This window comes from Thermodesulfobacteriota bacterium (genome assembly GCA_030583865.1).
Taxonomy (GTDB): Bacteria; Desulfobacterota; GWC2-55-46; order GWC2-55-46; family GWC2-55-46; genus UBA5799.
The window spans coordinates 980,418-1,036,405 of sequence record CP129479.1; the positions used below are offsets into that span (position 1 = coordinate 980,418).

Annotated in this window: 63 protein-coding genes and 5 tRNA genes (2 of these 68 cut by a window edge); 63 read left to right on the forward strand and 5 right to left on the reverse strand. The window is 58.8% G+C overall.

The window, feature by feature from the left end; translation table 11 throughout:
• From QY316_04630 to QY316_04895, 54 genes are all read left to right on the forward strand, one after another.
• Positions 1-616 carry the 3' portion of a diacylglycerol kinase gene (locus QY316_04630; protein ID WKZ33690.1) on the forward strand. 113 nt of this gene lie to the left of the window's left edge, so the window shows 616 of its 729 coding nt (coding positions 114-729); its start codon lies beyond the left edge, outside the window; it ends in the stop codon at positions 614-616.
• The gene (gene lnt / locus QY316_04635) at positions 613-2,139 is read left to right on the forward strand and encodes an apolipoprotein N-acyltransferase (GenBank protein WKZ33691.1); all 1,527 of its coding nucleotides are present in this window, start codon (positions 613-615) and stop codon (positions 2,137-2,139) included. The genes QY316_04630 and lnt overlap by 4 nt, the downstream gene beginning before the upstream one ends.
• A gap of 3 nt (positions 2,140-2,142) precedes the next feature.
• Positions 2,143-3,256, forward strand: a protein-coding gene (prfB, locus tag QY316_04640) for a peptide chain release factor 2 (protein ID WKZ33692.1) whose coding sequence is annotated in 2 segments (ribosomal slippage) — positions 2,143-2,211 and positions 2,213-3,256 — 1,113 coding nt in all. Because the reading frame shifts where the segments join, the coding sequence is not laid out codon by codon here.
• Between the two features lie 447 nt (positions 3,257-3,703).
• Positions 3,704-3,778, forward strand: a tRNA-Thr gene (locus QY316_04645).
• A gap of 260 nt (positions 3,779-4,038) precedes the next feature.
• A tRNA-Tyr gene (locus QY316_04650) sits at positions 4,039-4,123 on the forward strand.
• A 17-nt stretch (positions 4,124-4,140) separates the two neighbouring features.
• Positions 4,141-4,214 (forward strand) — tRNA-Gly (locus tag QY316_04655).
• A gap of 53 nt (positions 4,215-4,267) precedes the next feature.
• Positions 4,268-4,343, forward strand: a tRNA-Thr gene (locus QY316_04660).
• Positions 4,344-4,383: 40 nt separating this feature from the next.
• Positions 4,384-5,583, forward strand: coding sequence for an elongation factor Tu (gene tuf, locus QY316_04665; protein WKZ33693.1), 1,200 nt, complete (start codon positions 4,384-4,386; stop codon positions 5,581-5,583).
• Between the two features lie 184 nt (positions 5,584-5,767).
• Positions 5,768-5,917, forward strand: coding sequence for a 50S ribosomal protein L33 (gene rpmG, locus QY316_04670; protein WKZ33694.1), 150 nt, complete (start codon positions 5,768-5,770; stop codon positions 5,915-5,917).
• 82 nt (positions 5,918-5,999) lie between these two features.
• Positions 6,000-6,075, forward strand: a tRNA-Trp gene (locus QY316_04675).
• A 33-nt stretch (positions 6,076-6,108) separates the two neighbouring features.
• Entirely contained in the window at positions 6,109-6,300 is a 192-nt protein-coding gene (gene secE / locus QY316_04680; GenBank protein ID WKZ33695.1) for a preprotein translocase subunit SecE, read from the forward strand.
• 92 nt (positions 6,301-6,392) lie between these two features.
• Complete coding sequence (nusG, locus tag QY316_04685) at positions 6,393-6,923, forward strand: transcription termination/antitermination protein NusG (protein WKZ33696.1); 531 nt, start codon at positions 6,393-6,395, stop codon at positions 6,921-6,923.
• A 160-nt stretch (positions 6,924-7,083) separates the two neighbouring features.
• Entirely contained in the window at positions 7,084-7,509 is a 426-nt protein-coding gene (rplK, locus tag QY316_04690; GenBank protein WKZ33697.1) for a 50S ribosomal protein L11, read from the forward strand.
• A gap of 4 nt (positions 7,510-7,513) precedes the next feature.
• Positions 7,514-8,209, forward strand: coding sequence for a 50S ribosomal protein L1 (gene rplA / locus QY316_04695; protein WKZ33698.1), 696 nt, complete (start codon positions 7,514-7,516; stop codon positions 8,207-8,209).
• 241 nt (positions 8,210-8,450) lie between these two features.
• Entirely contained in the window at positions 8,451-8,984 is a 534-nt protein-coding gene (gene rplJ / locus QY316_04700) for a 50S ribosomal protein L10 (protein WKZ33699.1), read from the forward strand.
• 55 nt (positions 8,985-9,039) lie between these two features.
• Positions 9,040-9,423 (forward strand): 50S ribosomal protein L7/L12, encoded by a 384-nt coding sequence (gene rplL / locus QY316_04705; GenBank protein ID WKZ33700.1) that lies wholly within the window; start codon positions 9,040-9,042, stop codon positions 9,421-9,423.
• Between the two features lie 155 nt (positions 9,424-9,578).
• On the forward strand, positions 9,579-13,724 hold the full coding sequence (gene rpoB / locus QY316_04710; GenBank protein WKZ33701.1) for a DNA-directed RNA polymerase subunit beta: 4,146 nt from the start codon (positions 9,579-9,581) through the stop codon (positions 13,722-13,724).
• Positions 13,725-13,832: 108 nt separating this feature from the next.
• The gene (gene rpoC / locus QY316_04715; GenBank protein ID WKZ34079.1) at positions 13,833-17,930 is read left to right on the forward strand and encodes a DNA-directed RNA polymerase subunit beta'; all 4,098 of its coding nucleotides are present in this window, start codon (positions 13,833-13,835) and stop codon (positions 17,928-17,930) included.
• Positions 17,931-18,115: 185 nt separating this feature from the next.
• Positions 18,116-18,487, forward strand: a complete 372-nt coding sequence (rpsL, locus tag QY316_04720) for a 30S ribosomal protein S12 (GenBank protein ID WKZ33702.1) — start codon at positions 18,116-18,118, stop codon at positions 18,485-18,487.
• Positions 18,488-18,525: 38 nt separating this feature from the next.
• Positions 18,526-18,996 (forward strand): 30S ribosomal protein S7, encoded by a 471-nt coding sequence (gene rpsG, locus QY316_04725; GenBank protein ID WKZ33703.1) that lies wholly within the window; start codon positions 18,526-18,528, stop codon positions 18,994-18,996.
• A gap of 167 nt (positions 18,997-19,163) precedes the next feature.
• On the forward strand, positions 19,164-21,248 hold the full coding sequence (fusA, locus tag QY316_04730) for an elongation factor G (protein WKZ33704.1): 2,085 nt from the start codon (positions 19,164-19,166) through the stop codon (positions 21,246-21,248).
• 70 nt (positions 21,249-21,318) lie between these two features.
• The gene (gene tuf, locus QY316_04735; GenBank protein ID WKZ33705.1) at positions 21,319-22,518 is read left to right on the forward strand and encodes an elongation factor Tu; all 1,200 of its coding nucleotides are present in this window, start codon (positions 21,319-21,321) and stop codon (positions 22,516-22,518) included.
• Positions 22,519-22,566: 48 nt separating this feature from the next.
• Complete coding sequence (rpsJ, locus tag QY316_04740) at positions 22,567-22,878, forward strand: 30S ribosomal protein S10 (GenBank protein ID WKZ33706.1); 312 nt, start codon at positions 22,567-22,569, stop codon at positions 22,876-22,878.
• A gap of 91 nt (positions 22,879-22,969) precedes the next feature.
• Complete coding sequence (gene rplC / locus QY316_04745; protein ID WKZ33707.1) at positions 22,970-23,608, forward strand: 50S ribosomal protein L3; 639 nt, start codon at positions 22,970-22,972, stop codon at positions 23,606-23,608.
• Between the two features lie 72 nt (positions 23,609-23,680).
• A complete protein-coding gene (rplD, locus tag QY316_04750) occupies positions 23,681-24,298 on the forward strand; it encodes a 50S ribosomal protein L4 (GenBank protein WKZ33708.1) in 618 nt (205 codons plus the stop codon).
• A complete protein-coding gene (locus QY316_04755; protein WKZ33709.1) occupies positions 24,295-24,582 on the forward strand; it encodes a 50S ribosomal protein L23 in 288 nt (95 codons plus the stop codon). Before rplD ends, QY316_04755 begins: the two co-directional genes overlap by 4 nt.
• Positions 24,583-24,640: 58 nt before the next feature.
• The gene (gene rplB / locus QY316_04760; protein ID WKZ33710.1) at positions 24,641-25,459 is read left to right on the forward strand and encodes a 50S ribosomal protein L2; all 819 of its coding nucleotides are present in this window, start codon (positions 24,641-24,643) and stop codon (positions 25,457-25,459) included.
• A gap of 2 nt (positions 25,460-25,461) precedes the next feature.
• Positions 25,462-25,749 carry a 30S ribosomal protein S19 gene (gene rpsS, locus QY316_04765; GenBank protein WKZ33711.1) on the forward strand — a complete coding sequence of 96 codons (288 nt, stop codon included), beginning with the start codon at positions 25,462-25,464 and terminating at the stop codon, positions 25,747-25,749.
• Positions 25,750-25,858: 109 nt separating this feature from the next.
• Positions 25,859-26,191 carry a 50S ribosomal protein L22 gene (gene rplV, locus QY316_04770; GenBank protein WKZ34080.1) on the forward strand — a complete coding sequence of 111 codons (333 nt, stop codon included), beginning with the start codon at positions 25,859-25,861 and terminating at the stop codon, positions 26,189-26,191.
• Positions 26,192-26,255: 64 nt separating this feature from the next.
• On the forward strand, positions 26,256-26,921 hold the full coding sequence (gene rpsC, locus QY316_04775; protein WKZ33712.1) for a 30S ribosomal protein S3: 666 nt from the start codon (positions 26,256-26,258) through the stop codon (positions 26,919-26,921).
• 9 nt (positions 26,922-26,930) lie between these two features.
• On the forward strand, positions 26,931-27,344 hold the full coding sequence (rplP, locus tag QY316_04780) for a 50S ribosomal protein L16 (protein WKZ33713.1): 414 nt from the start codon (positions 26,931-26,933) through the stop codon (positions 27,342-27,344).
• Entirely contained in the window at positions 27,341-27,541 is a 201-nt protein-coding gene (gene rpmC, locus QY316_04785; GenBank protein WKZ33714.1) for a 50S ribosomal protein L29, read from the forward strand. The genes rplP and rpmC overlap by 4 nt, the downstream gene beginning before the upstream one ends.
• A complete protein-coding gene (gene rpsQ / locus QY316_04790; protein ID WKZ33715.1) occupies positions 27,542-27,811 on the forward strand; it encodes a 30S ribosomal protein S17 in 270 nt (89 codons plus the stop codon).
• Entirely contained in the window at positions 27,808-28,176 is a 369-nt protein-coding gene (gene rplN / locus QY316_04795) for a 50S ribosomal protein L14 (GenBank protein WKZ33716.1), read from the forward strand. The genes rpsQ and rplN overlap by 4 nt, the downstream gene beginning before the upstream one ends.
• Before the next feature lie 38 nt (positions 28,177-28,214).
• Positions 28,215-28,532, forward strand: coding sequence for a 50S ribosomal protein L24 (gene rplX / locus QY316_04800; GenBank protein WKZ33717.1), 318 nt, complete (start codon positions 28,215-28,217; stop codon positions 28,530-28,532).
• Positions 28,532-29,071, forward strand: coding sequence for a 50S ribosomal protein L5 (rplE, locus tag QY316_04805; GenBank protein WKZ34081.1), 540 nt, complete (start codon positions 28,532-28,534; stop codon positions 29,069-29,071). Before rplX ends, rplE begins: the two co-directional genes overlap by 1 nt.
• Positions 29,072-29,098: 27 nt before the next feature.
• Complete coding sequence (locus QY316_04810) at positions 29,099-29,284, forward strand: type Z 30S ribosomal protein S14 (GenBank protein ID WKZ33718.1); 186 nt, start codon at positions 29,099-29,101, stop codon at positions 29,282-29,284.
• A 103-nt stretch (positions 29,285-29,387) separates the two neighbouring features.
• Positions 29,388-29,786 (forward strand): 30S ribosomal protein S8, encoded by a 399-nt coding sequence (gene rpsH / locus QY316_04815; protein ID WKZ33719.1) that lies wholly within the window; start codon positions 29,388-29,390, stop codon positions 29,784-29,786.
• Positions 29,787-29,926: 140 nt separating this feature from the next.
• Positions 29,927-30,475 carry a 50S ribosomal protein L6 gene (rplF, locus tag QY316_04820; GenBank protein ID WKZ33720.1) on the forward strand — a complete coding sequence of 183 codons (549 nt, stop codon included), beginning with the start codon at positions 29,927-29,929 and terminating at the stop codon, positions 30,473-30,475.
• A 5-nt stretch (positions 30,476-30,480) separates the two neighbouring features.
• A complete protein-coding gene (gene rplR / locus QY316_04825; GenBank protein WKZ33721.1) occupies positions 30,481-30,843 on the forward strand; it encodes a 50S ribosomal protein L18 in 363 nt (120 codons plus the stop codon).
• Between the two features lie 66 nt (positions 30,844-30,909).
• On the forward strand, positions 30,910-31,410 hold the full coding sequence (gene rpsE, locus QY316_04830) for a 30S ribosomal protein S5 (protein WKZ33722.1): 501 nt from the start codon (positions 30,910-30,912) through the stop codon (positions 31,408-31,410).
• A 1-nt stretch (position 31,411) separates the two neighbouring features.
• On the forward strand, positions 31,412-31,588 hold the full coding sequence (gene rpmD, locus QY316_04835; GenBank protein ID WKZ33723.1) for a 50S ribosomal protein L30: 177 nt from the start codon (positions 31,412-31,414) through the stop codon (positions 31,586-31,588).
• A gap of 83 nt (positions 31,589-31,671) precedes the next feature.
• Positions 31,672-32,109: a 50S ribosomal protein L15 gene (gene rplO / locus QY316_04840; protein ID WKZ33724.1), complete on the forward strand. Its 438-nt coding sequence runs from the start codon at positions 31,672-31,674 to the stop codon at positions 32,107-32,109.
• A gap of 1 nt (position 32,110) precedes the next feature.
• Complete coding sequence (gene secY, locus QY316_04845) at positions 32,111-33,421, forward strand: preprotein translocase subunit SecY (GenBank protein ID WKZ33725.1); 1,311 nt, start codon at positions 32,111-32,113, stop codon at positions 33,419-33,421.
• Positions 33,422-33,424: 3 nt separating this feature from the next.
• Positions 33,425-34,093 (forward strand): adenylate kinase, encoded by a 669-nt coding sequence (locus tag QY316_04850; protein ID WKZ33726.1) that lies wholly within the window; start codon positions 33,425-33,427, stop codon positions 34,091-34,093.
• A gap of 13 nt (positions 34,094-34,106) precedes the next feature.
• The gene (gene map, locus QY316_04855; GenBank protein WKZ33727.1) at positions 34,107-34,817 is read left to right on the forward strand and encodes a type I methionyl aminopeptidase; all 711 of its coding nucleotides are present in this window, start codon (positions 34,107-34,109) and stop codon (positions 34,815-34,817) included.
• A gap of 15 nt (positions 34,818-34,832) precedes the next feature.
• Complete coding sequence (gene infA / locus QY316_04860) at positions 34,833-35,051, forward strand: translation initiation factor IF-1 (GenBank protein WKZ33728.1); 219 nt, start codon at positions 34,833-34,835, stop codon at positions 35,049-35,051.
• A 21-nt stretch (positions 35,052-35,072) separates the two neighbouring features.
• Positions 35,073-35,186, forward strand: coding sequence for a 50S ribosomal protein L36 (rpmJ, locus tag QY316_04865; protein ID WKZ33729.1), 114 nt, complete (start codon positions 35,073-35,075; stop codon positions 35,184-35,186).
• Between the two features lie 35 nt (positions 35,187-35,221).
• Positions 35,222-35,596, forward strand: a complete 375-nt coding sequence (gene rpsM / locus QY316_04870; protein WKZ33730.1) for a 30S ribosomal protein S13 — start codon at positions 35,222-35,224, stop codon at positions 35,594-35,596.
• A 166-nt stretch (positions 35,597-35,762) separates the two neighbouring features.
• Positions 35,763-36,137 (forward strand): 30S ribosomal protein S11, encoded by a 375-nt coding sequence (gene rpsK, locus QY316_04875; GenBank protein WKZ33731.1) that lies wholly within the window; start codon positions 35,763-35,765, stop codon positions 36,135-36,137.
• Positions 36,138-36,194: 57 nt separating this feature from the next.
• Entirely contained in the window at positions 36,195-36,824 is a 630-nt protein-coding gene (rpsD, locus tag QY316_04880) for a 30S ribosomal protein S4 (protein WKZ33732.1), read from the forward strand.
• A gap of 92 nt (positions 36,825-36,916) precedes the next feature.
• A complete protein-coding gene (locus QY316_04885) occupies positions 36,917-37,933 on the forward strand; it encodes a DNA-directed RNA polymerase subunit alpha (protein ID WKZ33733.1) in 1,017 nt (338 codons plus the stop codon).
• A gap of 167 nt (positions 37,934-38,100) precedes the next feature.
• The gene (gene rplQ, locus QY316_04890; protein ID WKZ33734.1) at positions 38,101-38,667 is read left to right on the forward strand and encodes a 50S ribosomal protein L17; all 567 of its coding nucleotides are present in this window, start codon (positions 38,101-38,103) and stop codon (positions 38,665-38,667) included.
• Between the two features lie 182 nt (positions 38,668-38,849).
• Entirely contained in the window at positions 38,850-39,143 is a 294-nt protein-coding gene (locus QY316_04895) for an HU family DNA-binding protein (GenBank protein ID WKZ33735.1), read from the forward strand.
• A 161-nt stretch (positions 39,144-39,304) separates the two neighbouring features.
• Here QY316_04895 and QY316_04900 read toward each other — a convergent pair whose 3' ends face one another.
• The 4 genes from QY316_04900 to pabB are packed head-to-tail and all read right to left on the reverse strand — an operon-like array spanning position 39,305 to position 43,014.
• Positions 39,305-39,646 carry a hypothetical protein gene (locus QY316_04900; protein WKZ33736.1) on the reverse strand — a complete coding sequence of 114 codons (342 nt, stop codon included), beginning with the start codon at positions 39,644-39,646 and terminating at the stop codon, positions 39,305-39,307.
• Positions 39,643-40,740, reverse strand: coding sequence for a sensor domain-containing diguanylate cyclase (locus tag QY316_04905; GenBank protein ID WKZ33737.1), 1,098 nt, complete (start codon positions 40,738-40,740; stop codon positions 39,643-39,645). The genes QY316_04900 and QY316_04905 overlap by 4 nt, the downstream gene beginning before the upstream one ends.
• Before the next feature lie 49 nt (positions 40,741-40,789).
• Positions 40,790-41,659, reverse strand: coding sequence for an aminotransferase class IV (locus tag QY316_04910; GenBank protein ID WKZ33738.1), 870 nt, complete (start codon positions 41,657-41,659; stop codon positions 40,790-40,792).
• The gene (gene pabB, locus QY316_04915) at positions 41,656-43,014 is read right to left on the reverse strand and encodes an aminodeoxychorismate synthase component I (protein WKZ33739.1); all 1,359 of its coding nucleotides are present in this window, start codon (positions 43,012-43,014) and stop codon (positions 41,656-41,658) included. The genes QY316_04910 and pabB overlap by 4 nt, the downstream gene beginning before the upstream one ends.
• A gap of 126 nt (positions 43,015-43,140) precedes the next feature.
• Between pabB and ispG the strand changes: the two genes are divergently transcribed.
• Positions 43,141-44,208, forward strand: coding sequence for a flavodoxin-dependent (E)-4-hydroxy-3-methylbut-2-enyl-diphosphate synthase (gene ispG / locus QY316_04920; protein WKZ33740.1), 1,068 nt, complete (start codon positions 43,141-43,143; stop codon positions 44,206-44,208).
• Positions 44,209-44,243: 35 nt separating this feature from the next.
• Positions 44,244-44,675, forward strand: coding sequence for an HIT family protein (locus QY316_04925; GenBank protein WKZ33741.1), 432 nt, complete (start codon positions 44,244-44,246; stop codon positions 44,673-44,675).
• A 307-nt stretch (positions 44,676-44,982) separates the two neighbouring features.
• On the opposite strand, the gene QY316_04930 is transcribed toward QY316_04925, so the two are convergent.
• Positions 44,983-46,806 (reverse strand): glycosyltransferase family 39 protein, encoded by a 1,824-nt coding sequence (locus QY316_04930; protein ID WKZ33742.1) that lies wholly within the window; start codon positions 46,804-46,806, stop codon positions 44,983-44,985.
• A gap of 149 nt (positions 46,807-46,955) precedes the next feature.
• Here QY316_04930 and QY316_04935 point away from each other — a divergent pair, with 149 nt between their 5' ends.
• From QY316_04935 to QY316_04965, 7 genes are all read left to right on the forward strand, one after another.
• Positions 46,956-47,990, forward strand: coding sequence for a zinc-dependent alcohol dehydrogenase family protein (locus QY316_04935; GenBank protein ID WKZ33743.1), 1,035 nt, complete (start codon positions 46,956-46,958; stop codon positions 47,988-47,990).
• 347 nt (positions 47,991-48,337) lie between these two features.
• Entirely contained in the window at positions 48,338-50,197 is a 1,860-nt protein-coding gene (locus tag QY316_04940) for an ATP-binding cassette domain-containing protein (protein ID WKZ33744.1), read from the forward strand.
• 902 nt (positions 50,198-51,099) lie between these two features.
• Positions 51,100-51,510 carry a universal stress protein gene (locus QY316_04945; GenBank protein ID WKZ33745.1) on the forward strand — a complete coding sequence of 137 codons (411 nt, stop codon included), beginning with the start codon at positions 51,100-51,102 and terminating at the stop codon, positions 51,508-51,510.
• A 39-nt stretch (positions 51,511-51,549) separates the two neighbouring features.
• Positions 51,550-53,040: an MFS transporter gene (locus QY316_04950; protein WKZ33746.1), complete on the forward strand. Its 1,491-nt coding sequence runs from the start codon at positions 51,550-51,552 to the stop codon at positions 53,038-53,040.
• A gap of 234 nt (positions 53,041-53,274) precedes the next feature.
• Positions 53,275-53,685 carry a universal stress protein gene (locus tag QY316_04955; protein WKZ33747.1) on the forward strand — a complete coding sequence of 137 codons (411 nt, stop codon included), beginning with the start codon at positions 53,275-53,277 and terminating at the stop codon, positions 53,683-53,685.
• A gap of 76 nt (positions 53,686-53,761) precedes the next feature.
• Complete coding sequence (locus tag QY316_04960) at positions 53,762-55,297, forward strand: MFS transporter (protein ID WKZ33748.1); 1,536 nt, start codon at positions 53,762-53,764, stop codon at positions 55,295-55,297.
• A 253-nt stretch (positions 55,298-55,550) separates the two neighbouring features.
• On the forward strand, positions 55,551-55,988 hold the 5' portion of the coding sequence (locus QY316_04965; GenBank protein ID WKZ33749.1) for a hypothetical protein. It continues 12 nt past the right edge of the window; 438 of the gene's 450 nt are visible here — the first part of the coding sequence; the start codon lies at positions 55,551-55,553; its stop codon lies beyond the right edge, outside the window.

Below are 55,988 nucleotides of genomic sequence, written 5' to 3' on the forward strand. Positions count from 1 at the left end.
CATCGCCGCAGCCGCGCTCTTCACAAGCCTTTTCCTCGAGCTCCCGATGACCGAGTTCGTCCTCTTCACAATGGCGGTCCTCTTTCTCCTTTTCGCGGAGATGGTCAACACCGCCCTGGAGGAGATAGTCAACCTGGTCGAGGAGAAGCACCACATGACCGCCAAGAACGCCAAGGACGTGGCTGCCGGGGCCGTGCTCATAGCCTCGGTCGGGGTAGCGGTCATGGTCTACACGATATTCTCCAAGTACCTTCACGAGCCCATCGGCGTGGCCATACGCGAGGCGCGGGCCTTCTCCGTGCACATAGCCGTAATATCGCTCCTCCTTGTCCTCATATCGGTCGTGTGCCTGAAGGCGCTCACTCGGAGGGGGAGGCCGCTCCACGGCGGGATGCCGAGCGGGCACGCGGCGGTCGCGTTCTCCATCTTCACCAGCATAACCGTGCTTACGCTCGACCCGACGGTGGCGATACTCGCCTTTGCGCTCGCTTTCATGGTGAGCCATTCGAGGCTCCTGGGCGGCATACACTCGAAGCTCGAGATATTCCTGGGGGGCCTCCTGGGGTTCGGCCTGACGCTCCTCGTCTTCAGGATATTCTTCATGACTCTGCAATGAAAAAGCTCATCCTTGCAGCGGTTTCGGGCGTGGCCCTTGTGCTCGCGTTCCCGCCCTTCGGGCTGGGCTTTCTTGCGTGGTTCGCGCTCGTCCCGCTCTTGATAGCGCTCGAAGGAGAGGGGCGGCTGAGGGGTTTTTCGCTCGCCTTCGCATCCGGCTTCGCTTTCCATCTCGGCTCCGTGTACTGGGTCGTCCACTCGATGCATAACTTCGGTGGAGTGCCTATTGCCGCCAGTATCGGTGTCATGCTCCTGCTGGTCCTGTACCTGAGCCTTTTCTGGGGCGCCTTCGGCTTCGTCTTCTCGCTCGCGTCCAGGCTCGATAATATCGGAAGGCTCCTCGTCCTCCCTTCCGCCTGGGTCGCGCTCGAGTTCCTGAGGGGGCACCTCTTTACCGGCTTCCCCTGGGTGCTCGCGGGATATACGCAGGCCGGGTATCTGCCGCTCATACAGGTGGCCGACACTACCGGGGTATGGGGGGTCTCGTTCGCGGTGGTCGCGGTGAACGCGGCGCTGGCTTCAGTTGCCGGGCATCTCCTCCGTAAAGAGGAGGGGATGCCGCCCTTGCTTCCGGCTGCCGTTGCGGCAGCGCTCGTCCTCTCGATGGCGTCGTACGGCTTTGTCCGGATGAAGGCGGTTGACGGGGAAGTGCGGAGGTGGAGCGGCATAAAGGTCGGGATAGCGCAGGGCTCAATAGACCAGTCGGTCAAATGGGACGGCAGGTACCAGGAGAGCACGATAGACATATACAGGGGGCTTACCTCGCTCGCCTCGGACCGGTTGGCGCACCTTGTCGTATGGCCGGAGACCGCCATCCCCTACTACTATGAGCCGGACCAGATAGAGAAGGGCCCGGTTGGGGAGCTTGCGAGGAAAACGGGGTCGTACGTATTGACCGGGGCCCCCTCTTACACTTATAATCCGGTCTCGAATTCGGTACAGTACTTTAACAGCGCCTTTCTCCTGAATGCCGTGGGCGAAACCGTCGGGAGATATGACAAGTCGCACTTAGTGCCGTTCGGCGAATATGTTCCGCTCCGGGGCATATTGCCGGTCAAGAAGCTCACGGCAGGCGTAGGCGATTTCACGGAGGGGCCCGGGCCTCTTCCGATACCGTTCGAGGGGGGCGGCATAGGGGTGCTCGTCTGCTTCGAGTCCATATTCCCCGAGATAGCCAGGGGGCAGGTAAAGGCCGGGGCTACAGTGCTCGTCAACCTGACGAACGACGCGTGGTTCGGGCATACGTCGGCCCCGTACCAGCACTTCCAGATGTCTGTATTGAGGGCCGTGGAGAACAGGTCGTTCCTCGTCCGCTCGGCCAACACCGGCATAAGCGGGTTCATAGACCCTAACGGCAGGGTGAGGGAGGCGACGGGCCTTTTTGAGAGGACCGTCCTTGTGGACGAGGTGCGGATGCGCTCCGGCGCGCCGACATTTTATACGGCTTACGGCGACCTCTTCGCGTGGGGCTGCTCGATAATCGCCGGTGTCTTCACCGGAACAAGTTTAAGAAGGAGGAAATGAACAATGTTCGAGGAGCTCAAGGAAGACCTGCACGGGGTGCGGGAGAGGTATAACGAGCTAAGGAGCTATCTTTGACCAGGCTTCCAGGGCTGATGAACTGAAGGAACTCGATGCAAGGCTTTCGGACCCCGCGGTGTGGGCCGACCCTGAAGAGGCGCAGAAGCTCACGAAGAGGAAGGCCCAGCTAACCTCGGGGCTGGACGTCATCGGCAGGATAGGCGCTTTGGTCGAAGAGGCCGAGGTCCTTCTCGAGCTCGCGGACGAGGCGCATGACGACTCCGTGGCCAGGGAGTCCGGGGAGAAGCTCAAGGAGGCGAGCGAGGCCATAAGGAAGGCCGAGGTCCAGAGGATGCTCTCGGGCGAGCACGACCGCTCGAACGCCATCGTCTCCATACATCCCGGCGCGGGCGGCACAGAGGCGCAGGACTGGGCGGAGATCCTCTTACGGATGTATCTCCGGTGGGCCGAGTCCAGGGGCTACGCTACAGAGGTGCTCGACTACCAGCCGGGCGACGAGGCTGGGATTAAGAGCGTCACATTCACCGTCTCCGGCGAGTACGCTTACGGGTACGCGAAGGCAGAGGGCGGCGTGCACAGGCTCGTGCGGATTTCCCCCTTCGACGCCAACAAGAGGAGGCACACGTCTTTCGCCTCGGTGTTCGTGTATCCCGAGATCGAGGAGGACGTCGAGGTCGAGGTGAACGAGGCTGATTTGAAGGTCGACACCTTCCGCGCAAGCGGCGCCGGCGGGCAGCACGTCAACAAGACCGATTCGGCCGTGAGGATAACCCACGTCCCGACCGGGATAATCGTCCAGTGCCAGAACGAAAGGAGCCAGCACAAGAACAGGGCCGTTGCGATGAAGCTTCTCCGCTCCAGGCTATATGAGCTTAAGCAGAAGGAGCAGGAAGAGAAGATGCAGGAGTTTACGAAGGAGAAGCGCGAGATCGCCTGGGGAAGCCAGATAAGGTCATACGTCATGCAGCCATACAGGCTCATAAAGGACCACAGGACCGGCTACGAGACCGGGAACATAGACCCGGTGCTAGACGGCGCGCTTGACCAGTTCATAGAGGCGTACCTTCAAGCCTTTGCCGGCAAGGGTTTGAAAAAGTAGTATTTCGGGCCATTTGCGGGGAGTAGCCGCTGTCATTATGGTATGCCGGCATCCCTGCCTTGAGGCGCATGGAAAATAGTAGGCGCACTTGCGGCAGGTTATGATATACTTATAAATTGTGGCAACCTCTAAAAATTGAGTCTTTTCCCCGGACTCTGTGTCAGGCCGGGAATAAAAATGCTCACATATTATCATAATATGCTCCGCTTTTTATTCCCGGCCTTCCTTGATTGCGTGGAAAATCTCTAGTTTTTAGAGGTTGCCTTGCGCGACTCTATCGCGCGGACGCAGCAGCATCTCCGATTGGCCTGTTTTTTCTCTTAGCCCGCCGGAAAAAAAGCCCTTGACAAGGCAGAGGTTGTGTTTTATATATTAAAATTCTGTTTTCGCCGTCAGGAGAGGCGTGGTACGCCTTTTTTCCGGTTTTGTGCTTTCTCCAGTTTTCACGCTGGCGTAGCTCAACGGTAGAGCAGCTGATTTGTAATCAGCAGGTTGCGGGTTCGAATCCCATCGCCAGCTCCAGTTGAGATTCGGCGGTCTTTACCGGCCTGGCAATGTCCGGAGGATTTAAGTGGCTGGTCATCTCGCCTGGTCCCATTCTCCAGGAGTCGAACTCGACCTTTGAACGAACCAGGCCCGATCGTAAGCCGGGCGCATCCGAGCCCTCGTCGGGCCGGGCGAGCGAATAGCAAGGTATCCCGCCCTGCGGTCAGCGGGCGGGCGGCTTGAACCCGTTTCCTGAATGGCGAGCCGGTACAGGAAGTTTCATACAGCTTGGCAATGGAGAGGTTCCCGAGCGGCCAAAGGGGGCAGACTGTAAATCTGCTGGCTCAGCCTTCGGAGGTTCGAATCCTCCCCTCTCCACCATTATATCAGGATTTCGCGCGGGTGTAGTTCAATGGTAGAACTCCAGCCTTCCAAGCTGGATGCGTGGGTTCGATTCCCATCACCCGCTCCATTTAAATATAACGGCGACTGCGCCGGAGCGCAACCGGAACCTGAAATCTATACGCCCATGTAGCTCAGTTGGTAGAGCACTTCCTTGGTAAGGAAGAGGTCAGCGGTTCAATCCCGCTCATGGGCTCCAACTGACCCGAAATCAAAATATATTCTGCCTGGAGGAAAAAATGAGCAAGGCTAAATTCGAGAGAGGCAAGGCGCACCTTAACGTAGGCACGATAGGCCACGTTGACCACGGGAAGACCTCGCTTACCGCGGCGATAACCAAGGTCCTTAGCTCGAAGGGGTACGCGGAGTTTCTTGCGTACGAGAACATAGACAAGGCGCCCGAGGAGAGGGAGAGGGGAGTAACGATCTCCATATCCCACGTCGAGTACCAGACGGACAAGAGGCACTACGCGCACATAGACTGCCCGGGCCACGCGGACTACATAAAGAACATGATAACGGGCGCGGCGCAGATGGACGGCGCGATAATGGTGGTCTCCGCGGCTGACGGCCCGATGCCGCAGACGAGGGAGCATATACTCCTTGCGAGGCAGGTTGGGGTTCCCTACATAGTCGTATTCCTTAACAAGGTTGACATGGTAGACGACAAGGAGCTTCTGGACCTTGTGGAGCTCGAGGTGAGGGAGCTTCTGAACCAGTACAAGTTCCCGGGTGACGAGATCCCGGTAATAAAGGGGAGCGCCCTTAAGATACTGGAGTGCGGGTGCGGCAAGAAGGAATGCCAGTGGTGCGGGGCGATACACGAGCTTACCGAGGCGCTGGACACCTATATACCGGAGCCCAAGCGGGAAGTGGACAAGCCTTTCCTGATGCCTGTCGAGGACGTCTTTTCGATATCCGGGCGCGGCACCGTGGTGACGGGCAGGGTCGAGAGGGGCATTGTAAAGGTAGGCGAGGAGATCGAGATAATAGGGCTTCGTCCGACGACGAAGACTACCGTTACGGGAGTCGAGATGTTCAGGAAGCTCCTGGACGAGGGGCGCGCCGGCGACAACATCGGGGCGCTCTTGAGGGGCACGAAGAAGGAAGAGGTTGAGAGGGGCCAGGTGCTGGCGAAGCCCGGGTCTGTGACTCCGCACACGAAGTTCAAGGGCGAGGTCTACATCCTCACGAAGGAGGAGGGAGGCCGCCACACGCCGTTCTTCAACGGCTACAGGCCGCAGTTCTACTTCAGGACGACGGACGTCACTGGCATCGTGACCCTTCCCGAGGGCACGGAGATGGTCATGCCCGGAGACAACATAAGCATAGACGTGGCGCTCATAACGCCGATAGCGATGGAAGAGGGCTTGAGGTTCGCGATCCGCGAGGGCGGAAGGACGGTCGGAGCGGGCGTAGTCACCAAGATAACCGAATAACATTTGGCGCTGCTAAAAATTGCTCTTTTCCCCGATCTCTTCGTTAGGGTGGATTTGAAAATGCTCACATATTTACATATATGCTGCGCTTTTCAATTCCACCCTGCCTCGACCTCGGGAAAAATATCAAATTTTTTAGAGGCACCAGTAAATTGGCGGGCCATCGCGTGCCGCGGAGGATGAGATGAGGGACATAATAACCCTGGCCTGCACCGAGTGCAAGCGCAGGAATTATTCGACTACCAAGAACAAGAAGACCACGCCCGACAGGCTTGAGCTCAAGAAATTCTGCAAGTTCTGCCAGAAGCACACGGTGCACAGGGAGACAAAGTAGTTTTCATGGCCGGGGAATCCCGGCAGGGCCTTGCCACGCCTCCGGCATCTCAGCCGGGGGCTTGAATATACAACCGGGCGACAGGGCAGTAGCTCCAACGGTAGAGCGGCGGTCTCCAAAACCGCATGTTGGGGGTTCGAATCCCTCCTGCCCTGCCATTTTTTCCGGGCAGGGGAAAGAGAACGGGCTTGATGGAAAAGATAGACAAGGCTAAAGAGTTTCTGGCCGAAGCCAGGCAGGAAATAAAGAAGGTAACCTGGCCCACGAGGCAGCAGACCATGACCTCCACCTGGGTGGTGCTCGCGGTCACGTTCATCCTCGCTTTGTTCCTCGGCCTGGTGGACATGGCTTTCGCGAAACTGGTCGGCCTGATATTGAAATAAAGGCAGAAAACTCAAGATCACATTCAGGCTGCTCAAAAAAGCTCAAGATGCGGCAGACCGGGTTTTTTCAGCAGCCTGCCAAGAGGGTGTAGATGGGGAGAAAGTGGTACGTAGTCCATACCTATTCCGGGTATGAGAACAAGGTAAAGGCCGCGCTGGAGGAGAAGATAAAGACCTCCGGCAGGGAAGAGCTTTTCGGAGAGGTGCTTGTCCCTTCCGAAAAGGTAGTGGACATGGTAAAGGGCCAGAAAAGGACCACTTCGCGCAAGTTCTTCCCCGGCTACATCCTCATCAATATGGAGCTTAACGACGAGACCTGGCATCTCGTCAAGGGCATTCCCAAGGTGACCGGGTTCGTGGGCGGGCAGGAGACGCCTCCGACCATCTCCGAGGAGGAGGTCCACAAGATTACCCGCCAGATGGAAGAGGGCGCCGTAAAGCCGAAGCCCAAGGTGAGCTTCGAAAGGGGCGAGAACGTGAGGGTCATCGACGGCCCGTTCACCAACTTCACTGGTGTCGTGGAGGAAGTGAAGCCCGACAAAGGGAAGCTACGCGTTCTGGTGAGCATATTCGGCAGGGCCACCCCTGTCGAGCTGGATTTCGTACAGGTCGAGAAGTCCTGACCGGGGCCGGTTTGGTAACTGAACGGTTTCATCCAAAGCGGGCGACTCTGGTGGAGACGCGATAAAAGAGGATTCAACCACACCGGCTGGAAGACGCGGTGATGACGCGACCGGAGGCCTGAAAAGCCGATTGCACGGTCCGGAATAGCGAGAGGAAGAGATGGCAAAAAAGGTAACAGGACAGGTAAAGCTCCAGATACCTGCCGGCAAGGCGAACCCTTCGCCCCCGGTCGGCCCGGCGCTCGGCCAGCACGGCGTCAACATAATGGAGTTCTGCAAGACGTTCAACGCCAGGACCCAGGCCCAGGACGGTATGATCATACCGGTGGTCATAACCGTATACTCCGACAGGTCGTTCTCGTTCATAACCAAGACCCCCCCAGCTTCCGTGCTGCTTTTGAAGGCCGCAGGCGTCGAGAAGGGCTCGAAGGAGCCCAACAAGACGAAGGTGGCCAAGGTAACGAAGAAGCAGGTAGAGGACATAGCCAAGCTCAAGATGCCGGACCTGACGGCAGGGAGCCTCGAAGCGGCGATAAAGACCGTCGAGGGCACCGCGCGGAGCATGGGCATCACGGTGGAGGGTTAGAGCGATGGGAAAGAGATACGAGGCAGCCAAGGCGAAGGTAGATGCCGATAAGGCTTACGAATTAGAAGAGGGTTTCACGCTGGTCCCCGAGACCATATGCGCAAAGTTCGACGAGACGGTCGAGGTCTCGGGCAGGCTCGGGGTCGACCCCAAGCACCCTGACCAGATGGTGAGGGGCACTGTCGTCCTACCGCACGGCATAGGGAAGACCGTCCGTGTGCTGGTCTTCGCCAAGGGCGAGAAGGCCGTTGAGGCCCAGGAGGCCGGGGCCGATTACGTCGGCGCCGAGGACCTCCTTGAGAAGGTATCCAAGGGCTGGCTGGACTTCGACGCGATTGTGGCGACTCCTGACATAATGGGCGCGGTCGGAAAGCTCGGAAAGGTGCTGGGCCCCAGGGGGCTCATGCCGAACCCCAAGCTCGGCACCGTTACATTCGAGGTCAAAAAGGCGGTTTCCGACCTCAAGGCCGGAAAGGTCGAGTTCAGGGTGGACAAGGCCGGGAACATCCACGTGCCGGTCGGGAAGGCTTCCTTCGGCGCCGTTAAGCTCAAGGAGAACTTCCTCGCGCTCATGGAGGCCATCGTAAAGGCAAAGCCCGCGGCGAGCAAGGGCACTTATTTGAGGAGCCTTTTCCTCTCCACGACCATGGGCCCGAGCATCAGGCTCAACCCTGTCGAGGTAAGGAACCTCTTTAAGTAGTTTTGACGTGAGCACCAGGCGGGCCGGGGCGTTCAGCCCCGGGCGCTTTTTCACCAAACATAGCGGTCAAAGACAGTAGGGGCTCAGGCTTAAAAATCCTACCGAGGCCATAGGCGCGGAATCGTGGGCCCGATCATGGGGTCCCGCGGTGCGAGGGAGACGTATTCCTTCGCGCCGGCTTTATTTTTGCCTTGTGACTCTTCTGTCTTTTGATCGCAAAAAGACAGAAAGGAGGAAAGAGTTGGACAGGACTGAGAAGACCAGGATCGTTGAAGAAGTCCAGGAGAGCTTCAGGAAGGCGAACGCGACCTTCATAGCCGAGTACCAGGGCATAAAGGCTTTGGAGATGAACGAGTTCAGGAAGGCCCTGAGGGACGCCTCGATGGAGTTCAGGGTCGTAAGGAACACGCTCGCCAGGCGCGCCGTCCAGGGCACCGAAATCGAGGGCATGGCAGCGGACCTCAAGGGGCCGACCGCCATCGCGTTCAGCTTCAAGGACCCGGCAGCGGCGGCCAAGGCGCTCGTGGAGTTCACCAAGACCCAGCCGAAGCTCAAGTTGAAGACAGGCACCCTCGGCGCCAGGGTACTCAGCATCGCGGACATAAGGGGCCTCTCGGAGCTCCCGTCGAGGGAAGTGCTCCTCGGTAAGATGCTCGGTTCCATGAAGTCCCCGGTCACCGGAATAGCCGTGGTCCTGAGCGCGGTCCCGAAAAAGCTCCTTTACGCGCTCAATGCCGTGAAGGAGAAGAAGGCCGCCGAGGCGGGAGCGGCTTAACCTTTAACCAGCTTACAAAAAATTATAGAATAACCTGTTTGAGGAGGGATTTACGATGGCCGACCTGAAGAGAGAAGACGTTATAAAGTACATCGAGAACATGACCGTTCTCGAGCTTTCCGAGCTTGTAAAGGAGCTCGAGGAGAAGTTCGGCGTTTCCGCTGCCGCGCCAGTGGCCGTGGCTGCCGCCGCCCCCGCAGCCGGCGCCGCCCCCGCAGCCGCAGAGAAGACCGAGTTCAACGTGGTCCTGAAGGACGCCGGGGCCGAGAAGATAAAGGTCATCAAGGAAGTAAGGGCCATCACCGGCCTCGGCCTCAAGGAGGCGAAGGACCTGGTCGAAGGCGCGCCCAAGACCCTGAAGGAAGGCGTCTCCAAGGACGAGGCGGAGAAGATAAAGAAGCAGGTCGAGAGCGCCGGCGCCAAGGTGTCGGTCGAGTAGGCTACGCTTAAGCCTCTTGCAGCAATACGCCACTGGAGGCGCCGTGACGGCGCCTCCGCGGCCCGAAGGGCCGCAGCCAATCTGATGGGCCGTCCGCCGGATTATCCGGCGGACGGCTTTCATCCCACAGGATTCCAAAAAGGAGTTGCTAAAATATGGCTTCCTCTAAACATATATCCGCACAGGTCTTGAGGAAGGACTATTCCCGCATAGGGAAGGTAGTTAGCATGCCGAACCTCATCGAGGTTCAGAAGAAGTCCTTCGTCTATTTCCTCCAGACAGAGGCGAAGCCCGAGGACAGGAAGGACATCGGCCTGCAGGCCGTATTCAAGGGCGCCTTCCCGATAAAGGATTTCAGCGGCACCGCCTCGCTCGAGTTCGTGAAGTACTCGCTCCTCGACCCAAAGTACACTGTCGACGAGTGCCACCAGAAGGGCATGACCTACGCCGCGCCGATAAAGGTGCTGGTCCGCCTCATAATGTGGGACAAGGACGCGGAGACCGGTGCGCAGTCCATAAGGGACATAAAGGAGCAGGAGGTATATTTCGGCGAGATCCCGCTCATGACCGAAAACGGGAGCTTTATTATTAACGGCACGGAGCGGGTCATCGTAAGCCAGCTCCACAGGTCTCCCGGCGTATTTTTCGAGTTCGAGAAGCCCAAGGGGTTCACCGGAAAGGTGCTCTTCACCGCCAGGGTCATCCCCTACCACGGCAGCTGGCTCGATTTCGAGTTCGACCAGAAGGACTGGCTCTACGTCCGCATAGACAAGCGGAGGAAGATGCCGGCCACAATACTTTTGAAGGCCCTCGGGTATTCGATCGAGGAGATGCTCAATTATTTCTACCCGAGCGAAGAGATAGTCCTAGAGAACAAGAAGATAATGAAGAGCGTCGAGCCCGACTTCCTCGTCGGCCAGAAGGTGAGCAGGGACATAAAAGACCCGGCCACCGGCGAGGTCATAGTCAAGAAGGACAGGAAGTTCACGAGGCTCGTCCTTAAGAAGCTCGTGGCCGCGGGCGTCAAGTACATACCCGTCGAGGTCGAGGACATCGTGGGCCGCATAGCCTCGACCGACATAGTGGACCCCAACACCGGCGAGGTAATACTCGAGTGCAACCAGGTGCTCTCCAGGGACAAGCTCGACGAGATATCGAGAAGGGGCATAACCTCCTTCAAGCTCCTCCTCATCGAGGTCATGGGGAACTTCTTCAGGGAAACGCTCCTCAACGACAGGATCGGCGGCGAAGACACGAGGCCGGTCATCGAGTTCAGAAAGGAGAACCCTGACGACCCGGTCACCAACATGACCCTGAACGCCAGGATAGAGATATACAAGAGGCTGAAGCCCGGCGACCTGCCGACCGTGACGACCGCGAACGCCTTCTTCCACGACCTCTTCTTCAACCACGAGAGGTACGACCTCTCCAAGGTGGGCAGGCTCAAGCTCAACAGGAAGCTCGGCTTCGACGTGGACCTTGACATCACCACCCTCCGGAAGGAGGACATACTCGAGGTCGTCCGCTACCTCATTCTCCTCCGGAACGGCCAGGGCATGGTCGACGACATCGACCACCTCGGTAATAGGAGGGTGCGCTCGGTCGGGGAGCTCCTGGAAAACCAGTACAGGATAGGGCTCTTGAGGATGGAAAGGGCCGTCAAGGAAAGGATGAGCCTAGGCGAGCTCGAAACGCTCATGCCGCACGACCTCATAAACCCCAAGCCCGTCTCCGCTGTCATAAAGGAGTTCTTCGGCTCATCGCAGCTTTCGCAGTTCATGGACCAGACGAACCCGCTTTCCGAGGTCACTCACAAGAGGAGGCTCTCCGCCCTCGGGCCGGGAGGCCTCACAAGGGAGCGCGCGGGCTTCGAGGTCAGGGACGTGCACGCCACCCACTACGGCCGCATATGCCCCATCGAGACGCCCGAGGGACCGAACATCGGCCTCATAGTGTCGCTTTCGACCTACGCGCGCGTAAACGACTTCGGCTTTATCGAGACCCCGTACAGGGAAGTGAGGGACGGCAAGGTCACGAACAGGATCACCTACCTCTCGGCGCTCGACGAGGAGGACCACGTTATCGCGCAGGCGAACGCGCCCATTGACAAGGACGGCAAGTTCGAGAGCGAGTTCGTCTCGGCCAGGAAGGGCGGCGAGTTCATAATGGCGCGTCCCGAGGACATAACCCTCATGGACGTGTCCCCGAACCAGCTCGTCTCGGTCGCCGCTGCCCTCATACCGTTCCTTGAAAACGACGACGCGAACAGGGCGCTCATGGGCTCGAACATGCAGAGGCAGGCGGTGCCGCTCATACAGACCGAGAGCCCGCTGGTTGGCACCGGCATGGAGGCGGTAGTCGCCAAGGACTCGGGGGTCACTGTTCTCGCTAAGAACCCCGGCGTCGTCGAGAGCGTGGACGGATCGAGGATAGTGGTAAGGAACAACGCCGCCGGCGTCGACATATACAACCTCACCAAGTTCAGGAGGTCGAACCAGAACACCTGCCTTAACCAGAAACCCGTGGTCTTCAAGGGCGACGTTATCGAGGAAGGCAGGGTCATAGCGGACGGCCCCTCGACCGACAAGGGCGAGCTCGCGCTCGGCAAGAACGTCATCGTCGCCTTCATGCCCTGGGGCGGGTACAACTTCGAGGACTCGATACTCCTTTCCGAAAGGCTCCTGCGCGACGACGTCTTCACCTCGGTGCACATCGAGGAGTTCGAGGTCGTGGCCAGGGACATAAAGCTCGGAAAAGAGGAGATTACGAGGGACATCCCCAACGTCGGCGAGGACGCGCTCCGTAACCTCGACGAGAGCGGGATCATCAGGATAGGCGCCGAGGTGATGCCCGGCGACATACTCGTGGGCAAGGTCACTCCAAAGGGAGAAACGCAGCTTTCGCCCGAGGAGAAGCTCCTGCGCGCCATATTCGGCGAGAAGGCCGAGGACGTGAAGGACACCTCTCTCCGCGTGCCGCCCGGCATCGAGGGCGTGGTCATAGACGCGAAGGTCTTCTCGCGGAAGGGCGCGGAAAAGGACGAGAGGAGCAAGTCCATCGAGGACAGGGAGGTCTCCAGGCTCGCAAAGGACCGCGAGGACGAGATAGGCATAGTAAAGGAGTCCATATACTCGAGGGTCAGGAAGCTCCTCCTCAACAAAAAGTCCCATGTCCGGATAGCCGACAGGAAGGGCAACACGCTCTTAAGCAAGGGCAAGCCCATCACGGACGAGATACTGGACACCATACCCCAGTCGAGGTGGCATGAGATAATCCCTGCCGACGAGAAGTCCGAGGCCGAGGTTTCGGAGCTCCTGGCATCCCTCAACGAGCAGATAGACCTCATAAAGGCCGTCTTCGACGAGCGGATAAACAGGTTGAAGAGGGGAGACGAGCTCCCGCCCGGCGTCATAAAGATGGTCAAGGTCTATATCGCCATGAAGAGGAAGATCTCGGTCGGCGACAAGATGGCCGGACGCCACGGGAACAAGGGCGTCATATCGAGGATACTCCCCGAGGAGGACATGCCATACCTCGCGGACGGAACGCCGGTTGACATCGTGCTGAACCCGCTCGGCGTCCCCTCGCGTATGAACATCGGCCAGATACTTGAGACGCACCTGGGGTGGGCGGCCAAGAACCTGGGGAACGCCATAAACGCCATGATCGAGAAGAGCTCGAACCCCAACACCCTCAGGGAGAGGATAAAGAAGATATACTCGAACAACGAGTTCAGCAGGTTCGTGAACGCCCTCTCCGACGACGAGGTGCTGGATGTGGCCCGGAGGCTTTCGGGCGGGGTCCGCATCGCAAGCCCCGTCTTCGACGGCGCCACGGAAATGGACGTAAAGAACGACCTCCAGGCCGCGGGGCTCCCGAGGAGCGGCAAGATGGTCCTCTACGACGGCAGGAACGGCGAGGCATTCGACCAGGAGGTGACTGTAGGGGTCATGTACATGATGAAGCTGCACCACCTCGTCGACGACAAGATACACGCGCGCTCGACCGGCCCGTACTCGCTCGTCACCCAGCAGCCGCTTGGCGGAAAGGCCCAGTTCGGCGGCCAGAGGCTCGGAGAGATGGAGGTCTGGGCAATGGAGGCGTACGGCGCCGCGCACAGCCTCCAGGAGTTCCTGACGGTCAAGTCCGACGACGTGCCGGGCAGGACCAAGATGTACGAGTCGATCGTGACCGGAAGGTATACGCTTGAGCCCACGATCCCCGAGTCGTTCAGCGTCCTCATAAAAGAGCTCCAGAGCCTTGCGCTGGACGTGAACCTTATCGAGGAAGAGAAGGATTAAGTAACGGTCCGGCAACCGCCGCCCGCTGAACCGGGCGGCCCGAACCAGCTTAAAAGGAGGTTGACTTTGGAAAGCCTTGCGGCTTTGTTTGAAAAGCATAAAAGACCGATGGACTTCAACGCCATCAGGATATCCATAGCCTCCCCGGAAGGGATCAGGGAATGGTCCCACGGCGAGGTGAAGAAGCCCGAGACCATAAACTACAGGACCTTCAAGCCGGAGAGGGACGGCCTCTTCTGCGCGAAGATATTCGGCCCCGTGAAGGATTTCGAGTGCAACTGCGGCAAGTACAAGCGCATGAAGCACAGGGGAGTGGTCTGCGAGAAGTGCGGGGTCGAGGTCATCCCCTCGAACGTGAGGAGGGAGCGTCTCGGCCACATCGAGCTAGCCACGCCCGTGGCCCACATATGGTTCCTCCGGAGCCTCCCTTCCAGGATAGGCGCCATGATGGACATGACGCTGAAGGAGCTGGAGAGGATACTCTATTACGAGAACTACGTGGTCCTCGACGCAAAGGAGTCGGACCTCAAGGAAGGCGAGCTCCTGAACGAGGAGAAGTACCAGAAGGCCATCGAGAAGTGGGGGCCGGACGGCTTCACCGCAGGCATGGGCGCGGAGGCGATCCGCGACATGCTCCGTAGGATCGACCTCGAGAAGGTCTCCGGAACGCTCAGGGCCGAGATGAAAAAGACCACCTCTGACGCGAAGAAGAAGAGGATCGCGAAGAGGCTCAAGGTCATCGAGGCTTTCCTCAACTCCGGCAACAAGCCCGAGTGGATGATACTCGAGGTGATACCGGTCCTGCCGCCTGACCTCCGGCCCCTTGTGCCGCTCGACGGGGGAAGGTTCGCGACATCCGACCTGAACGACCTCTACAGGAGGGTCATAAACAGGAATAACAGGCTCAAGCGCCTGATGGAGCTCAATGCCCCGGACATCATCATACGGAACGAGAAGAGGATGCTCCAGGAGGCGGTCGACGCCCTGTTCGACAACGGCAGGCGCGGACGCATCATAACCGGCCAGAACAAGAGGCCCTTAAAGTCACTTTCTGACATGATAAAGGGCAAGGGAGGCCGATTCAGGCAGAACCTCCTCGGAAAGAGGGTCGACTACTCGGGCCGCTCGGTCATCGTCATCGGCCCCGACCTCCGCCTCCACCAGTGCGGCCTTCCCAAGAAGATGGCCCTTGAGCTCTTCAAGCCATTCATCTACCAGAGGCTCGAGGAGAAGGGGTACGCGACCACCATAAAGAGCGCGAAGAAGATGCTCGAGAAGGAGCGCCCCGAGGTATGGGACGTCCTGGACGAGGTCATAAGGGAGCACCCGGTCCTCCTTAACAGGGCGCCTACGCTACACAGGCTCGGCATACAGGCCTTCGAGCCCATCCTCATAGAGGGCAAGGCCATACAGCTCCACCCGCTCGTCTGCACGGCCTTCAACGCGGACTTCGACGGCGACCAGATGGCCGTCCACGTGCCGCTCTCGATAGAGGCGCAGGTCGAGGCCAGGGTCCTCATGATGTCGACCAACAACATCCTTTCGCCCGCGCACGGCAAGCCCATAATAGTGCCCACTCAGGACATAGTGCTTGGGCTCTATTACCTTACGAGGAACCGCCCGGGCGTAAAGGGCGAGGGCAAGATGTTCGGCTCGGCTGACGAGATACGGGCAGCCTACGACGCTGGAGAGGTCCATCTCCAGGCCGGCGTCAAGGTCAAGATGGACGGCAAGCTCGTTGACACCACCGTGGGCAGGATCATAATGAAGGAGATAGTGCCCCCGGTCATAAGGTTCGAAGAGATAAACAGGGTCATGGACAAGAAGCGCCTGGCCGATCTCATCGACATATGCTACAGGCGCGCAGGGAACAAGGAGACGGTCCTTCTCGCCGACAGGCTCAAGGACATGGGCTACCAGTACGCCACCAAGGCCGGCATATCGATCTGCATAGACGACATGAAGATACCCGGCAAGAAGGGCGATCTCCTTGATTCGGCATACGAAGAGGTAAAGGAGATACAGAAGCAGTACAACGAGGGACTCATAACCGACGGCGAGCGCTACAACAAGGTCATAGACATATGGGCGCAGGCGACCGAGGAGATAGCCGAGGAGATGCTCCGCGAGCTCTCCACGGACCTGGTGAAGGACGAGGAGGGAACGGACCGTTCCATGCCGAGCTTCAACCCCATATTCATAATGGCGGACTCGGGCGCCAGGGGCTCCGCGCAGCAGATAAGGCAGCTCGCCGGCATGAGGGGACTCATGGCCAAGCCTTCGGGCGAGATCATAGAAACGCCCATCACCGCGAACTTCAGGGAAGGCCTTACGGTGTTACAGTACTTCATATCGACCCACGGCGCCAGGAAGGGCCTCGCGGACACGGCCTTGAAGACCGCGAACTCCGGATACCTCACAAGGAGGCTCGTGGACGTGGCGCAGGACGCGATCATCGCCGAGGAGGACTGCGGCACCCTCGACGGCATCTACATGACCCCGCTCATCGAGGGCGGAGAGGTCATCGAGCCCATAGGCGAGAGGATACTCGGCAGGGTCGCCCTCGAGGAGGTCTTCGACCCCTTCACCAAGGAGGTGCTCGTCGAGTCCAATGAAGAGATAGACGAGCAGAAGGTCGAGAAGATAGAGGAGGCCGGCATCGAGAGGGTCAAGATACGGTCGGTCCTCACCTGCCGCTCGATAAGGGGCATCTGCATCAAGTGCTACGGAAGGGACCTTACGAGGGGCCGGATGGCCGAGATGGGCGAGGCCGTGGGCGTCATAGCCGCGCAGTCCATCGGAGAGCCGGGCACCCAGCTTACGATGAGGACCTTCCATATCGGCGGAACCGCCTCCAGGAGGGCCGAGCAGACTACCCTCGAGGCGAGGCACGAGGGCATCGTAAAATACCACAACCTCAACGTGGCCGTGAACTCCAGGGGCGAGCGCATCGTCATGAACCGGAACGGCGATATCGCGCTGCAGGACGAGCAGGGCAGGGAGCGCGAGAGGGATTCCATCATCTACGGCGCGAGGCTCCGTGTTCCGGAGGACCAGAAGGTCGCCCCTGGCACCATCATAGCCGACTGGGACCCCTACACCATACCCATCATAACCGAGGTGAGCGGCATCGTCCGGTTCGGCGACATAGAGGAAGGCAAGACCATGCGGGAGCAGGTGGACGAAGTGACCGGCCTCTCCAGCAAGGTCATCGTGACCTACAAGGAATCGGACCTCCGCCCGAGGATATCCATAAAGGACGAGGCGGGGCGCACCCAGAAGATACCCGGCACCAATATCGAGGCCAGGTATCTCCTTCCGGTGGGCGCAATCGTCACCGTGAGCGAGGGCGATGCGGTCAAGGCCGGCGACATCGTCTCCAAGATACCGAGGGAGACGACCAAGACCAAGGACATAACCGGCGGACTACCGAGGGTCGCGGAGCTCTTCGAGGCGAGAAAGCCCAAGGAGACCGCGGTCATAAGCGAGATAGACGGCATCGTCTCCTTCGGCAAGGACACAAAAGGCAAGAGGAAGGTCATCATCTCGCCCGAGACCGGGGAGGCCAAGGAGTACCTCATACCCAAGGGCAAGCACATAAGCGTGAGGGAAGGCGACCGCGTGAGGGCCGGAGAGCCCTTGATGGACGGGAGCGCGAACCCGCACGACATCCTCCGCGTCCTCGGCGTGAAGGAGCTGGCCAAGTACCTCGTGGACGAGGTACAGGAGGTCTACAGGCTCCAGGGCGTCAAGATAAACGACAAGCACATAGAGGTCATCGTCCGGCAGATGCTCAGGAGGGTCAAGATAAAGGACGCCGGGGACACGAACCTCCTTATCGGCGAGCAGGTCGAAAGGTACATCTTCGACGAGGAGAACGACCGGGTCATTACCAAGGGCAAGAGGCCGGCTGTTGCCGAGCCGCTCCTCCAGGGCATAACCAAGGCGTCGCTTTCGACCGAGTCCTTCATCTCCGCGGCCTCCTTCCAGGAGACGACCAAGGTGCTGACCGGCGCTGCCGTGGAGGGGAAGATAGACTACCTCAGGGGCCTTAAGGAGAACGTCATAATGGGCCGCCTGATCCCGGCGGGATCGGGCTTCAGGCGCTACACCAAGGTGGCGGCGGAGCTGACCGAAGAACTCCCTGAGCTTCCGCAGCCCGAGGCCGGGCCGGAAGGTGAAGAGGAGGTGCAGGAGACCGCCTGACGGGCGCGTCCCTGCACCTTTCATGGGGCTTGATAGGCCCTGTAATAGGTGGTAAAATTTTTCGTTGTGTTTTTCATCGATTCAAGTCGCATTTTGGCCATTTAGGCCTTGACAAGGAAATTGAAAGCTGGTAGATTGCTTTGATTTACGCCAGAAGGCAAGCGAAAAACGAAAGGTAATCCGGTATGCCTACAATCAATCAGCTCGTACGCAAGGGCAGGCTTAAGCCGAGGGTAAAGACGGCCTCTCCGGCCCTTGAATCATGCCCGCAGAAAAGGGGCGTGTGCGTGAGGGTGTATACGACAACGCCGAAGAAGCCGAACTCGGCGCTCCGGAAGGTCGCGAGGGTAAGGCTCACGAACGGGATGGAGGTCACCTCCTATATACCCGGGATAGGCCATAACCTCCAGGAGCACTCGGTCGTCCTCATAAGGGGCGGAAGGGTCAAGGACCTCCCGGGCGTGAGGTATCACATAGTAAGGGGCACCCTCGACGCCGTCGGCGTGGCTGACAGGAAGCAGGCGCGCTCCAAGTACGGGGCAAAGAGGCCCAAGTAGCAATCAAGCAAGGAAGTTGTTTTTAAGGAGGAGAGTCTATGCCTCGCAAGGGGAATGTCCCGAAGAGGGACGTGCTGCCGGACCCGCAGTTCGGCGATAAGGTTGTCGCCAAGCTCATAAACAAGCTTACCGAGGACGGCAAGAAGAGCAAGGCCGAGGGCATCCTTTACGGCGCCTTCAGCGTTATAGAGGAAAAGACCAAGACCGAGCCCATGAAGGTCTTCAAGAAGGCCCTTGACAACGTCAAGCCCATGCTCGAAGTCAAGTCGAGAAGGGTGGGCGGCGCGACCTACCAGGTCCCGGTCGAGGTCAGGCCCGAGAGGAAGCTTTCGCTGGCGCTCAGGTGGATAGTCAACTATTCGAGGGCGCGCGGCGAGAAATCGATGAGGGACAAGCTTGCCGCCGAGCTCATCGACGCCTCCAATAACAAGGGCGGCGCGGTTAAGAAGAGGGAGGACGTACACAAGATGGCCGAGGCCAACAAGGCATTCGCCCATTATCGCTGGTAGTCCCGGCTGTGTCCCGGGGTCGTGGATGCGCCCCCGGCTGCAAGAGGCTTTAGCCTTCTGCCCCCTGTTGCAAAACCTTAAAATCCGTACCCAGATAATGCGGGCGGGGCCCTGCGGGCCGCGCTCAAACCGAAGTATCTTAAGAGATTTATCGAGGAGTAGTCGCTTTGGCCAGGCAAGTATCATTAGAGAAGCAAAGAAATATCGGGATCATGGCCCATATAGACGCGGGCAAGACCACGACCACAGAGAGGATCCTCTTCTACACGGGCGTGACCTACAAGATAGGCGAAGTCCACGAGGGGACCGCGGTCATGGACTGGATGGAGCAGGAGAAGGAGAGGGGCATAACGATAACCTCGGCCGCCACGACCTGCTCCTGGAAGGAAACCCGCATCAACATAATAGACACCCCGGGCCACGTCGACTTCACGATTGAGGTCGAGAGGTCGCTTCGCGTCCTTGACGGCGCCGTGGCGGTATTCTGCTCCGTGGGCGGCGTTGAGCCCCAGAGCGAGACCGTCTGGAGGCAGGCAAACAAGTACCACGTTCCGAGGATCGCGTTCGTCAACAAGATGGACCGCGTGGGCGCGGACTTCTACAGGGTCGTCGGAATGATATCCGACAGGCTCAAGGCAAGGCCGGTCGTTCTCCAGATCCCCATCGGCAAGGAAGAGACCTTCAAGGGCGTAGTGGACCTGGTGCAGAACAAGGGCATCATCTGGGAAGAGGAGACCCTCGGCGCAAAGTACACCGTGATAGACGTGCCCGCAGAGATGAAGGACGAGGTCGCCGAGTGGAGGGAGAAGCTCGTCGAGGCCGCCGCCGACTTTGACGAGAGCCTGATGGAGAAGTACCTTGACGGGCAGGAGGTAACCCCCGAGGAGCTTAAGAAGGCCCTGAGGAAGGGCACCATTGCGATGGAGCTTACGCCGGTCATATGCGGCTCCTCCTTCAAGAACAAGGGCGTACAGCTCCTCCTTGACTCGGTAGTCGAATACCTTCCTTCACCGATAGACATACCCCCCATAAAAGGCATAAACCCGGAGACGAACGAAGAGGACTCGCGTCCCACTTCCGATGACGCTCCGTTTTCGGCCCTGGCTTTCAAGATCATGACAGACCCGTTCGTGGGCCAGCTTACGTTCTTCCGCGTATATTCCGGCTGCATGACCGCCGGCTCGTACGTCTATAACTCCACCAAGGACCAGAAGGAGAGGATAGGGCGTCTGGTCAAGCTCCACGCCAACAAGCGCGAGGACGTGAAAGAGGTCTATGCCGGCGACATTGCCGCCGCGGTCGGCATGAAGTACACCGTCACGGGCGATACCATATGCGACCCGGCGAAGCCCGTAATACTCGAGTCCATGGACTTCCCCGAGCCGGTCATCTCGATTGCCATCGAGCCGAAGACCAAGGCTGACCAGGAGAAGCTCGGTATCGCGCTGCAGAAGCTGGCGATCGAGGACCCCTCCTTCCGCGTGAAAACGGACGAGGAGACTGGCCAGACCATCATATCGGGAATGGGCGAGCTCCATCTCGAGATAATCGTGGACAGGATGCTCCGCGAGTTCAAGGTAGAGGCTTCGGTCGGAAAGCCCCAGGTCGCCTACAGGGAGACCATCACCAGGAAGGCGAAGGCCGAGGGCAAGTACATAAGGCAGACGGGCGGACGCGGCCAGTACGGCCACGTATACATAGAGATAGAGCCGGGCGAGAAGGGCAAGAACTTCGAATTCGTCAATAAAATCGTCGGCGGAACCATCCCGAAGGAATATGTAGGCCCGGTAGAGAACGGCATGAGGGAGGCCTCTGAGAACGGCTCGCTCGCCGGATACCCGGTCGTTGACGTCAAGGTCACGCTTTACGACGGCTCATACCATGACGTGGACTCGTCCGAGATGGCCTTTAAGATTGCCGGCTCCATGGCCTTCAAGGAGGCCGTTAGGAACGCGGGCCCCATACTGCTTGAACCCATCATGTCGGTCGAGGTCGTAGTGCCCGAGCAGTTCATGGGCGACGTCATAGGCGACCTCAACTCGAGGAGGGGTAAGATCCAGGGCATGGAATCGAGGGGCGGCTTTCAGGTGGTGGGCGCGACTGTCCCGCTTGCCAACATGTTCGGATATTCAACCGACCTCCGGTCAAAGACGCAGGGCAGGGCATCCTACACCATGCAGTTCTCGCATTACGAGCAGGTGCCCAATTCCGTCACAGAGGTGCTGACCGCGAAGGTGCAGGCCGCGAAATAGGGCCCGGCGCAAACGCGCCAGGGTGTGCTGAAAACAGTTATTCAAAACCGAAGGGAGTTCGGAGGAAAAAATGAGCAAGGCTAAATTCGAGAGAGGCAAGGCGCACCTTAACGTAGGCACGATAGGCCACGTTGACCACGGGAAGACCTCGCTTACCGCGGCGATAACCAAGGTCCTTAGCTCGAAGGGGTACGCGGAGTTTCTTGCGTACGAGAACATAGACAAGGCGCCCGAGGAGAGGGAGAGGGGAGTAACGATCTCCATATCCCACGTCGAGTACCAGACGGACAAGAGGCACTACGCGCACATAGACTGCCCGGGCCACGCGGACTACATAAAGAACATGATAACGGGCGCGGCGCAGATGGACGGCGCGATAATGGTGGTCTCCGCGGCTGACGGCCCGATGCCGCAGACGAGGGAGCATATACTCCTTGCGAGGCAGGTTGGGGTTCCCTACATAGTCGTATTCCTTAACAAGGTTGACATGGTAGACGACAAGGAGCTTCTGGACCTTGTGGAGCTCGAGGTGAGGGAGCTTCTGAACCAGTACAAGTTCCCGGGTGACGAGATCCCGGTAATAAAGGGGAGCGCCCTTAAGATACTGGAGTGCGGGTGCGGCAAGAAGGAATGCCAGTGGTGCGGGGCGATACACGAGCTTACCGAGGCGCTGGACACCTATATACCGGAGCCCAAGCGGGAAGTGGACAAGCCTTTCCTGATGCCTGTCGAGGACGTCTTTTCGATATCCGGGCGCGGCACCGTGGTGACGGGCAGGGTCGAGAGGGGCATTGTAAAGGTAGGCGAGGAGATCGAGATAATAGGGCTTCGTCCGACGACGAAGACTACCGTTACGGGAGTCGAGATGTTCAGGAAGCTCCTGGACGAGGGGCGCGCCGGCGACAACATCGGGGCGCTCTTGAGGGGCACGAAGAAGGAAGAGGTTGAGAGGGGCCAGGTGCTGGCGAAGCCCGGGTCTGTGACTCCGCACACGAAGTTCAAGGGCGAGGTCTACATCCTCACGAAGGAGGAGGGAGGCCGCCACACGCCGTTCTTCAACGGCTACAGGCCGCAGTTCTACTTCAGGACGACGGACGTCACTGGCATCGTGACCCTTCCCGAGGGCACGGAGATGGTCATGCCCGGAGACAACATAAGCATAGACGTGGCGCTCATAACGCCGATAGCGATGGAAGAGGGCTTGAGGTTCGCGATCCGCGAGGGCGGAAGGACGGTCGGAGCGGGCGTAGTTACCAAGATAACCGAATAACAAGCCCGTAGTCCGGGCCAGGAACAATAAGTTACGGAGTTAAACAGGGTGGACAACCAGAAGATCAGGATAAGGCTTAAGGCGTTCGACCACAGGCTTCTCGACAAGTCCGTGAAGGAGATAGTCGATACCGCGAAAAGGACGGGCGCGGCCATAAAAGGCCCGATACCGCTCCCGACCAGGATCAACAGGTTCACGGTCCTCAGATCGCCGCATGTCGACAAGAAGAGCCGCGAGCAGTTCGAGATACGCACGCACAAGCGGCTCATGGATATCATGGAACCCACTCAGACCACGGTAGACGCGCTCATGAAGCTCGACCTCCCGGCGGGCGTGGACGTGGAGATAAAGCTCGAGTAGTCGCCCTCCGGGGAAAACGTTCGGCCACCTCATACCATTAACGCGCGCATGCACCCGCCACACAGGGGGCCTCTGCGGCAGGGAACTCAAGATGATTGCAGGAATCGTAGGGAAGAAGATCGGAATGACCCACGTCTACTCCGAGGGGGGTGCGATGGTGCCCGTTACGGTCATAAAGACCGGCAACACCGTCGTGCAGAGAAAGACCAGGGAAAAGGACGGGTACGACGCCGTGCAGGTAGGCTTCCTCGAGAAGAAGGAGAGGAGGGAGACGAAACCCCTCCAGGGCCACTTCAAGAAGGCGGGCACCCCGTGCTTCTATCACCTCATTGAGTTCAAGGGCGCCGAGCTCGACGCATACAAGCCCGGCACCGCCGTCAACGCGGCAGACGTCTTCAAGCCCGGCGACTGGGTGGACGTATCCGGGAATTCCAAGGGCAAGGGCTTCATGGGCTCAATGAGGCGGCACAACTTCAGGGGCGGCTCCGAGTCCCACGGCTCCATGCACAACAGGGCTCCCGGGTCCATAGGCTCGAGCTCCGACCCGTCACGCGTCTTCAAAGGCATGAAGATGGCCGGCCACATGGGCGCGGCTAACGTCACCGTGCAGAACCTTCAGGTCGTCGCGATAAGGCCCGAGGAGAACGTCATCCTTATAAAGGGCGCGGTCCCCGGCGCGATCAACGGCGTGGTTGTAATAAAAAAGGCGCTCAAAAAGAACAATAAATAGCTTTTTCTTCTTGAGAAGTCACAAACTTTTGTATATAGTAACTGTTTACCGAAAAATCAAGGGATTAGGCAGATGAACGTAGAGGTTCTGGACACGAACGGCTCGAAGGTCTCCGAGGTGGCCCTTAGCGAAGAGGTCTTCTCTGGAGAGGTCAAGGAGCACCTCTTTTACGAGGTCGTGAAGATGCAGCTCGCCAACAGGCGCTCGGGCACCGCCTCGACCAAGACCAAGGGAGAGGTAAGCGGCGGCGGCATAAAGCCCTGGAAGCAGAAAGGCACTGGCCGGGCAAGGTCGGGATCGAACAGGTCTCCGGTATGGAGGCACGGCGGCACGGTATTCGGCCCGCACCCGAGGGATTATTCATACAAGCTCCCGAAGAAGGTCATGAAGGAAGCCCTGAAGAACGCGCTCCGGCTCCGTCTCAAGGAGGGCAGGCTCAAGGTGCTATCTTCCATCGACCTCGCCGAGCCGAAGACGAAGTCGGCCCTGGATCTCCTTCAGAAACATGGGCTTCAAAACGCCCTTATCGTCATCGACGGCCCGAACAGGAACCTTGAGCTCGCGGTAAGGAACCTGAAGGACTTCCAGGTGCAGTTGTCCGGCGGGCTTAACGTCTACGACATACTGAGCTATGACAACCTGGTCATGACCAGGGGCGCGCTCGAGAAAGTAGAGGCGTTGGTGCAATGAAAAACCATTATACAGTACTCAAGTCGCCGGTCATAACCGAGAAGAGCACCGCCGCCGCAGCCGACGGCAAGGTCGTCTTCTGGGTGGACGTGAACGCCACCAAGAAGGACATCAAGGAGGCGGTGGAGAGCATATTCAAGGTAAAGGTGCTCGACGTAAACACGCACAGGCTCGCGGGCAAGATAAAGCGCATGGGGAAGTACGCCGGGCAGAGGCCCACGCGGAAGAAGGCATATCTTAAGCTCCGCGAGGGCGACCGGATAGAGATATTCGAGGGCGTATAGGAACGTCCATTGCGCCCGCTCTCAGCGAGGCTCAAATCAAATCGAGAAGAGAAAGACGATGCCAGTAAAAAAGTACAACCCTACGTCGCCGGCCATGAGAGAGAAGACGACGCTCGTCCACGACGTCGCCAAAAAGAGGCCGGAAAAGAGCCTTACCGCGCCTGTCAAGAGGACGGGCGGCAGGAATAACCTCGGCAGGGTCACAAGCCGCTGGATAGGCGGGGGCCACAAGAGGATTTACAGGCTGATCGACTTCAAGAGGGACAAGGTCAGTATCCCCGCGAAGGTCGCGGCCATAGAGTACGACCCGAACAGGACCGCTAATATAGCGCTCCTTAACTACGCGGACGGCGAGAAGCGCTACATACTCGCGCCGGTGGACTTGAAGGTGGGCGACACTGTGGTCGCCGGCCCCGAGGCCGACATAAAGCCGGGCAACGCCCTGCCGCTCCGTTCAATACCAGTGGGCACCTTCGTCCATAACGTGGAGATGAGGAAGGGCAAGGGCGGCCAGCTTGTAAAGAGCGCCGGTTCCTACGCCCAGCTCATGGCCAAGGAAGGCGCCTACGCGACCATAAAGCTTCCCTCGAACGAGGTCAGGTACGTTTTGCAGGACTGCTACGCGACCATAGGGCAGGTCGGCAACATCGACCACGAGAACGTGACCATAGGCAAGGCCGGCAGGTCCCGCTGGCTCGGAAGGAACCCGAAGGTGAGGGGCGTGGCCATGAACCCGGTCGACCACCCGCACGGCGGCGGCGAAGGCAAGAGCAAGGGCGGCAACCACCCGACCAACCCCTGGGGCGTGCCGACCAAGGGATATAAGACCAGGCGGCGGAAGTACACAGACAAGTTTATAATTACCAGGAGGAAATAGCGTTGCGTTCCTTAAAAAAAGGCCCGTTCGTGGACTCGCACCTGATGGAGAAGGTTAACGCCGCCGGCGACGCCAGGCAGCGGAAGGTCATAAAGACCTGGTCAAGGCGTTCCATGATAGTCCCCGAGATGGTGGGCTTCACCATAGCAGTGCATAACGGGAAGAAGTTCGTCCCGGTCTTCGTGACCGAGAACATGGTCGGGCACAAGCTCGGCGAGTTCTCCCCGACCCGCACCTTCCACGGCCACTCGGGCGTAAAGAAGGCAAAGGTGCCCGGGGCAAAGGGTTAAGCCGGGCCGCGGCCCGGGGCAAACGTTCCGGGCGTGAAATCCGGATGGGATAATGGATTCGGGCCCGACCCGGACATTCAAAAAAGGCAATAGGGAGCCGGTAATAGAAATGGAAGCCAAGGCAGTTCTCAGATACTTGAAGACCTCACCGCAGAAGACGCGCCTGGTCATCGACCTCATAAGGGGCAAGAAGATAGACGAGGCGCTTACGCTCCTCGGCCATAGCGACAAGGCCGTGAGCAGGGACCTCATAAAGCTCGTGAAGAGCGCGATGGCGAACGCCGAGAACACCAAGAACCTGAACGTGGACAGGCTTTTCGTAAAGGCGGCTTACGTCGACGGCGGGCCGGTGCTTAAGCGCACGCACGCGAAGGCGATGGGCAGGGGCTCGCTCATAAGGCGCAGGACCAGCCACGTTACCGTGGTCCTCGGAGAGGCATAAAGGGGCCGCGGACAAGGGCGGCGATATAATTCAGAACCGAAGAACTTAGAACGGAGGTCTTTTTTTGGGTCAGAAGGTACATCCAATAGGATTCAGGCTCGGCATTTCCAAGGGCTGGAACTCGAGGTGGTTCGGCGAGAAGAATTACGCCGCCTTCGTCCACGAGGACCTGACCCTCAGGAAGTTCGTCAAGAAGAAGCTCTTCCACGCCGGCATCTCCTCGATCGACATCGAGAGGACCGCCAACAAGGTGAGGGTCATCATAAGGACCGCGAGGCCGGGCATAGTCATCGGCAAGCGCGGCTCCGAGATAGACGTCATGAAAAAGCAGCTCGCGAAGCTCTCGGGCAGGGACGTTGACCTCGACATAGTCGAGGTAAGGAAGCCCGACACCGACGCGCAGCTCGTTGCCGAGAACGTGGCCCTGCAGCTCGAAAGAAGGGTCTCGTTCAGGAGGGCGATGAAGAAGGCCGTGACGACGTCGCTACGCATGGGCGCCAAGGGCATCAAGATAATGTGCGCCGGCAGGCTCGGAGGCGCCGAAATAGCGAGAAGCGAATGGTACAGGGAGGGGAGGGTGCCTCTCCATACCCTGAGAGCTGACATAGATTACGGCCAGGCCGAGGCGCTCACCACTTACGGGATAATAGGCGTCAAGGTGCTTGTTTACAAGGGCGAGGTCCCGGTACAGAGGGCGGCAGCCGAAGAGTCCGCAGCAACTAAAGGGTAGGTTTCAGCCATGTTGATGCCGAAAAAGGTAAAATTCAGGAAACAGCAGAGAGGCAAGAGGAGAGGCCTTGCCTCGAGGGGCGCGGAGCTCGCGTTCGGGAACTACGGCCTCCAGTCCACCGACTGCGGCTGGCTTTCCACCAGGCAGATAGAGGCCGCCAGGATCGCCATGACCCGCTTCATCAAGAGGGGCGGCAAGATCTGGATAAGGGTGTTCCCCGACAAGCCCATCACCAAGAAGCCCGCGGAGACCAGGATGGGCAGCGGAAAGGGCGCGCCCGAGGACTGGGTTGTCGTGATAAAGCCTGGCCGCGTGCTCTACGAGATGGAGGGCGTGACCGAGGCCGTGGCCAGGGAGGCTTTCAGGCTCGCCTCGCACAAGATATCGCTCGGCACCAAGTTCATCAAAAGGGAAGATATATGAAACCGGCAGAACTGAGGGAAATGACGCTGGAGGACGCCAGGGCCAAGGAGGGCGAGCTCACGAAAGAGCTCTTCAGCCTGCGCATGCGCCATGCCACCAACCAGCTTGAGAACCCGCTGAGGCTACGCGCCCTCAGGAGGGATATAGCCAGGGTGAAGACCATCCTGGCCGAGAAGGAGAGGGGGGCTAAGAAATAAATGGCTTCGGAAGCAAAGACTCCGCACAAGAAGACGCTCGTCGGGAGCGTCATGACAAGCGGCAAGATGGACAAGACCGTCGTCGTCTCCATCGAGAGGCTCGCGAAACACCCCTTCTACGGCAAGTACGTAAAGAGGCGCGTTAAGTACACGGCCCATGACGAGAAGAACGAATGCGGCGCGGGCGACAAGGTCGTGATCGTCGAGACCAGGCCGCTCAGCAAGACCAAGAGATGGCGCGTTAAAGAAATCCTGGAGAAGGCAAAATGATACAGATCAGGTCAATCCTCGGGGTTGCCGACAATTCGGGGGCCAAGAAGGTCTCCTGCATAAAGGTAATCGGCGCGTCCAACAAGCTCATCGCCAACATCGGGGACGTCATCATCGCCAACGTCAAGGAAGCGGTATTCGACGCGAAGGTCAAGAAGGGCGAGGTGGTGAGGGCGGTCGTGGTCCGCACCAGGAAAGAGACGAGAAGGCCGGACGGCTCCTATATAAGGTTCGACGAGAACTCCTGCGTCATCATAAACAAGGAAAACGAACCGGTCGGCACCAGGATTTTCGGCCCCGTCGCCAGGGAGCTCCGCGCAAAGAAGTTCATGAAGATAGTCTCGCTCGCGCCCGAGGTCCTTTAAAAAAGAGGCGCCCTAATTCAGACAAGGTTGGTTGAAATATGGCATTGAAGATCAGGAAAGACGACCAGATAATGGTCATAGCCGGCAAGGAGAGGGGCAAGACCGGCAAGGTGCTCAGGGTTGACCCTGACAAGGAAAAGGTCTACATCGAGAAGCTTAACGTGGTCAAGCGCCACCAGAAGCCTTCGCCCAAGTACAAGCACGGCGGCATAATCGAGAAAGAGGCCCCCATACACGTCTCGAACGTGATGATACTCTGCGAGAAGTGCAAGGGGCCGGTCAGGGCCGGCAGGAGGCTCGAAGGGGACCGCAGGGTGAGGTATTGCAAAAAGTGCGGTGAGGTGCTGGATAAATGATCCCGAGACTCAAGGACAAGTTCGATAAAGAGGTCGTCCCCGCTATGATGAAGGAGTTCAGCTACTCCAACGTCATGCAGGTGCCGAAGCTCGAGAAGATAGTGATCAACATCGGCCTCGGGGAGGCCGTGAAGGAAATAAAGGTCATCGACGCGGCCTCCCGCGACCTCGCGGCCATAACCGGCCAGAAGCCGGTAGTCACCAAGGCCAAGAAGTCGATAGCCACCTACAAGCTCAGGGCCGGCATGCCTATCGGGTGCATGGTCACGCTCCGGGGCGCGAAGATGTACGAGTTCTTCGACCGCTTCGCGAGCTTCGCAGCGCCCAGGATACGGGACTTCAAGGGCATGCCGGACAAGTCCTTCGACGGCAGGGGCAATTACACCATAGGCGTCAAGGAACAGATAATATTCCCCGAGATAGAGTACGACAAGATCGACAAGATACGGGGACTCAACATCACCATCAACACCACAGCCAAGAGCGACGAGGAGGCCAAGGCCCTCCTCAGGCACCTGGGAATGCCTTTCAGGAGCTGAGGCTCGGTTCTAAACGGAGGTTTTTAATTGGCTAAGAAGTCACTCATCGCCAAGGCCAAGAGGAAGCAGAAGTTCAAGGTCAGGGAATACAACCGTTGCCCGATATGCGGCAGGTCGAGGGCCTACTACAGGAAGTTCAACATGTGCAGGCTTTGCCTCAGGAAGATGGCCCTCAAGGGCGACCTCCCCGGCGTGGTCAAGGCCAGCTGGTAACGACCGCCCGGCTGAAGCCCGGGGCAACCGGAGAACAAAGATAACCGCAGGCTTAATGTTTTCCGACCGGAATTAATCAATTCAAGACACGGAGAAATTCAAGATGTCTATGACAGACCCGATCGCGGACATGCTCACGAGACTCAGGAACGCGGTCCAGGCGAAGCACCAGGAGGTCGTGATGCCCTCCTCGGGCGTGAAGCTCGAAATCGCGAAGATCCTCAAGGAAGAGGGCTATATAAAAGACGTCACTTCCTTCAAGGAGGGGGCCAGGAACTTCCTGAAGATCCAGCTCAAGTGGAGCGCCTCCAAGAAAAGCTCGATATCCTCCATCAGGAGGGCGAGCAAGCCCGGCCTCAGGAAATACGTTGGCAAGGACGAGATACCCAGGGTCCTGAACGGGCTCGGCGTGGCGATAGTCTCCACCTCCAGGGGTGTTATGACCGATAGGAAGGCCAGGGAGCTCGGAGTCGGCGGCGAGGTACTCTGCACTATACATTAATCCGGCGGTACGGTTGAAAGCGGCTGGAACGAAGGAATACACTGCGCCAGAATTACGGGCGCGCCCGGGCAAAAAAAGCCCCGTGGCTGGCGCGTAAATAATAAAAAGCACAGCGCACTATAAAGAGAAGGACGCTCAGTATGTCAAGGATAGGTAAACAGACGATAGCCGTTCCGGCGAATGTCAAGGTCGCTCTCGAAGGGAAGAAGGTCAAGGTGACCGGACCGCAGGGCTCCCTTGAGGTCTCGGTAAGGGACGAGATAAGCGTTGAGCTCAAGGATTCCCAGATTACCGTAAAGAGGGCTGACGAATCGAGGACCGCAAAGTCGCTGCACGGGCTTACGAGGACCCTCATAGCCAATATGGTAAAAGGCACCTCCGAGGGCTTCCAGAAGAAGCTCGATATAGTCGGGGTCGGCTACAAGGCCGAGGTGCAGGGAAACTCCCTCAACCTGGCGCTGGGCTATTCGCACCCGGTGAAGTACGAGCTCCCCAAGGGCATAAGCGCCGCGGTCGAGAAGCAGACCGCCATAACCATAAAGGGCGCGGACAAGCAGCTTGTGGGCCAGGTCGCCGCCGACATAAGGGCGTTCAGGAAGCCCGAGCCGTACAAGGGCAAGGGCATAAAGTACTCGGACGAGGTAATACGGAGAAAGGCCGGCAAGGCTGGCAAAGCCGGGGGTAAATAAGAGAGATGAGCGGCAGGATAGAAAATCAGAGCGGCTTTGAGAGAAGGAAGGCGCGCGTAAGGAAAAAGATAAAGGGCACCGGTGAGCGCCCGCGCCTGAACGTACGCAGGTCCAACAAGCACATATACGCGCAGGTCATAGACGACGCGGCCGGGAAGACGGTGGTCGCGGCATCGACCAAGATGAAGGGCTTCGACGGGACTGACGCGAAGAAGCTGGACGCGGCCAGGAAGGTCGGCCAGGCAATCGCCAGGCTCGCCCTTGAAAAGGGCATCGAGAAGGTGGTCTTCGACAGGTCCGGCTACATTTACCACGGCAGGATTAAGGCGCTCGCGGAGGGCGCAAGGGAAGGCGGTCTCAAGTTTTAGACCGTTCATGATAAAAGCGCATATTTGGGGTTTCCTCCAAACCAGAACCAGCAAGGAGGCTTTTTTTTGGACAAGATAGACGTAAACGCCCTCGAGCTTAAAGACAAGCTCGTATACCTCAATAGGGTCGCCAAGGTCGTCAAGGGCGGAAAGAGGTTCAGCTTCAACGCCATAGTCGTCGTAGGCGACGGCAAGGGATACGTTGGGATAGGCCTGGGCAAGGCGAACGAAGTGCCCGAGGCCATACGCAAGGCGATAGAGCAGGGCAAGAAATCGCTCATCCGCGTGCCCATAGTCGATGACGGCACCATACCTTACGAGGTGATGGGCGCTTTCGGGGCCGGAAGGGTCTTCTTGAGGCCGGCCTCGCCCGGTACCGGCATAATAGCCGGCGGCGGCGTGCGCGCGGTCGTCGAGTCGGTCGGCATAACGAACGTGCTCACGAAGTGCATCGGAACCAACAACCCGCATAACGTCGTGAAGGCCACAATGAACGCGCTTTCGCAGCTCAGGAGCCCGGAGAACATCGCGGAGAGCCGCGGCAAGCAGCTCCAAGAGGTAAGGTGAGATGGCAGGGAAGATAACGGTTACTCTCAGGAAAAGGCCGGCGACCGAAAGGCTCCGGGTGATACTCAAGGGGATGGGCCTTAAGAAGACCAACAGCACTAGGGTGCTTGAGGACACTCCCGCCATCAGAGGCATGGTAGACAAGGTCTCGCACCTGGTGTGCGTTAAAGAGGGCTGACGCGGAGTTTTTGGCGGCCCATTCAACGGCATGGCCGCGGCAAGGACCGGCGGATTTAAATCGGACCACAAGAGGAATTTAAAATGCTCAACAGGCTCAAGGCGCCCAAAGGCGCCAACCAGAAAAAGACCAGGCGCGGGCGCGGCGAAGGCAGCGGCCTCGGAAAGACCTCCGGAAGGGGCGGCAAGGGCCAGACAGCGAGGACCGGCGGCAACGTTAAGCCGGGCTTCGAGGGCGGCCAGATGCCGCTTCAGAGAAGGCTCCCCAAGAGGGGCTTCACGAACATCTTCAAGACAGAGTACCAGATCGTGAACATCGGCGCGATAGGCGAAGCCTTCAAGGCCGGAGAGACGGCTGACCCGGCCGCCATGCTGGAGAAGGGCCTCCTGAAGAGGAAGCTTCCGCTGAAGGTCCTCGGCCAGGGCGAGATAAAGACCGCGGTCACCGTAAAGGCCTCGAGCTTCAGCAAGTCCGCCATCGAGAAGATAAAGGCAGCCGGCGGGAGCGCGGAGGTAATCTGATTTGGCGGCAATCACTCCGAACATAAGCAAGATTCCGGAGCTTAACCGCCGCATACTCATAACCCTAGCGATGTTGGCCGTCTTCCGGATAGGTGTCTTCATCCCTACGCCCGGAGTGGACAGCGAGGCGCTGGCCGGGTTTTTCAAGTCAGCTAGCGGCACGCTTCTCGATTTCGCCACCATGTTCACAGGCGGCGCGCTCGAGCGTTTCTCCATTTTCGCGCTGGGCATAATGCCCTACATAAGCGCCTCCATCATCATCCAGCTCCTGACCGCCGTGGTCCCGCACCTTGAGAAGCTCCAGAAAGAGGGCGAGCCCGGCAAGAAGGTCATAACCCAGTACACGCGGTACTCTACCATCGGCCTTAGCATAGTCCAGAGCCTAATGATAGCCGTGGGTCTGGAGTCGATGAGGGGGCCCGCCGGCGAGGCGATCGTCCTCAACCCGGGCTGGGACTTCAGGCTCCTCACGATGATAACCCTGACCACGGGGACCGCGTTCCTCATGTGGCTGGGCGAGCAGATTACAGAGCGGGGGGTAGGCAACGGCATATCCCTCCTTATATTCGTCGGCATCGTGGCCAACATGCCTTCGGCCCTGTACAATACGATCCTTCTCGTAAGGGCCGGCGAGATGAGCCTTTTCGTCATCCTCTTCCTTCTTGTCCTGATGGTGGCGGTCGTCGCCTTCATCGTTTTCATGGAGACGGGCCAGAGGAGGATACCCATACAGTATCCGAAGAGGGTGGTGGGCCGGAAGGTCATGGGAGGCGGCACGCAGCACCTGCCGCTCAAGGTGAACACCTCGGGTGTCATACCGCCCATATTCGCGTCGTCGATAATCGTGTTCCCTGCAACGGTCGCGAGCTTCATAGAGGTGCCGTACCTCGGGTGGGTTGCGAACAGCATGAACCCGGACGGGCTGCTTTACAACCTCTTGTACGTAGTCCTCATAATATTCTTTACGTACTTCTACACCGCGATACAGTTCAACCCGAAGGACGTTGCGGAGAACCTGAAGAAGTACGGCGGCTTCGTCCCGGGCATAAGACCGGGGGCGAATACGGCCGATTACCTGGATACAGTGCTCACGAGGCTCACGTTCTGGGGCGCCATATACCTCTCGGCCGTTTGCGTTCTGCCATCGTTCCTGGTCGTCGAGTTCAACGCGCCTTTCTACTTCGGTGGCACAGCGCTCCTCATAGTCGTCGGCGTCGCTATGGACACGGCGCAGCAGATAGAGTCGCACCTCCTGGCGAGGAGCTACGAGGGGCTTCTTAAAAAAGGAAAGATCAAGGGCAGGGGCCTTTAGAGCATGAACATCATCTTGTTGGGGGCTCCGGGCGCGGGCAAGGGAACGCAGGGCAAGAACCTTTCAGAACGGTTCGGGATACCGCAGATATCGACGGGCGACATCCTCCGCGCGAACGTGAGGAACAAAACGCAGCTCGGCCTCCAGGCCAGGGAGTACATGGACAGGGGCGCGCTCGTCCCCGACGAAATAGTCGTCGGGATGGTCGTGGACCGCATCAAGGAGGACGACGCGAGGAACGGGTCCATACTGGACGGCTTTCCTCGGAACATCGCGCAGGCGAAGGCGCTTGAGGCTACACTCGATTCGCTCGGCAAGAAGATAGACGCCGTGATAGGCATGGAGGTCGACAGGAAAGAGCTCGTAAGGCGCCTTTCCGGACGGCGCGTCTGCAGGAAGTGCGGCGCCAGCTACCATGTCATCTTCAACCCGCCGGTCAATATCGGCATGTGCGATACCTGCGGCTCCGAGATATACCAGCGGGACGACGACAAGGAAGAGACGATAGAGGCCAGGCTCAAGGTCTACGAAGAGGAGACCTTGCCGCTTGTCCGTTTTTATACAGAAAAGGGCCTTTACAGGGGCATAAGCGGGAAGGGGCCGGTTGACCGGATCACAGAGGCAATCGTGGGCGCCATTGAGCAGGGAAGCGATAATCCTAAAGTCTCCTGAAGAGGTCAGGACCATGCGGAGGGCCGGCCTTATCGTGGCCGAGGTCCTCGAGGTCCTGAAAGAGAAGGTCGGGCCCGGGGCAACCACCCTGGACCTCGATAAGATAGCGGAAGAAGAGACCCGGAAGAGAAAGGCCGTACCGGCCTTCAAGGGCTACAAGGGATATCCTCACACGCTCTGCACGTCGGTAAACGAGCAGGTAGTGCACGGGATGCCATCCAAAAGGGTGCTTTTCGAGGGCGACATCCTGAGTATCGATTTCGGGGTGCTCTTTGAGGGGTTTTACGGGGACTCCGCGGTTACTCTACCGGTAGGGAAGGTCTCCGAAGAGGCGGGCCGCCTCATGAGTGTGACCGAGGAATCCCTCGGAAAGGCCATAGAAGCCGCCCGCCCCGGGAACAGGCTCGGCGACGTATCCGCGGCGGTCCAGGCGCACGTCGAGGCGCACGGGTTTTCGGTAGTAAGGGAGTTCGTGGGGCACGGCATCGGAAGGGAGCTCCATGAGCCTCCGCAGGTTCCGAACTTCGGCATGCCGGGCCGCGGGATAAAGCTAAAGGCAGGCATGGTCCTTGCCATCGAGCCGATGATAAACATCGGCGGGTGGGCCGTAAAGGTACTGAACGACGGATGGACGGCTGTAACCGCGGACGGGAGCCTGTCCGCGCATTTCGAGCATACCGTGGCCGTGACCGAGAGCGGGCCGCAGGTGCTCTCCAGCTTATAGCGGGAACGAGGGGGAATGGCAAAGGAAGAACCGATACAGGTAGAGGGGACGGTAATCGAGACGCTGCCGAACGCGATGTTCAGGGTGGAGCTCGAAAACGGGCACAAGGTCCTCGCGCACGTATCCGGGAAGATGCGGATGCATTTCATAAAGATACTGCCCGGAGACAAGGTCACGATCGAGCTTTCTCCCTACGACCTCACCAGGGGCAGGATTACATACAGGGCCAAGTAGTTAAATAAAGCGAGGATTGAGATGAAGGTAAGAAGCTCGGTAAAAAAGATTTGCGCCAAGTGCAAGATCATAAAAAGGAGCGGCGTTGTCCGCGTGGTCTGCACAAACCCCAAGCATAAACAGAGGCAGGGCTAAGGCCCTTCTGCGTTTTCTTTCAAAGGAGGAAGAAGTTGGCAAGGATCGCGGGTGTAGACCTTAAGAAAAATAAAAGGATAGATGTGGCGCTGACCCAGATCTACGGCATAGGCCAGGCCTCTTCGAGGAAGATACTCGAGAGGGCCGGGGTCGAGCCCTCGATAAAGGTCCAGGACCTTACCGAGGCCCAGGTCGCGACCATAAGGAAGGTCATAGACGGCGAGTTCAAGGTGGAGGGCGATCTCAGGAAAGAGGTCTCCATGCATGTCAAGATGCTCATAGACATGGGCTCCTACAGGGGCATCCGCCACAGGAAGAACCTTCCCGTCCGCGGCCAGAGGACGCACACGAACGCCAGGACAAGGAAGGGCCCGAGGAAGGGTGTGGTCGCCGCGAGGAAGACCGAATAAGGCCACTGAAATAATACTGGATTTCAACACTGGTTCCGGGGCATAATAATTGTTTGCGTGAGCCAGGCCCGGGTGGAATGCAAGATGCCGGGCGGGTTGCCCGCCGGATGCCGTTGAACGTCGATAAATCGATACTATTTTGAACAGCCAGTTTCGGAGGAGTTAAATGGCAAAGGCCAAGAAGGAAAAAAGGTCCGTATCCAGGGGGGTCGCCCACATAAAGTCCACCTTCAACAACACGATCGTGACCATCACCGACCCGGCGGGGAACGTGATAGCCTGGTCGAGTTGCGGCGGGCAGGGCTTCAAGGGTTCGAGGAAGGGCACCCCTTTTGCCGCCCAGGTAGCTGCCGAGACGGCGGCCAGGAAGGCGGTGGACAGCGGTGTCAAGACCGTCGAGGTCTTCATAAACGGCCCCGGCGCGGGCAGGGAGGCGGCCCTGCGGGCGCTCCAGGCCGCCGGGTTCAGCATAAGCCTAATAAGGGACGTAACGCCGCTTCCGCATAACGGGTGCAGGCCCCCTAAGAGGCGCAGGGTATAAGAAAAAGAATTTTGCAGATTCGGCGCCCGGACGCGCCGAGACAATGGAGGATGCAAGTTGGCAAGGTATACTGAATCTGTTTGCAAGATCTGCAGGCGCGAGGGGATGAAGCTTTTCTTCAAGGCCGAGCGCTGCTACACCGACAAGTGCGCGTTCGAGAGAAGGAGCTATGCGCCGGGTCAGCACGGCCAGGCCAGGAGCAAGGTCTCCGAGTACGCGCTGCAGCTCCGCGAGAAGCAGAAGGTCAAGAGGGTATACGGGCTCATGGAGTCCCAGTTCAGGAGGACCTTCAGCGACGCGGACAGGTCCAAGGGCATCACCGGCGAGAACCTGATATCCATGCTCGAGAGCAGGCTCGACAACGTCGTTTACAGGCTCGGGATAGGCGGCTCCAGGAGCGAGGCCAGGATGATGGTGACCCACGGCTACTTCCGCGTGAACGGCAGGAAGGTGGACATCCCGTCTTACAGGGTCAGGCAGAACGATATAATTGAAGTCGCCGAGAAGAGGAAGAAGGAAGCCAGGATCGCCGACAACCTCAAGTCGGCCGAGAGCAGGCATGGGATACCGGAGTGGCTTTCGCTCGACAAGGAGAACCTCAAGGCCACGGTGACGAGGCCCCCGAGGAGGGAAGACACTACGCTCCCGATGCACGAGCAGCTCATAGTCGAGCTCTACTCCAAATAATCAGTCCTTAAGACCTGCCGCCGGCTGAAGCATCAGCCGGCGGAAACCCATTTTTTCAGGTCACTACAATTTAAAAAAGGGATGGGTAAACCATGCAGAAAAACTGGCGTGAACTTATCAAACCGAAGAAGTTGGAGGTAGAGAAAGACACGCTTACCCCGACGTACGGCAAATTCGTCGCCGAGCCGCTGGAAAGGGGCTTCGGCGTGACGATAGGTAACGCCCTCAGGAGGATACTCCTTTCCTCGCTGCAGGGAGCGGCGATAACCTCAGTGAAGATAGACGGCGTGCTGCACGAGTTCTCCTCGATCCCCGGGGTCAAGGAGGACGTTTCCGATATAATACTGAACTTGAAGCAGGTAAAGCTCAAGCTCCACGGCGAGGGCCCCAAGACCCTGAGGATCAAGTCCAACGGCGAGGGTGTGCTCACCGCAGGCGACATTATAACCGATGCCACGACGGAGGTCCTGAACCCCGCGCAGCACATTGCCACCGTTTCCAGGGACTCGAAATTCGACTGCGAACTGGCCGTCAGCACCGGCAAGGGATACGTGCCTTCCGAGAGGAACAAGCTTCCAGAGATGCCGATAGGGACCATTCCCATCGACTCGGTATTTCAGCCGGTGAGCAGGGTGAACTTCAACGTGACCCACGCCAGGGTGGGGCAGAGGACCGATTATGACAAGCTCGTCCTCGAGGTATGGACGACAGGCGCCATAGACCCGCAGAGCGCGGTCGCGGTCGCGGCCAAGGTCCTCAAGGACCAGTTGAGCGTCTTCATAACCTTCGAGGAGACCGAAGAGGCCCCTTCGGAGAGGGGCGAGGGAAAGCCCCAGTTCAACGAGAACCTCTTCAAGACCGTGGACGAGCTCGAGCTTTCAGTGAGGTCGGCAAACTGCTTGAAGAACGCCGACATAAAATACATCGGCGAGATGGTCCAGAAGAGCGAGCAGGAGATGCTCCGCACCAAGAACTTCGGGCGGAAGTCCCTGAACGAGATAAAGGAAATACTCCGCGGCATGGAGCTCGATTTCGGCATGAAGCTCGATAACTTCCCGTCGAGGAAAGATCTCGACGCCATGCATTCGGAACACAAGGAAACCGCCTAAGGGGCTGTTGAAAACTCAAAATCACATTCAGGCTGTTCAAAAAGCTCAAGATGCCAGGAGTCAAAAAATGAGGAATGAGGCGTACTTTTTTGTACGTCGGAGTGTCCAATTTTGAAGACGACTCCGCAGATTGGGCTTTTTCAGCAGCCTGCTAAGGGGATTAAGTAATGAGACACAACAGGGACGAAAAGAGGTTCGACAGGAGCTACAGCCACCTCAAAAGCATGCTCGCCAACATGACGAACGACCTCGTCATGCACGGAAGGATAAAGACCACGACCCCCAAGGCAAAGGTCTTGAGGCGCTATGCCGAGAGGATGATCACCCTCGGGAAGAATGGCAGCCTCGCCTCGAGGCGGAGGGCCATGGCCTTTATGAGGAGCAAGGTGGCTGTAGACAAGCTCTTCTCGGACGTGGCACCGCAGTACAAGGAGCGCAGCGGCGGCTACACCCGGATTTTGAAGCTCGGCAACCGTCCCGGCGACAACGCCCCGATGTCCTTTATCGAGCTCGTGGAGGGGGCCGCAGCGGCAGCAGAGGCGCAGCAGGCGGCAAAGGCCGCGAAGAAGACGACGGTAAGGAAGGCAAAGGCGCCTGCCAAGCCCAAGGCAGCATCAGGCGAGAAAAAGGCCGCCGCAAAGAAGGCGGCCCCGGCCAAGACAAAGGAAGGCGCTGAGGCCAAGCCCAGGGCCAGGAAGTCTCCCGCCAAAAAGGCCGAGAAAAAGGAAGAATGATCGCAGGGACGGGGCTAAAGCCCCGTCTCATTTTTTACGGAATTTGATTTCACGCCGAATTCATCTATAATTGTGGTAACAAATCCGGGGTGCCTAACATCCGGGGAAGCATAAGGACCGCAGCCCTGTCTTACCGCCCGCCGGCCAGACCGGCAAAAAATCCGCAGGAACCGGAGGTGTGTATGTCGAAGTCCATGACCAAGTCGCAGATAGAGGACCATCTTGCAAGGGAGACGGGCATCCCCAAAAAATCGGTCAAGGATGTGCTGACCAAGATGGCGGAACTGGCGTACAGCGAAGCCAAGAACCAGTTCACCGTGCCCGGCCTGGGAAAACTTGTGCTGGTCGACAGGCCTGCCAGGACCGGCAGGAACCCGAGGACCGGCGAAGAGATACAGATACCGGCGAAGAAGGCCGTGAAGTTCAGGCTCTCCAAGGCATGCAAGGACGAGGTGCTCAAGAGGGCTACGGAGTAGGCCTTTCCACTCTTGGCATCGCAGGTCATCTGAAGAATTTATCTCCCTGGAGGACCCTCCAGGGAGATTTTTTTTGGGGCTCGGCAACCCTTGGCGCGGAAAACGAGCGGACCTGCCGTTATTACCTCCCGAACCCGCTAACGAGCCGGACCGGGAGGCGCTCAGTTCTCGGAGCTCTTGTACCTGTACGACCAGACGACGTTGTCGCGGAAGACGAGCTCGAGGACGGTCACGGACTCCCTGCTCTTCGCCTCGTTTTCCACCATGCCGCCCATGTACGCGGGGACCTTCTTCTCCTTGAACCTGTATGTCATCTTCTCTTCGTTGTTCTCATAGCTGACTTCGGTCGGAGTGCCGAACGAGGCGATGACCGCCTGCCTGGTGGTCGAGCCGGCCTTTATGTCGAGAACCTTCGCCTTGTCTATCTTCGTCCCCTCAGTCTTAGTGACGTTCATGCACCCGGCGAGCAGGACCGCCGCGGCGAGCATCAATAGCTTTCTCATTTCGTCATGCCTCCTTCTGGTTCCTCTTTTCCCGCCTCGCCGACCCCGTCCCTTGTCCTGTTCTTTACGCGGTACATGGCGTGGTCGGCCTCGTGTATCAGGTCCTCCTTGGTGGCCGCGTCCTCGGGGAACGACGCGACGCCGAAGCTTGCGGTGAGCTGAAGGTTGAGGCCCTCGTCCATCAGGAACACGTGCTCCCTTATGAGCTTCCTGAGCTTCTCGGCTACCGTGACGGCGTTCTTTTTCGGGGTGCCCGGCATCATGATGATGAACTCGTCGCCGCCGTACCTGCAGGCCATGTCCACGTTCCGGACCATCGAAAGTATGAGCTGGGCTATCTCCTGGAGGAGCTTGCTGCCCCTCAGGTGCCCGTGCGTGTCGTTCACTTCCTTGAAGTAGTCGAGGTCGAAGAATATCATCGAGAGGTCGTATTTGAAGCGGCGCGCCCTCTCGACCTCGTACTCGAGCCTTGAGTGAAGGAACCTCGAGTTGTATAGCTTCGTGAGGTCGTCGGTGATGGTGAGTTCCTGGACGCGGTTGAAGAAGATGGCGTTCTCGATGGCGATTGCCGAATAGTCGGCGAGTGTCGTCAGTATGAGCAGGTCGTCCTCCGAGAAGCCCGCCCCGTCCTCCACCTTGTTTATGAGCTCAATGACCCCCAGGCACTTGCCTCGCGTCACAAGCGGCACGCAGACTATCGACTGCGTGGTGAAGTTCGACATCTCGTCAGCCTTCTTGGAGAAGCGCGGGTCCTTCCCGACATCGGGGACCAGGAGCGGCTTCCTCTCCCTCGCGACCCAGCCGGCAACTCCCTCGCCGAGCTTTAGCCTCAGGTCCTTTATCCTCTCGGATCCCTTGCCTACGACTATCTCGAACTTGAGCTCGTTTGTAGACTCGTCAAGGAGGAGGAGGGACCAGTTCTTCGGGTGGAGGAGCTCGCTTATCTTCTCCATGACGCTATTAAGGACCTCTTTAAGGTCCAGCGAAGATGTGAGCGCCTTCCCGAGCTCGGTAAAAACGGCAAGCTGGAGCCTTTTAAGTTCAAGCTCCCTTGCTTCCCTTGAGTTCAGGTTGCAGTTTCCTGGCGTTTCCATTGCGGAAATATAGCCTATCGAACCCGGGAAATCAAGGACGGAAGGGGGGCTATCCAGGTCTTTTAAGAAGCTCCCGGATGCGTTTTGCGACCTGGCCGGGCCTGCCGTCTCCTATCGCCTTTCCGTCGACCCTTACAAGGGGGATCGCGTCTATTATTGAGTTGGTTATGAAAGCCTCGTCAAAGGAGGAGATGTCCCCGGCTTTTACCGTTATTTCCCTGACCGGGATGGACTCCCTGCGGGCGAGCCTTATTACGTTATCCCTTGTTACCCCGGCCAGCACGCCGGAGGAGGGCTTTTGAGAAAGCGGAGGGGTTATGAGCCTTCCGTTTTTAACCAGGAAGACGTTAGACGAGCTACCTTCCGTGAGAAGGCCGTCCTTTGTGAAAATGGCCTCGAACGCCCCGGCTTTTTCGGCCCTCATCCTGGCGAGCACGCTCGGGAGATAGTTGAGGGACTTTACACCCGGGAGCGGAGGCGCAATGTCATCCACGAAAACGGCGCTTACGCCCTTCCTGGCAACGCGCTCGATGCGCGCCGTATCGAGCGGCTTGACTATTATTATGCGCGTGGACTTAAGGCCCTTTGACGGCAGGTGGCTTGCCTTGTCAGGCCCCCTCGTAAGCATGAGCTTAACATAGGACTCTCCTTTGACGAGCCCGTTTTTCTCAAGCAGCGCCTCGACCGCTCCGTCCGTTACGTCTCTTTCGAAGTCTTTCAAGCCCCCTGGCGGAAGGCCCAGGAAGCGGGCCCCGGCCCTCAGCCTCCCCATGTGCTCCCTGAGGAAGAGGGGCTTGCCGTCTCTGGCCTTGAGCGTCTCGTACAGGCCGTCGCCGTATGAGAGACCCCTGTCGAATACCGATACCGTCGCCCGTCCCTCGGGAAGGACCTTCCCGTCAAGGTAGACCCATAGCCTCATTCCGTCCCCTCCTTAAGCCCCAGCGCGTCCAGGAAGTCCCTGGCCTTCAGCATGGTCTCCCTGTATTCGTCCATGGGGTCCGAGTCCGCGACTATGCCGCCGCCCACCGAAAGGTGAAGAGCCCCGTCCATGCATATCGCCGTCCTTATGGCTATCGATACCTCCGCGCCGCCGTTCAGGTCGAACCAGCCGATGCCGCCCGTGTATACCGAGCGCCTTGAGGTTTCAAGCTCGTCGATTATCTCCATTGCCCGTATCTTGGGGGCGCCGGTTATGGAGCCGCCGGGGAACATGGCCTTCAATGCCGCTGCCGGTCCGATGCCGTCCTTAAGCCTTCCCCCCACGGTCGAGACCATGTGGTGCAGGTGCGGGTAGCTTTCGACCTCGGCGAACGAGCTGACCTCCACCGTGCCGGGGACGGAGATACCGCCCAAGTCGTTCCGTTCGAGGTCGACTATCATCACGTGCTCGGATGCCTCCTTCGCGCTGGACTTAAGCTCCCTTATGAGCCCCGCATCCTCGTCCGCTGAATTTCCGCGCCTTCTGGTCCCTTTGATGGGGCGCGTCTGGGCCACTCCGCCCTCTACGCGGAGAAGGCATTCGGGGGAGTTTGAGACTATCTGGAAGCTCCCGAAGTCCATGAGCGCCGCGTAGGGCGCGGGATGCCTCTCCGAGAGCAAAAGGAAAAGGGCGAGGGGGTCTCCCGTCCATTCGAATGAGAGCCTCTGGGAGAGGTTTATCTGGTAGATGTCTCCTGCTCTTATGTATTCCTTCGCCCTCACGACCGCCTTGACGTATTCCTCTACAAGGACCTCCGAGCGCATCCTCCGGGCCCTTTCGACATTCCTCCCAGGCACTGCCCTGGCCCCGGCGATAAGCATCCTCCTGAACTCCTCATACCCATTTTTCTCGCATGATGACGAGACGAGGAACCCCTTTTCTTTCCCGTGGTCGTACGCGAAGACATGGTCGTAAAGACCCGCGATGCAATCCGGTATTCCCGGGCGATCAGTCCTTTTGAAACCCCTGCCTGGCTCGATCAAATCCTTCAGGTCGTATGAGAAGTAGGCGGCCATGCCGCCATTGAAAGGGAAGGTGCCGTCTGCTACGGTTCTTGCTTCCTCTTCGAGTACGGCGGTTATCGCCTCGAAAGGGTCAGCGTAAGCCCCGGGCCTGCCGTCCACGGAGGTGACGCCATTCTCCGTCCTTATGACCCTTCTCGGCCCGGCGCCGACGAATGAATAACCCGGCCCCCGTGGGTTCCGGATTATGAACGCGTTCCCGAGCGCTTTAAGCACGATGTAAGCGCCTTCAGGCCCAAGCCCGGGTATCTCCTCGACTATCATCTTTGTCATAAGTGACTCAGGATATATTTTTTCATTCTGCCGGTCAAGGCTCCCTTTTAGTTAATGAAATGAGAGAGGTGTTATAGTATATTCGTAAGGAAATTGGACGAATCCTGGAGTTTATCTGAGGACTGCATGGCGAGGAGAAAGACAAGAGAGATACGGGTCGGGTCGGTGAGGGTAGGGGGCGATGCCCCGATAACCGTACAATCGATGACTTGCACGGATACCGCCGACGTCCGCTCGACCGTCGCCCAGATAAAGGCGCTCGAAGCGGCCGGCTGCGAAATAGCGCGTGTGGCGGTGCCTGACATGACTGCAGCCAGGGCGGTCGCGGAAATAAAGAGGTCCATTTCCATCCCGCTTGTCGCTGACATCCATTTCGACTGGCGGCTCGCGCTCGCTTCCCTCGAGAGCGGCGCCGACTGCCTGAGGATAAACCCCGGCAATATAGGCTCGGAGGCAAGGACAAGGGAGGTGGTGAAGGCGGCTAAAGAACGGGGCGTTCCGATAAGGATTGGCGTGAACGCGGGCTCTCTCGAAAAGGACATACTCTCGAAATACGGGCACCCGGTTCCTGATGCGCTCGTCGAGAGCGCGATCCGCCATATCCGGATACTCGAGGACATGGACTTCAGCGCGATAAAGGTGTCTCTAAAGGCGTCGAGCGTGCCGCTTACGGTAGAGAGCTACAGGCTCCTAGCGGAGAAAGTCGACTACCCCTTCCACATTGGCATAACCGAGGCCGGCACCCCGTTTGCCGGGAGCATAAAATCCGCGGCAGGGCTCGGCATACTGCTCTCGGAAGGCCTCGGCGACACGCTCAGGGTCTCTCTTACCGGCGACCCGGTGGACGAGGTAAGGGCAGGGTGGGAGATATTGAAGGCCCTGGAGATACGCGAGCGCGGGGTCCGTATCATATCATGCCCCACATGCGCCCGGCTCAAGTTCGACAGCATCGGCATTGCGGGGGAGGTCGAAAGGCGGCTTTCAAAAATTACGGAATCGATAAAGGTCGCCATAATGGGCTGCGTGGTGAACGGCCCAGGAGAGGCCGTTGAGGCCGATATCGGGATAGCGGGCGGCGACGGCTCCGGCATGCTCTATGTGAAGGGCAGGCAGGTCGGCAAGGTGGCGGAGAAGGACATAGTAGAGAGGGTTGTCGCGGAGGTAAACAAGCTCATCGAGAATAGAAGGAGCTGACGGCCCCCCCAATCCGTCCATTAAGCATATACCCGGTGAAACCCTTCAACCTCCATCAAAAGCTCCTTAACGATACCTTCGAGATAACCCGGCTTAAGCTTTCTCTGGCGCTTCTCATGAACGATTCGTCCTTTCCGTGGGTCATACTCGTCCCCATGAGGGAGGGCGTAACGGAGCTTCACGACCTTCCGGCGGTGGACAGGGCTGTCCTGATGGAGGAGATGGCCGCCGCGTCGAGGGCGATTGAGAAGCTGTACAGGCCCGACAAGATAAATATCGGCGCGCTCGGGAATATCGTCCCGCAGCTCCACATCCACGTGGTCGGGCGGAAAAGAGATGACCGGGCATGGCCCGGCCCTGTCTGGGGGAGCGGCTCTCCTCTGCCTTACCCGGAGGCCGCGCTCAAGGCCGCGCTCGCCTCGCTTAAAAGGGCCTTCCAGGACGAACTCGCTATAGGCAACCTCTAATAATTGCTATTTTCCCCGGACTCTGCGTCAGGGCGTGAATAAAAATGCTCACATATTCACATATATGCTCCGCTTTTTACTCCCGCCCTTCTTTGATTGCGGGAAAAATTTCTAATTTTTAGATGAACGGCCAGAAACCCCCGGCCTTTCAAGGCCGGGGATGAATGGCCGCCCGGAGCGGAGCCAGCGTAAGCTGGCGTAGCGGAGGCAATATCGCCTCACGGGTTCCCGATACCCCGGCCTTCAGGCCGGGGAGCGGTTCATAGGTTGCCAATATTCTGAAAAAGGCAATCAGGGAATGCCCGCATCAGAGACGGAGGTGCAGGCAGGGCCTCCAGTCCGGATCTCCGAGCCCGGCAGACTCGTTTTTTACATCCACGTGCTCGAGCCTGAACTTCTTGTCCCCGAGAAGCGGCCATATCGGGTATTCCCACATGTCCCCCGCCCCCGGCATCAGCCCCAGGTCAGTGCAGTCCTGCCTGAGTATTATCCCGGCTGCCTCCACGTAGTTCCACTTGAGTTCCGGCCTTGCCCTGAAATAGATGTCCACCCGTTCTGCCGTAAGGACGGAGAACCCGTTATATGGCAGGAGCGGGCGCTGGTAATTGAAAAGCAGCCAGGGTAGCGTTGCGATGAATAGCAGGGCAGCCGCGAGGAATGGAACGCCTTCTTTTTTCGTAAAGGAAAAGAGCATGCCTATGAGCGGCGAGGCGGCCACGAAAAGCGGCAGGTGCAGGCGGCTGTGCCAGGGCTGCCACCTCAAAAGGAGCGAGAAGAGGAGGAACCCCGAGACGATGCAGAGCGAAAGAAAGAGCGTCTTTTTTCTGTCCATCGCCCGCTTGCCTATGAACGGCAATGCGGCGAGCGCGGCGATTATCAACAGGATGTGCGCCGGGTTGCCGTCAAGGTCCTCGTGGAGCTCGGTCCCTATGCGGAAGGCAGTCCCGCCCCATGTGGTAGCCTTGTCTTGCGGGTCAAGGCCGAGGATGCGGTGCGCGGAGACTACCGCGCCCTCTATTGCCCGGTTCGCGCCCTGGAAAGGGAGGCCCATGTGTATGGCCGCGTTACGGAGAAGGTTCGAGGCGAGCGTCCCCGCAGAAATCCTCGAGTTCGTGTATGTGAATTCCTGGCTTTCTGATTCGGCGCCCGGCCCCAGGGGGCTCCCGAATACGGCCTGGTTCCTCGCATAGTGCCCCGCGTTTATGAGGAGCACGAGCGCGGCTATCAGGGCCGCAGGCGCTATTACCGATTTCCTCTGCCTTGACGCGCCTTCCAGCGCGAACCACACAACGAAAGGGAAGGCGTATATGTACGCCGTGCCCTTTGTGAGGACCGCAAGGCCCAGGGCCGCGCCGGCAAGGAATGCCTTCCATATCCCGCCTTCTTTTTCTTTTGCAAATAGCGCTCCCCAGTAGATGAAAGAGACGAGCCAGAGCGAAAGGACGTAGTCGTTCTGTGTGCTGGTCGACTGGAGTATGCCCATCGGAAGGGTCGCTGCGGCAAGGGCCGAAAAAGCCTGTCCCCTTGCCCCAAGCCCGAGCATTTTCGCGATGAGCGAGACCCCGACAAGCGAACCGGACATCGCGCCCCACTGGACGAGGTTCGCGAGGTTGTCGTTATCGCCCAGGGCCATTAAATGCGCTATGACGAGCTCGGCCCCGGGGCTTAAGTGTATCTGTCTCAGCACGTTTGTCGGATAGTGATGGATGGACTGGTTCTGGAGCCAGTGCGCCACCCGGCTCATGTGATAGGTCATGGAGTCCCAGTTGTTCGGGGGCGAGGCTAGCGCGATAACGAGAGTAATGGCCGCTATCAGGAACGCGCAGATGATGGCGAATGTCCCGGCCTTGCCAAGCGGGCCGTCCTTACCCGGCCTACGCTCATTTGTAACGCGCGGACCGAAAAAGGCCGGGACAAGGGAAACGGCGGCAAAGGCCGCCCATGATGCCGCTATCCAGAAATAATCGAAGGCGCGAAAAAGGCTCAGGACCTCGCTCGACGCCGCGAGCAAAAGCCCCCAGACGACGGACGCCCCGAGAAAGGCCTCCCTCTTCCCGGAGCCGGTTCTCCGGAACCCGAGGAAGATGAATATCCAGCATGCCGCAGGCAGTATGAGGAGAGCCGGTTTCATGGATGCCCGGTAAACTATCACCTAAGGCCATCCATTGTCAAACAGGCCATTTCCATCCGGCTTCGGCCTTCTTGACAATCGCAATGCCGGGAATAGACTGAAATTAGGGACGAATTTCGTTCTTCTTTGCTTTAAGTAAGGAGGTGCGCATGAAAGCGCTCGTATATTACGGCCCGGGGAAGAGGGCGTGGGAAGAAAGGCCGAAGCCGGTTTTGAGGGAGGACAAGGACGCCATAGTCAGGGTCACGAGGACAACCATCTGCGGCACGGACCTCCACATATTGAAAGGAGACGTGCCGGAGGTCGAAAACGGGCGGATTCTCGGGCACGAGGGCATTGGCGTCGTCGAGGAGACCGGGAGCGGCGTAAGGAATTTCAGGAAAGGGGACAGGGTCCTCATATCCTGCATCACATCTGACGGCACCTGCGAATACTGCAAGAAAGGGATGTACTCGCATTGCGAAAAAGGCGGGTGGATACTCGGCCACACCATAGACGGCACCCAGGCCGAGTTCGTGAGGATACCGCACGCCGATACGAGCCTGTACAGGATACCCGAGGGCGCGAACGAGGACGCGCTCGTGATGCTCTCGGACGTCTTCCCGACCGGGTTCGAGTGCGGCGTCCTTAACGGCGAGATAAAGCCCGGCGACACCGTGGCCGTTATAGGCGCGGGCCCCATTGGCCTTGCGGCCCTCCTTACCTCGAAATTCTATTCGCCGGCAAGGACGATAATGGTCGATACCGACGCCGGGAGGCTCGCGTCGGCAAAGGAGCTAGGCGCAACCGACACGGTATTGTCCGACGGGAAGGCTGCGGAAAGGATCCGGGAGCTTACGGATGGAAGGGGAGTGGACGTGGCCATCGAGGCCGTGGGCGTGCCCTCCACCTTCGAGCTCTGCGAATCGATAATAGCGCCCGGCGGCCACATCGCGAGCATCGGCGTCTTCGGCGGGCCCGTGGACCTCCACATGGAGAGGCTCTGGTCGCAGAACATAACCCTTACGACGAGGCTCGTAGACACGGTAACTACACCCATGCTCCTTAAAAGCGTGCAGTCCGGGACGCTCCATCCGGAAAAGCTCGTAACGCACCGCTTCAAGCTCGACGAGATAATGAAGGCGTACGACACCTTTTCGCACGCCAGGGAGGAGAAGGCCCTGAAGGTCGTGCTTGAAAGCTGAAGCCCGTACCGAGGCTTACGGATAAAGGAGCCGCTGGCAGGATTGCAGGCAATTGCCGTCCGCTTCTGCCGCTCGAATCGGCAGGCTGCTGAAAAAGTCCATCTGAGTCGAAGCTACGTCGTTCATAACTCCGGCGTACACGAAAAGTACGCCTCATTCCCCGCTCCCCTGTTCCAACCGGGCCTCGCGTCTGGAGCTTTTTGAGCAGCCTGAATAAAAACGGAGTTTTTCAGCAAGCTGTAGTTGTCGGCGCATCGAAAGGCCCGGGTTCAAGCCGGCCTGAAATCCTTCCAAAAGGCCCACTTCTGCTGTAAAATGAAAAACCTAAAACCGAACGGAGTCGATAAATGCTCAAGGTAAGCGGGCTTGCCAAGTCGTATGGCGGGCAGGTCCTTTTCGAGGACGTCAATTTCACGGTTTCCCCCGGCGAAAAGGTCGGCCTTGTCGGGAGAAACGGCCACGGCAAGACGACCCTTATGAAGATAATACTGGGCGAGGTCGAGCCGGACGAGGGGAGCGTATCGTACCCGGGGCACTTCCGGATAGGCCATCTCTCGCAGAGGCTCAGGTTCGATAAGGCGACCGTCCTGCAGGAGGCCGCCTCAGGCCTCCCCAAGAACGAGGACTGGATAGACGAGACCTACAAGGCGGAGACGGTCCTTGCCGGCCTGGGGCTGAGAGAGGAGCTCTTCGAGGCGAGCCCCAGCGTGCTTTCAGGCGGCTACCAGGTGAGGCTCAACCTCGCGAAGGTGCTGGTCTCCGGCCCGGACATACTCCTGCTCGACGAGCCCACGAACTACCTGGACATACTCTCCATGAGGTGGCTTAAGCGGTTCCTCAGGGACTGGGACGGCGCGCTAATGATGATAACACACGACCGGGACTTCATGGACGGCGTGACCACGCACACGATGGGCATACACAGGGCCCGCGTGAGAAAGGTCTCGGGCCCGACCGGGAAGCTCTACACCCAGATACTCAGGGAAGAGGAGGTCTACGAGCAGACGCGCGAGAACGACGAGCGCAAGAGGAAGGAGACTGAGAAGTTCATCGCGAGGTTCAGGGCCTCGGCCACAAAGGCCAGGGCCGTGCAGTCGAGGATAAAGGCCCTTGACAGGAAGGAGAAGCTTGAAAAGCTCTCCGATATTAAGGAGCTTGATTTCTCGTTCAACGAGGCGCCGTTCCCGGGCAAGTACCTCCTCGAGGCCAAAGACCTTTCGTTCGGCTTCGGGGACGGGCCGCTCCTCATAAAGGACTTGAGCTTCGCGCTCGCGAAGGGGGACCGCGTCGGTATCATAGGGAAAAACGGCAGGGGAAAGACGACGCTCCTCAATCTCCTTGCCGGGGAGATCGCGCCGCTTAGCGGCACCGTCGCCAGGAACCAGAACACCAGGATGGCCTACTTCGGGCAGACCAACATAGACAGGCTGAACCCTCAGAAGACCGTCGAGGAAGAGGTCCTCTCTTCGCACCCGGATTTGACCCGCGGCCCGGCGAGGAAGATCTGCGGGGCCATGATGTTCGAGGGGGACTCTGCCCTCAAGAAGATAGGGGTCCTGTCGGGCGGCGAAAGGGCCCGGGTGCTCCTCGGCAAGCTCCTCGTGAGCCCCGCGAACCTCCTACTCCTTGACGAGCCGACCAACCACCTTGACATGGAATCCGTCGACTCGCTCATAGAGGCGGTCGACGTGTTCTCCGGCGGCGTCCTTATAGTAACGCACAGCGAGCTCGTCCTTAACTCGCTGGCTACGAGGCTTATAGTCTTTGACGGCGAGGCAGTCTCGGTCTTCGAGGGCACTTACGCCGAGTTCCTCGAGAAGGTCGGCTGGGAGAGCGAGGCCGTAATGGAGGTAAAGGCCGTCTCTGCCGCGCGCAATGAGAGGCCCGCAAACAGGAAGGAACTGAGAAAGCTAAGGGCCGAGGTCGTATCCGAGAAGGGCAGGGTGCTCGGCCCTATCGAAAAGAGGATAGCCGAGGTAGAGGGGCTCATCGTCGCGCTTGAGAAGGAGGCCGAGCAGGCAAACCAGGCCCTCCTCCTTGCGTCCGAGCGCGGTGACGGAGAGGCCATCTCAGTCCAATCCAGGTCCTATCACGGCGCGCGCCAGAGGATAGACGAACTCTTTGACGAGCTCGAATCCCTTACCGCCGATTACGAGTCCAGGGCAAAGGAGTACGAAACGCGGCTGAGAGAGACGGAAGTGGAATAGGAGGGCAGCCACTGACTCCGGAGGACAACGTTGCCTTCGCTAAACCGGCCTAGAATCTGTCATCCTGAGGGAGTGAAACGACCGACAATTTTTTGCAGGACAGCAAAAATTGAATGCCGAGCCTCTTGGAGGCAGCCCGAAGGGGTCGAGCCCCAGGACGGGATGAGATAAGAATCTCGTATTCAAGCCCCGTCGCAAAAGGCCCGCCCTTTAACGCGCTGCCGCGCTCTTTCCGGGCATAAGGCTTCTCTCCCTCTCCGCCTCCTTCCTCCGGGCTCGGCCCTTGAGTCGTTCGGCCCCTTCGGGGCCTCGCTCCTGCTACCCCGTCTCGCCCGCCCCTCCCCATCCCTATGTTAGCTCCGCCTTATGTCCCCCCGGGTGGTTTGAATACAAAAAAGCTTGTTGGGTCGCGAAGCAGACCCAACAAGAAAAGGCGCAAAGCTTTGTTGGGTTACGCTTGGGTTTTTCCATGTTACGAATAGGTAACGCGCCTCTATTTACCCCTGTTTTTCCCTGATTAAAGCGATTTATACCGGCCAGAGACGGGTAGTTTGTCTATGGGGTGTTACCTCTCGGTAACAATGTGGCGCTTTCTCTGCCCCGCTTCAAAATGGGCTGGCTTCCTAAAAAACCTTTTAAAATCAATGGTTGAAGACAATAAGGGCCTGTTTCCGGCTTTTTGGTATGCATATTGCTAAATATCCGGGTAGGTGGGCATTTGTTTTTGCGCTTTGGAATAAAATCAGTCAGGCCGTTCAAGCGGGTCAGGGGCGGCCTGAGATAAATCTCGCGAATGAGGGGGAGAACATGGATATCAGGCCAAATGACCGCTACCCGCCTTCCGGAGGCCGTTTTTTCATTGCAGTTGGTCATAAGCCAATAGCAGCCATACCGGAGGAGATATGAAGATACTGTTCTGTCATGACGGCTCTGAAAACGCACAAAAGGCGCTGGACAAGACCCTGGATCTTTTCAAGCTCGCAAAGCCGGAAGTAGTACTCTTGATGGTCGTCGAGGGGGCCCGCGACGCAAGCATGGAAAACGAGGAGATATTCGAGAAGCAGCGCTCGGAGGGGCATGATTTCCTCATGAAGACCGCAAGGTACATCACGGGCAAGGGCTTCGACGTGGACGTCATACTCGCGAACGGCGACGCCAGGAAGATGATAATCGAGACTTCAAGGAACAAGCAGCCCGACATCATGGTCGTCTCCAAGCGCGGCGGCGGCATCCTGGACAACATGGTGCTCGGGAGCGTGAGCGCGTATGTGGTCCGCCACGCCAAGTGCCCGGTCCTTGTGCTGCATACATAGGCCCCATACCAAGAAGAGAAAAGCAGGAGGTAGCGGATAATGCAAGTATCAGATCTCTTCAGATACAGGAACCCTGAAATAAAGGCGCTCCATCTCACCTGGATAGCGTTCTTCATCTCGTTCTTCGTATGGTTCAACATGGCGCCCCTGGCCACCACCATGATGAAGAGCCTCGGGTGGCTCACCATGAAGGACGTGAAGATCCTTGCCATCTGCAACGTGGCCCTGACCATCCCGGCCCGCCTCATTACCGGCATGGCCCTCGACAAGTTCGGGCCGAGGAGGGTCTTCTCGGTCCTCATGGTCATAATGGCAGTACCGGCCCTCGTTTTCGCATTCGGCAACTCCTTCGCGCAGCTCCTGGCCTCGAGGCTGGTCCTGAGCTCCATAGGCGCGAGCTTCGTCGTGGGCATCCACATGACGGCCCTCTGGTTCAAGCCAAAGGACATAGGCTTTGCAGAGGGCTTTTACGCGGGCTGGGGCAACTTCGGCTCCGCGGCCGCGGCAATGACGCTGCCCTACATAGCCCTCACCATGTTCGGAGGCGAGAGCGGCTGGAGATATGCCCTTGCCTTGAGCGCGATAATAATGGCCGCCTACGGCGTATTCTACTGGTTCGCGATAACCGACGGTCCGGCGGGCAGCATACACAGGAAGCCCAGGAAGGTCGCGGCCCTCGAGGTAAGCACCTGGGGCGACATGATAAAGCTCCTCATCTGCACCGTTCCCATGGTCGGCATACTCGTGATACTGGTCTGGAGGATACAGAGTTCCGGGTACATGGGCGCGGGCTGGGCGTACGTCTGCTATCTTGTCATAGCCGCAATCGTCATATGGCAGCTCGTACAGGTGCTGCTCGTGAACATCCCGATACTCAAGAAGGGAGTGCCAGAGGACGACAAGTACCCCTTCAACAGCGTCCTGGCCCTCAACACGACCTACTTCGCGAACTTCGGAGCGGAGCTCGCGGTCGTCTCCATGCTCCCGGCCTTCTTCGAGCAGACATGGACCCTTTCCGCCACCCAGGCCGGCCTCATCGCATCGTCCTTCGCCTTCGTGAACCTCTTCGCGAGGCCGCTCGGCGGCCTCATATCCGACAGGTTCACGAGCAGGAAAGTTGTCATGATGGTCTACATGTTCGGCATAGCCTGCGGCTTCTTCCTCATGGGGCTCATGGGCTCGACCTGGCCGCTCGTGCTGGCGATAATCGTGACTATCTGCTGCTCGGTATTCGTGCAGGGCGCAGAGGGCGCGACCTTCGGCATAATACCCTCGATAAAGAGGCGCCTGACCGGGCAGATATCCGGCATGGCGGGGGCCTACGGCAACGTCGGCGCGGTCTTCTACCTCTTCGTACTCACCTTCGTTACCTCGAAGCAGTTCTTCTTCATCATATCAGCCGGCGCTTTCATAAGCTTCATCTTCTGCCTCGTATTCCTCAAGGAGCCGGAGGGCGGGTACTCTGAAGAGTATCACCTATCCTCTGTAGACAGGGAGATAGAGAAGGAGATGGGCGGCCTCGGCCACTAAGGCCCTGTTCCGGAACGGCGCGCGGGAGCTATCGGCTCCCGCGCGTCTTGCCGGTCCTGCCGCGGACGGTTTTTTTCTGGCGGAGCGGAACGGGATTCGGCATAATCCTGCAGCGGTCACCGGGCATCGGCCCCGGCCTGCGGACCCACCACGGGCCGGCTCTTTGCAGGCCCGGCAGTCCATCGGGCCCCGGATGCCTGGTTGCGCCGCCAATACGGACCGGGGAGGGATGATATGAAGATAATGTTCTGCCATGACGGCTCCGAGAGGTCTAATGCCGCCCTTGAAAAGGCCCTCGGCCTCTTCAAGCACCTGAGCCCCGAGGTCTTTCTCATAACGGTCGTCGAGGAGCCGCTGGACGCGACCAGCCACGACGAGGAGAGCTTCGAGAAATGGCGGGCCACCCGCGAGGAGGACCTCCAGGAGGCGGCCAACCGGGTCGTCGAGCACGGGCTCGACGTGGACGCGATACTTGCCATAGGCGACCCGAGGAAGATGATAATCGAGGCCGCGGAGAACAAGAACCCCGATATCCTGGTCGTGGCGCGGCGGGGCGCGGGCCTTCTGGAAAGCATGGTCCTCGGTAGCGTGAGCTCGTTTCTAGTCCGTAACGCCGAGTGCCCGGTGCTCGTCGTCCATTCATGAGGCGCTTCAAGACTGGCCTTCGGTTCAAGGGGCCGCCCCGGACGATTACGCGGCGGCCATTACTTTCGAAAAACGCATGGGCTCTAACCATTATAGCCAGATAGGCCTCAGGGACCTTTTCGACCTCAAGCGGGCCGACACAGTCATACTCCACAAGACCTGGTTCGCCTTCTTCCTTACCTTCTTCGTCTGGTTCAACATGGCCCCGCTCGCCACCACCATCGCGGCAGCGTCCGGCCTTACGATGGACGAATTGAAGCTCCTGGCCGTCTGCAACGTGGCACTTGCGGCCCCGGGCCGCTTCATCATGGCGGGCCTTACCGACAGGTTCGGCCCACGGAAGACGCTTACTCTCATCATGGTCGCAACCTCTGTGCCCTGCCTCGCGTTCGCCTTTGCCGGCTCGTACGGCCAGATGATCGTCTCAAGGCTCCTCCTCGGAATGGTGGGCACCGGCCTCATGGCGGGCATACACATGACCTCGCTCTGGTTCAGGCCCAGGGACATAGGGTTCGTGCAGGGCGTCGAGGCGGGCCTCGGGAACTGGGGCTCGTCCATTGCGGCAATGCTCATGCCGGTCCTGGCCCTTAACGTATTCGGCTCGTGGAGGCTCGCCATAGCCATGAGCGGGGTCCTGATGCTCGTCTACGGGGCCTATTTCTGGTACACCGTATCGGACGGCCCGGAGCGCGCGTTCCGCCGGAGCCCGGGGAAGGGCTCGGCCATAGAGGTCTCCTCCTGGGGCGACCTCGTTGCGGCGCTCATCTGGACCGCGCCGATAACGGGCGTCCTCGCACTCCTGGTCTGGAGAGCGAGGGGCATGGGCTACATCGGAGGGGAGATTGCCGCGCTCGCGTACGCCGTCATAGCCGCCGCGGTCCTTTACCAGACGGGCCGCGTCGTCCGCTTGAACCTCCCCATGCTGAAAAAAGGGGTCCCCGACAGGGACCGATACCGGTTCACCGACGTCGGCGCCCTGTGCCTCTGTTACGTCGCCACCTTCGGCGCGGAGGTCGCGGTAATATCGATGCTGCCGGTTTTCCTGCAGAACGGGTTCAGCCTCACGCCCCAGCTCGCGGGCCTTCTGGGCGCGGCCTTCGCGTTCCTCAATATCTTTTCGCGGGCGCTCGGGGGTTATATCACCGGCAGGATGCCCGCGAAAAGGGGCACCATGCTGGTGTACCTGGCCGGGGTGGCGGTAAGCTTCAGCCTCATGGGGCTCATAACTCCTGAGTGGCCCGTACCGTCCGTGGTGCTCGTAATTCTCCTGTGCGCGCTTTTCGTCACGGGTGGGTGCGGCATAACGTACGCCATAGTGCCGCTCATAAAGAGGCGCATGACTGGCAGGATATCTGGCTACGTCGGGGCATACGGGAACGTGGGCGCCGTCGTCTTCCTGGTCGCCTACACGTTCGTGGGAGAGAGCCAGTTTTTTTATCTGATAGGCGCGGCGGCCCTGGCAGCCTTCCTTTTCTGCCTCTTTTTCATGAAGGAGCCGGCCGGGGCCTTCTCAAAGGAGTACCAGCTTTACTGCGTGGGCAAGCGCCCGGCGGAGGGTGGGCGCGGCAGGGCTTCCGGGGCGCGGGCGCCTTTTGCGGACCGGGGCGCCTGAGGCAGAAAAAAACGTTCCCCGGAATCGTTTTCCGGATGGACATTGCTGAAATTATGTACTATAATCCGTCGCATACGAATAAATTCAAAAAGAGCGAAAAAACTCTGGACAGGTGTGGCGCATTCTGGTATTTTACGCCTACTCAGCGTCATGCAAACACGAAGGTTCTAATGTCCAAGGGCTCGAAGGTCTTTTGTATAGTCCGCGTGCGTCCTGACTGGGAGGACTCTGAACGGCTTTGGAGGACTCAGGTTTGAGTCACAGGATCAGAAAAGAGCTTAAACGCCTCTGCCAGTGTCTCTTCTACGCTGCCGCCGTCAGGGTGCGCCCCGCTGCGTCGATGAATTTCATTTCAGGCAGAATGGCCGCCGACATATCGTCCGGGCTCCCCGCTGAAAGCCGCGCCGCCAGGCCTCGAGAGGAGAGGAAGGGCAGGCGCGCTCTTGAAATCGTGGGCATGATCATCGGCTCGCTCCCCATATATCCGGAAGGTTCCAATACGGTAAACGCAATCGAAGAGTTCGTCTCCAAGCTCAGGGAAGAGGCCGTCGATTTCTGCCAGAGGGAGGATGCCGTCGAGAAGCCGGCCGTCCCCTGCCTGGGCAGGAAATCGAAGATGTCCAGGAGCGCCGGCCTCGAAGACCTGAAAGTCATGCTCAATCTCGCCAGAGGCAACCTCGAAGAAGCAATC

Bases quoted from the DNA above. Each gene is read 5' to 3' on its own strand.
- lnt (WKZ33691.1), top strand. From the start codon at position 613: ATGAAAAAGCTCATCCTTGCAGCGGTTTCGGGCGTGGCCCTTGTGCTC.
- tuf (WKZ33693.1), top strand. From the start codon at position 4,384: ATGAGCAAGGCTAAATTCGAGAGAGGCAAGGCGCACCTTAACGTAGGC.
- rpmG (WKZ33694.1), top strand. From the start codon at position 5,768: ATGAGGGACATAATAACCCTGGCCTGCACCGAGTGCAAGCGCAGGAAT.
- secE (WKZ33695.1), top strand. From the start codon at position 6,109: ATGGAAAAGATAGACAAGGCTAAAGAGTTTCTGGCCGAAGCCAGGCAG.
- nusG (WKZ33696.1), top strand. From the start codon at position 6,393: ATGGGGAGAAAGTGGTACGTAGTCCATACCTATTCCGGGTATGAGAAC.
- rplK (WKZ33697.1), top strand. From the start codon at position 7,084: ATGGCAAAAAAGGTAACAGGACAGGTAAAGCTCCAGATACCTGCCGGC.
- rplA (WKZ33698.1), top strand. From the start codon at position 7,514: ATGGGAAAGAGATACGAGGCAGCCAAGGCGAAGGTAGATGCCGATAAG.
- rplL (WKZ33700.1), top strand. From the start codon at position 9,040: ATGGCCGACCTGAAGAGAGAAGACGTTATAAAGTACATCGAGAACATG.
- rpoB (WKZ33701.1), top strand. From the start codon at position 9,579: ATGGCTTCCTCTAAACATATATCCGCACAGGTCTTGAGGAAGGACTAT.
- rpoC (WKZ34079.1), top strand. From the start codon at position 13,833: ATGGACTTCAACGCCATCAGGATATCCATAGCCTCCCCGGAAGGGATC.
- rpsL (WKZ33702.1), top strand. From the start codon at position 18,116: ATGCCTACAATCAATCAGCTCGTACGCAAGGGCAGGCTTAAGCCGAGG.
- rpsG (WKZ33703.1), top strand. From the start codon at position 18,526: ATGCCTCGCAAGGGGAATGTCCCGAAGAGGGACGTGCTGCCGGACCCG.
- tuf (WKZ33705.1), top strand. From the start codon at position 21,319: ATGAGCAAGGCTAAATTCGAGAGAGGCAAGGCGCACCTTAACGTAGGC.
- rplC (WKZ33707.1), top strand. From the start codon at position 22,970: ATGATTGCAGGAATCGTAGGGAAGAAGATCGGAATGACCCACGTCTAC.
- rplD (WKZ33708.1), top strand. From the start codon at position 23,681: ATGAACGTAGAGGTTCTGGACACGAACGGCTCGAAGGTCTCCGAGGTG.
- QY316_04755 (WKZ33709.1), top strand. From the start codon at position 24,295: ATGAAAAACCATTATACAGTACTCAAGTCGCCGGTCATAACCGAGAAG.
- rplB (WKZ33710.1), top strand. From the start codon at position 24,641: ATGCCAGTAAAAAAGTACAACCCTACGTCGCCGGCCATGAGAGAGAAG.
- rplV (WKZ34080.1), top strand. From the start codon at position 25,859: ATGGAAGCCAAGGCAGTTCTCAGATACTTGAAGACCTCACCGCAGAAG.
- rplP (WKZ33713.1), top strand. From the start codon at position 26,931: ATGTTGATGCCGAAAAAGGTAAAATTCAGGAAACAGCAGAGAGGCAAG.
- rpmC (WKZ33714.1), top strand. From the start codon at position 27,341: ATGAAACCGGCAGAACTGAGGGAAATGACGCTGGAGGACGCCAGGGCC.
- rpsQ (WKZ33715.1), top strand. From the start codon at position 27,542: ATGGCTTCGGAAGCAAAGACTCCGCACAAGAAGACGCTCGTCGGGAGC.
- rplN (WKZ33716.1), top strand. From the start codon at position 27,808: ATGATACAGATCAGGTCAATCCTCGGGGTTGCCGACAATTCGGGGGCC.
- rplX (WKZ33717.1), top strand. From the start codon at position 28,215: ATGGCATTGAAGATCAGGAAAGACGACCAGATAATGGTCATAGCCGGC.
- rpsH (WKZ33719.1), top strand. From the start codon at position 29,388: ATGTCTATGACAGACCCGATCGCGGACATGCTCACGAGACTCAGGAAC.
- rplF (WKZ33720.1), top strand. From the start codon at position 29,927: ATGTCAAGGATAGGTAAACAGACGATAGCCGTTCCGGCGAATGTCAAG.
- rplR (WKZ33721.1), top strand. From the start codon at position 30,481: ATGAGCGGCAGGATAGAAAATCAGAGCGGCTTTGAGAGAAGGAAGGCG.
- rpmD (WKZ33723.1), top strand. From the start codon at position 31,412: ATGGCAGGGAAGATAACGGTTACTCTCAGGAAAAGGCCGGCGACCGAA.
- rplO (WKZ33724.1), top strand. From the start codon at position 31,672: ATGCTCAACAGGCTCAAGGCGCCCAAAGGCGCCAACCAGAAAAAGACC.
- QY316_04850 (WKZ33726.1), top strand. From the start codon at position 33,425: ATGAACATCATCTTGTTGGGGGCTCCGGGCGCGGGCAAGGGAACGCAG.
- map (WKZ33727.1), top strand. From the start codon at position 34,107: ATGCGGAGGGCCGGCCTTATCGTGGCCGAGGTCCTCGAGGTCCTGAAA.
- infA (WKZ33728.1), top strand. From the start codon at position 34,833: ATGGCAAAGGAAGAACCGATACAGGTAGAGGGGACGGTAATCGAGACG.
- rpmJ (WKZ33729.1), top strand. From the start codon at position 35,073: ATGAAGGTAAGAAGCTCGGTAAAAAAGATTTGCGCCAAGTGCAAGATC.
- rpsK (WKZ33731.1), top strand. From the start codon at position 35,763: ATGGCAAAGGCCAAGAAGGAAAAAAGGTCCGTATCCAGGGGGGTCGCC.
- QY316_04885 (WKZ33733.1), top strand. From the start codon at position 36,917: ATGCAGAAAAACTGGCGTGAACTTATCAAACCGAAGAAGTTGGAGGTA.
- rplQ (WKZ33734.1), top strand. From the start codon at position 38,101: ATGAGACACAACAGGGACGAAAAGAGGTTCGACAGGAGCTACAGCCAC.
- QY316_04895 (WKZ33735.1), top strand. From the start codon at position 38,850: ATGTCGAAGTCCATGACCAAGTCGCAGATAGAGGACCATCTTGCAAGG.
- QY316_04900 (WKZ33736.1), bottom strand. From the start codon at position 39,646: ATGAGAAAGCTATTGATGCTCGCCGCGGCGGTCCTGCTCGCCGGGTGC.
- QY316_04905 (WKZ33737.1), bottom strand. From the start codon at position 40,740: ATGGAAACGCCAGGAAACTGCAACCTGAACTCAAGGGAAGCAAGGGAG.
- QY316_04910 (WKZ33738.1), bottom strand. From the start codon at position 41,659: ATGAGGCTATGGGTCTACCTTGACGGGAAGGTCCTTCCCGAGGGACGG.
- pabB (WKZ33739.1), bottom strand. From the start codon at position 43,014: ATGACAAAGATGATAGTCGAGGAGATACCCGGGCTTGGGCCTGAAGGC.
- ispG (WKZ33740.1), top strand. From the start codon at position 43,141: ATGGCGAGGAGAAAGACAAGAGAGATACGGGTCGGGTCGGTGAGGGTA.
- QY316_04930 (WKZ33742.1), bottom strand. From the start codon at position 46,806: ATGAAACCGGCTCTCCTCATACTGCCTGCGGCATGCTGGATATTCATC.
- QY316_04935 (WKZ33743.1), top strand. From the start codon at position 46,956: ATGAAAGCGCTCGTATATTACGGCCCGGGGAAGAGGGCGTGGGAAGAA.
- QY316_04940 (WKZ33744.1), top strand. From the start codon at position 48,338: ATGCTCAAGGTAAGCGGGCTTGCCAAGTCGTATGGCGGGCAGGTCCTT.
- QY316_04945 (WKZ33745.1), top strand. From the start codon at position 51,100: ATGAAGATACTGTTCTGTCATGACGGCTCTGAAAACGCACAAAAGGCG.
- QY316_04950 (WKZ33746.1), top strand. From the start codon at position 51,550: ATGCAAGTATCAGATCTCTTCAGATACAGGAACCCTGAAATAAAGGCG.
- QY316_04955 (WKZ33747.1), top strand. From the start codon at position 53,275: ATGAAGATAATGTTCTGCCATGACGGCTCCGAGAGGTCTAATGCCGCC.
- QY316_04960 (WKZ33748.1), top strand. From the start codon at position 53,762: ATGGGCTCTAACCATTATAGCCAGATAGGCCTCAGGGACCTTTTCGAC.